At 73.9% G+C, this 41,410-nt stretch carries 42 protein-coding genes; 18 read left to right on the top strand and 24 right to left on the bottom strand.

Annotated elements, in window-relative coordinates; translation table 11 throughout:
- The 7 genes from I6A81_RS46185 to I6A81_RS15955 form a co-directional block, all read right to left on the bottom strand.
- Positions 1-483: helix-turn-helix domain-containing protein (locus tag I6A81_RS46185; protein WP_203010221.1), on the bottom strand; the 483-nt coding region annotated here is incomplete at its 3' end.
- A 113-nt stretch (positions 484-596) separates the two neighbouring features.
- Positions 597-959, bottom strand: coding sequence for a cupin domain-containing protein (locus tag I6A81_RS15980; protein WP_238430321.1), 363 nt, complete (start codon positions 957-959; stop codon positions 597-599).
- 332 nt (positions 960-1,291) lie between these two features.
- Positions 1,292-1,738 (bottom strand): MerR family transcriptional regulator, encoded by a 447-nt coding sequence (locus I6A81_RS15975; protein ID WP_203005969.1) that lies wholly within the window; start codon positions 1,736-1,738, stop codon positions 1,292-1,294.
- Between the two features lie 136 nt (positions 1,739-1,874).
- On the bottom strand, positions 1,875-2,399 hold the full coding sequence (locus I6A81_RS15970) for a MerR family transcriptional regulator (protein WP_307874697.1): 525 nt from the start codon (positions 2,397-2,399) through the stop codon (positions 1,875-1,877).
- 269 nt (positions 2,400-2,668) lie between these two features.
- The gene (locus I6A81_RS15965; protein ID WP_203005968.1) at positions 2,669-3,142 is read right to left on the bottom strand and encodes a peroxiredoxin; all 474 of its coding nucleotides are present in this window, start codon (positions 3,140-3,142) and stop codon (positions 2,669-2,671) included.
- A 201-nt stretch (positions 3,143-3,343) separates the two neighbouring features.
- Positions 3,344-6,949 carry a hypothetical protein gene (locus tag I6A81_RS15960; protein WP_307874696.1) on the bottom strand — a complete coding sequence of 1,202 codons (3,606 nt, stop codon included), beginning with the start codon at positions 6,947-6,949 and terminating at the stop codon, positions 3,344-3,346.
- A 162-nt stretch (positions 6,950-7,111) separates the two neighbouring features.
- Positions 7,112-8,515 carry a dipeptidase gene (locus I6A81_RS15955; protein ID WP_238430319.1) on the bottom strand — a complete coding sequence of 468 codons (1,404 nt, stop codon included), beginning with the start codon at positions 8,513-8,515 and terminating at the stop codon, positions 7,112-7,114.
- Positions 8,516-8,614: 99 nt separating this feature from the next.
- On the opposite strand from I6A81_RS15955, the gene I6A81_RS15950 reads away from it, so the two are divergent.
- Positions 8,615-10,435 (top strand): hydantoinase B/oxoprolinase family protein, encoded by a 1,821-nt coding sequence (locus tag I6A81_RS15950; protein ID WP_203005965.1) that lies wholly within the window; start codon positions 8,615-8,617, stop codon positions 10,433-10,435.
- 73 nt (positions 10,436-10,508) lie between these two features.
- Here I6A81_RS15950 and I6A81_RS15945 read toward each other — a convergent pair whose 3' ends face one another.
- Both I6A81_RS15945 and I6A81_RS15940 read right to left on the bottom strand, forming a co-directional pair.
- Positions 10,509-10,898 carry a hypothetical protein gene (locus I6A81_RS15945; RefSeq protein ID WP_203005973.1) on the bottom strand — a complete coding sequence of 130 codons (390 nt, stop codon included), beginning with the start codon at positions 10,896-10,898 and terminating at the stop codon, positions 10,509-10,511.
- Positions 10,899-10,973: 75 nt separating this feature from the next.
- A complete protein-coding gene (locus I6A81_RS15940) occupies positions 10,974-11,831 on the bottom strand; it encodes a TylF/MycF/NovP-related O-methyltransferase (protein ID WP_203005964.1) in 858 nt (285 codons plus the stop codon).
- 430 nt (positions 11,832-12,261) lie between these two features.
- On the opposite strand from I6A81_RS15940, the gene I6A81_RS15935 reads away from it, so the two are divergent.
- Positions 12,262-13,002, top strand: a complete 741-nt coding sequence (locus tag I6A81_RS15935) for a TMEM165/GDT1 family protein (protein ID WP_203005963.1) — start codon at positions 12,262-12,264, stop codon at positions 13,000-13,002.
- A 235-nt stretch (positions 13,003-13,237) separates the two neighbouring features.
- Positions 13,238-13,609: a hypothetical protein gene (locus I6A81_RS15930; RefSeq protein WP_203005962.1), complete on the top strand. Its 372-nt coding sequence runs from the start codon at positions 13,238-13,240 to the stop codon at positions 13,607-13,609.
- Positions 13,610-13,731: 122 nt separating this feature from the next.
- On the opposite strand, the gene I6A81_RS15925 is transcribed toward I6A81_RS15930, so the two are convergent.
- Positions 13,732-14,253 carry a hypothetical protein gene (locus I6A81_RS15925; protein WP_203005961.1) on the bottom strand — a complete coding sequence of 174 codons (522 nt, stop codon included), beginning with the start codon at positions 14,251-14,253 and terminating at the stop codon, positions 13,732-13,734.
- 435 nt (positions 14,254-14,688) lie between these two features.
- On the opposite strand from I6A81_RS15925, the gene I6A81_RS15920 reads away from it, so the two are divergent.
- Positions 14,689-15,066, top strand: coding sequence for an STAS domain-containing protein (locus I6A81_RS15920; protein ID WP_203005960.1), 378 nt, complete (start codon positions 14,689-14,691; stop codon positions 15,064-15,066).
- Between the two features lie 19 nt (positions 15,067-15,085).
- Here I6A81_RS15920 and mshD read toward each other — a convergent pair whose 3' ends face one another.
- Complete coding sequence (mshD, locus tag I6A81_RS15915) at positions 15,086-16,117, bottom strand: mycothiol synthase (protein ID WP_307874695.1); 1,032 nt, start codon at positions 16,115-16,117, stop codon at positions 15,086-15,088.
- 171 nt (positions 16,118-16,288) lie between these two features.
- Positions 16,289-17,032 carry a response regulator transcription factor gene (locus tag I6A81_RS15910; protein ID WP_203005959.1) on the bottom strand — a complete coding sequence of 248 codons (744 nt, stop codon included), beginning with the start codon at positions 17,030-17,032 and terminating at the stop codon, positions 16,289-16,291.
- A 275-nt stretch (positions 17,033-17,307) separates the two neighbouring features.
- Between I6A81_RS15910 and I6A81_RS15905 the strand changes: the two genes are divergently transcribed.
- The 6 genes from I6A81_RS15905 to I6A81_RS15880 all read left to right on the top strand — a co-directional run bounded on the left by I6A81_RS15905 (position 17,308) and on the right by I6A81_RS15880 (position 21,468).
- Positions 17,308-18,051, top strand: a complete 744-nt coding sequence (locus tag I6A81_RS15905; protein ID WP_307874694.1) for an alpha/beta hydrolase — start codon at positions 17,308-17,310, stop codon at positions 18,049-18,051.
- Positions 18,052-18,323: 272 nt separating this feature from the next.
- Complete coding sequence (locus I6A81_RS15900) at positions 18,324-18,587, top strand: MoaD/ThiS family protein (RefSeq protein ID WP_407661313.1); 264 nt, start codon at positions 18,324-18,326, stop codon at positions 18,585-18,587.
- A 228-nt stretch (positions 18,588-18,815) separates the two neighbouring features.
- Positions 18,816-19,832, top strand: a complete 1,017-nt coding sequence (locus I6A81_RS15895) for a hypothetical protein (RefSeq protein ID WP_203010220.1) — start codon at positions 18,816-18,818, stop codon at positions 19,830-19,832.
- A 55-nt stretch (positions 19,833-19,887) separates the two neighbouring features.
- Positions 19,888-20,607 carry an LmeA family phospholipid-binding protein gene (locus tag I6A81_RS15890; RefSeq protein WP_307874693.1) on the top strand — a complete coding sequence of 240 codons (720 nt, stop codon included), beginning with the start codon at positions 19,888-19,890 and terminating at the stop codon, positions 20,605-20,607.
- A gap of 108 nt (positions 20,608-20,715) precedes the next feature.
- Complete coding sequence (locus I6A81_RS15885; RefSeq protein ID WP_203007668.1) at positions 20,716-21,078, top strand: DsrE family protein; 363 nt, start codon at positions 20,716-20,718, stop codon at positions 21,076-21,078.
- 174 nt (positions 21,079-21,252) lie between these two features.
- The gene (locus I6A81_RS15880; protein ID WP_203007671.1) at positions 21,253-21,468 is read left to right on the top strand and encodes a hypothetical protein; all 216 of its coding nucleotides are present in this window, start codon (positions 21,253-21,255) and stop codon (positions 21,466-21,468) included.
- Positions 21,469-21,572: 104 nt separating this feature from the next.
- Here I6A81_RS15880 and I6A81_RS15875 read toward each other — a convergent pair whose 3' ends face one another.
- From I6A81_RS15875 to I6A81_RS15860, 5 genes are all read right to left on the bottom strand, one after another.
- Complete coding sequence (locus I6A81_RS15875; protein WP_203007667.1) at positions 21,573-21,872, bottom strand: DUF1416 domain-containing protein; 300 nt, start codon at positions 21,870-21,872, stop codon at positions 21,573-21,575.
- A gap of 2 nt (positions 21,873-21,874) precedes the next feature.
- On the bottom strand, positions 21,875-22,708 hold the full coding sequence (locus I6A81_RS15870) for a sulfurtransferase (RefSeq protein WP_203007666.1): 834 nt from the start codon (positions 22,706-22,708) through the stop codon (positions 21,875-21,877).
- Positions 22,705-23,124, bottom strand: a complete 420-nt coding sequence (locus I6A81_RS15865) for a DUF4395 domain-containing protein (protein WP_203007665.1) — start codon at positions 23,122-23,124, stop codon at positions 22,705-22,707. The genes I6A81_RS15870 and I6A81_RS15865 overlap by 4 nt, the downstream gene beginning before the upstream one ends.
- Positions 23,125-23,268: 144 nt before the next feature.
- Positions 23,269-23,346 carry an Ms5788A family Cys-rich leader peptide gene (locus tag I6A81_RS46180; protein WP_407661314.1) on the bottom strand — a complete coding sequence of 26 codons (78 nt, stop codon included), beginning with the start codon at positions 23,344-23,346 and terminating at the stop codon, positions 23,269-23,271.
- A gap of 165 nt (positions 23,347-23,511) precedes the next feature.
- Positions 23,512-23,970: a thioredoxin family protein gene (locus I6A81_RS15860; RefSeq protein ID WP_307874692.1), complete on the bottom strand. Its 459-nt coding sequence runs from the start codon at positions 23,968-23,970 to the stop codon at positions 23,512-23,514.
- 410 nt (positions 23,971-24,380) lie between these two features.
- Here I6A81_RS15860 and I6A81_RS15855 point away from each other — a divergent pair, with 410 nt between their 5' ends.
- Positions 24,381-24,902: a nitrobindin family protein gene (locus tag I6A81_RS15855; RefSeq protein ID WP_203007670.1), complete on the top strand. Its 522-nt coding sequence runs from the start codon at positions 24,381-24,383 to the stop codon at positions 24,900-24,902.
- A gap of 767 nt (positions 24,903-25,669) precedes the next feature.
- On the opposite strand, the gene I6A81_RS15850 is transcribed toward I6A81_RS15855, so the two are convergent.
- On the bottom strand, positions 25,670-26,197 hold the full coding sequence (locus tag I6A81_RS15850) for a type III secretion system chaperone family protein (RefSeq protein ID WP_203006394.1): 528 nt from the start codon (positions 26,195-26,197) through the stop codon (positions 25,670-25,672).
- Positions 26,198-26,366: 169 nt separating this feature from the next.
- Complete coding sequence (mshA, locus tag I6A81_RS15845) at positions 26,367-27,599, bottom strand: D-inositol-3-phosphate glycosyltransferase (protein WP_203006404.1); 1,233 nt, start codon at positions 27,597-27,599, stop codon at positions 26,367-26,369.
- A gap of 556 nt (positions 27,600-28,155) precedes the next feature.
- On the opposite strand from mshA, the gene I6A81_RS15840 reads away from it, so the two are divergent.
- Both I6A81_RS15840 and I6A81_RS44900 read left to right on the top strand, forming a co-directional pair.
- The gene (locus tag I6A81_RS15840; protein WP_203006395.1) at positions 28,156-28,995 is read left to right on the top strand and encodes a class I SAM-dependent methyltransferase; all 840 of its coding nucleotides are present in this window, start codon (positions 28,156-28,158) and stop codon (positions 28,993-28,995) included.
- 210 nt (positions 28,996-29,205) lie between these two features.
- A complete protein-coding gene (locus I6A81_RS44900; RefSeq protein ID WP_203010219.1) occupies positions 29,206-30,402 on the top strand; it encodes a glycosyltransferase in 1,197 nt (398 codons plus the stop codon).
- Positions 30,403-30,628: 226 nt separating this feature from the next.
- Here the strand turns inward: I6A81_RS44900 and I6A81_RS15830 are convergent, their stop codons facing one another.
- From I6A81_RS15830 to I6A81_RS15815, 4 genes are all read right to left on the bottom strand, one after another.
- Entirely contained in the window at positions 30,629-31,582 is a 954-nt protein-coding gene (locus I6A81_RS15830; protein ID WP_203006397.1) for an aldo/keto reductase, read from the bottom strand.
- Positions 31,583-31,732: 150 nt separating this feature from the next.
- Positions 31,733-32,380 (bottom strand): hypothetical protein, encoded by a 648-nt coding sequence (locus I6A81_RS15825; protein WP_203006398.1) that lies wholly within the window; start codon positions 32,378-32,380, stop codon positions 31,733-31,735.
- A 127-nt stretch (positions 32,381-32,507) separates the two neighbouring features.
- The gene (locus I6A81_RS44895) at positions 32,508-33,197 is read right to left on the bottom strand and encodes a helix-turn-helix domain-containing protein (RefSeq protein ID WP_307874691.1); all 690 of its coding nucleotides are present in this window, start codon (positions 33,195-33,197) and stop codon (positions 32,508-32,510) included.
- A 414-nt stretch (positions 33,198-33,611) separates the two neighbouring features.
- Positions 33,612-34,814: a DUF349 domain-containing protein gene (locus I6A81_RS15815; protein ID WP_203006399.1), complete on the bottom strand. Its 1,203-nt coding sequence runs from the start codon at positions 34,812-34,814 to the stop codon at positions 33,612-33,614.
- Between the two features lie 302 nt (positions 34,815-35,116).
- Between I6A81_RS15815 and I6A81_RS15810 the strand changes: the two genes are divergently transcribed.
- From I6A81_RS15810 to I6A81_RS15790, 5 genes are all read left to right on the top strand, one after another.
- The gene (locus I6A81_RS15810; protein ID WP_307874698.1) at positions 35,117-36,100 is read left to right on the top strand and encodes a carbohydrate ABC transporter permease; all 984 of its coding nucleotides are present in this window, start codon (positions 35,117-35,119) and stop codon (positions 36,098-36,100) included.
- A gap of 56 nt (positions 36,101-36,156) precedes the next feature.
- Positions 36,157-37,062, top strand: a complete 906-nt coding sequence (locus tag I6A81_RS15805) for a carbohydrate ABC transporter permease (RefSeq protein ID WP_407661312.1) — start codon at positions 36,157-36,159, stop codon at positions 37,060-37,062.
- 37 nt (positions 37,063-37,099) lie between these two features.
- A complete protein-coding gene (locus tag I6A81_RS15800) occupies positions 37,100-38,506 on the top strand; it encodes an extracellular solute-binding protein (protein ID WP_203006401.1) in 1,407 nt (468 codons plus the stop codon).
- A 197-nt stretch (positions 38,507-38,703) separates the two neighbouring features.
- The gene (locus I6A81_RS15795) at positions 38,704-39,762 is read left to right on the top strand and encodes an ABC transporter ATP-binding protein (RefSeq protein ID WP_203006406.1); all 1,059 of its coding nucleotides are present in this window, start codon (positions 38,704-38,706) and stop codon (positions 39,760-39,762) included.
- Positions 39,763-39,922: 160 nt separating this feature from the next.
- On the top strand, positions 39,923-40,465 hold the full coding sequence (locus tag I6A81_RS15790; RefSeq protein WP_203006402.1) for an O-acetyl-ADP-ribose deacetylase: 543 nt from the start codon (positions 39,923-39,925) through the stop codon (positions 40,463-40,465).
- Between the two features lie 50 nt (positions 40,466-40,515).
- On the opposite strand, the gene I6A81_RS15785 is transcribed toward I6A81_RS15790, so the two are convergent.
- Entirely contained in the window at positions 40,516-40,959 is a 444-nt protein-coding gene (locus tag I6A81_RS15785) for a limonene-1,2-epoxide hydrolase family protein (RefSeq protein ID WP_203006403.1), read from the bottom strand.
- Between the last annotated feature and the right edge of the window lie 451 nt (positions 40,960-41,410).

Genomic DNA, 41,410 nt, shown 5'->3' with positions numbered 1-41,410 from the left:
GCCGGGCGCGGGGGGGGTTGGGGGGGGGGGGGGGGGGGGCGCGGGGGGGGGGGGGGGGGGGGGGGGGCGGGGCGCGGGGGGAGACCGGGGGCGGGCTGGGGCGGCCGGCCGCGCGGCCGGGGGCGTCGCGCCCGGCGCCCGGTGGGCGGGCGCCTGCGCGCCCGTGGCCTGGCGGGCCGGCGTCCTCGGCCGCGCGGCCGGCGGCCGGGCCAGCGCGGGCTCGCGGCGAAGCTCCGCCGCGAGCACCTCGCGGCGAACCTGCTCGAGCAGATCGCTCAGCGGGACGTCAAGGCCGCGGCACACCGCGGCCAGCACCTCGGAGGATGCCTCCTTGCGGCCCCGCTCCACCTCGGACAGGTAGGGCACGGAGACCCGCGCCGCCGCCGCCACGTCTCGCAGCGTGCGGCCCTGGCCGATCCGGTACCCGCGCAGCGCGTCCCCGACCAGCCGGCGCAGCAGCGGCGCCTCGCCCGTCCCCGCCATCCGCCGCCTCCAGCCACCGATCGGAGTGTCGGTTCTGATCGTAGTTCGCCGCGTGCCCTGCCCACGCCCGGACGCGGCATCCGCGGGCGGGTCGGTCCGGGCGGGGGAGGTGCTCAGGCGTCCCGGTGGACGGTCTCCGGCGCGAACGCCGGGAGGCAGACCGAGATGTAGTCGGCGCCGTCGGCCCCGCGGGTGCTGTACCGAACCCACTCGCCGGCGGCGGTGTGCACCGCCTCGCCCGCGCCGACCTCGAGCACGCCAGCTTCGTGCTCGACGGTGACCACGCCGCGCAGCACCAGCGTGTACTCGTCGAACTCGGGGCGCTGCCCCGGTTCCTCCCAGCCGCCCGGGCTGGTCATGTGGGCGATGCTCACACCGGAGGTGCCGGTGTTCACCTTCCCCACGTACTCGCGGATGATCTTTGGAAGGTTCCCGGCCGCCTCGACGACGGTTGGCTTCTCGATGAACGTCGGCATACAGACCATCTTGGTCCCGGGCGGCGCCGCCCGCGTTGACGGGTCGTTGTCAGGTGCGGGGGCTGAAGGGAGGCTGGCTGGGAACCGCGCGCCCGATCGGCCTCCGGCCGGTGGGCCCGGCCTGCCTCGGTACCGCCATGCCTCGGTACCCGCCACGACTTACCACCGCCACGACTTACCACCGCCACGACTCGGTGCCGCCACAGGCGGACCTTGCTCCGCCCTGGCCGGGATCCGCCGGCAGCGGACGTCCGCCGCCGCGGTACCGGGATCACCTGGCTCCCGAAACCACCTGGTCCCGGAACCGGTGATGTCGGGACGAACCGCGGCGGCTACTCCTCGGCGGCCCGGCGGGCGCGGTGGGCGTCGTCGTGCAGGCCGTGCAGGAACGACTCCGCGATCCGGACCTGCTCCTCGAGCGAGCGCAGCTTCTCCTCGCCGAGGGTGACCCAGGTCTGCAGCCGGTCGAGCAGTTCGGTGCGTCGTTCGGGCGAGGTGTCGGCGCTGGTCGCCTCGTCGCGCAGGTTGATGAGCGCGCGCATCTCGTCGAGGGCGAAGCCCAACGGCTTCATCTTCTTGACGAGGAGCAGGCGGTCGACGGCCGCGTCGTCGTACAGCGGCGCTCCCGCCCCGTCCTCGCCGACAGGGGGAAGCAGACCGGCCTCGGCGTAGAAGCGCGTCGTGCGCAGCGACAGGGTGACCTTGTCCGCCACGTCAACGATCTGGTAGACGTCGCGCCCGGCGCCGGCGGCGGACGGGATGCTGTGCGTGCTGGACAACTGAACCCTTACTCGATGCTGAGTCGGACGGGGGACTGGGCGGGGTCCGGGCGGGAACGTGGAACGGCCCGTACCCACGCCCGCCGGCGTGTTCATCGCCGCCGGCTGGACAGGGTGGCCCCGGCGGGGCGGGCGGTCAGATTGTGTCGGAGGTCGTTTCGGTCGGTGGCCCGGCACGGGTCTCACCATCCTGGCTGACGTCATCCTGGCTGACATCGTCGCTGGTCACGGCGCTGGCGCCGTCACCGGGGGTCGTGTCGGCGGTGCCCGCCGGCGGATCGGGCTCGCGGGCCGCGTCGTCGTGCAGGCCGGCGACGAAGTCGGCGGCGATGCCCGCCCGCGCCCGCAGGTCGGCGAGCTTCCCCTCGGCGAGCACCGCCCAGGTCCTGAGCCGTTCCTGGAGCTCGTGCCGACGGTCGGGCGCCAGGTCTGGCAGGCGCAGTTCGTCGCGCACGCCCAGCAGGGAGCGCATCTCCTCGAGGGTGAAACCGAGCGGCTTCATCCGCTTGATCAGAAGAAGGCGGTCGAGGGCGTCCTCGTCGTACAGCCGGAAGCCACCCTGGGTCCGCCCGACCGGGGTGAGTAGCCCCGCCTCCTCGTAGAAGCGGACGGTACGCAGCGACAGGCCAACCTGGCGGGCCACGTCCCCGATCTGGAGCACGGAGCCGGCAGCGACCGTGGGCGCTTCCGGCGCGGACCCGTCCGGATCCCGTCGGGCGGTGAACAAGGCTGCCCCCCACCTCTCGGTTGAGTATCCGAGGGTCCCGGCCAGCGACCCCTACCCGCGACTGTATGACAGTCGAGCTTCCCACCGGTCCGCACCCTGGCTCATCGTCCCGCCGAGCTCATGAACCAGCCCCGCCGGACGCGTGAACCCAGCCCGCGGGACCCATGAACAGCGCCCTGGAGCGGACCGGTGGGCGTCCGGTTCTACAGGCGGGCGAGCTCCTTGCCGATCTCGTCGGCGGTGGCGTACGTCACGCCGATCAGGCCGACGTTCTTCCAGCGCAGCACGCCGTCGCCGCCCACGAGGAACACCGAGCGGCGCAGCCCGAGGCCGGGCATCGCGATGCCGTACAGGCGGGCGACCGTCCGGTCGACGTCGGCCAGCAGCGGGAACGACAGACCGCGGTTCTTCGCGAACCGTTCGTGGCTGTCGATGCTTTGAGGGCTGATCCCCCAGACCTGGGCGCCGACGCCTGAGAAGACCTCCATGCTGTCGGCATACGAGCACAGTTGCTTGGTGCAGACGGGCGTCTCGTCGCCGGGGTAGAACGCGAGAACGACCGGGGTGCCCTTGGCGCTGGCGAGGGAGTAGTCGCCGTGGGTCGCCTCGCCGTCGCGGACAACTAGACCTGGAAGCGTGAAATCCGGGGCCTGCTGGCCCACCGCGGGGGTAGCCATCTCAATGCCCGGCCGTCGCGTCGGGCGCCGGGGTCTGCGCTGGCATCGGAGTCTCCTGTTGATGTTGGATTTTGGGTGCTACTCCGGCCTGGCGAGGGTGAACGAAATCCCTTTCACCCTGTTTGGCCATTACTAACCAGCGGTCGAGCCTAGATGACCCAGCCGGCTTTGGTAACGGCTTTCGGTGATGACTCCGCGTCCTTATACCACCGGGCGTGCTGGCGCGGGGACCGTCAGAGCGTCGGCCGCCGCGGTGTTCGTGCCCACGCTGACGCCGGGCTCCTCGCCGTCGGCCGGGCCGGCGTCCGTGGCCGCGCCGGCGTCCTTCTCGGCGTGCCCATCGCCGTGCCCCGCGCGGTCCGTGGCCGAAGTCGTGAGCGGGCCCGCGCCGTCGTCGTCCCCGGGGTCTGGCCGGTCGCCCGTCACGCCCATCCGCCGCGGCGGCCCGTCCATCCCGCCCGCTCGGCCCAGCCGTGACCGGCCGGCCGGCCACGTGTGCGCGCCGGCGGCTCGCCGGCCGGCCGCCCGCGCCGTCGGCCGCCCCGCGCCGCCAGCCTGATGACGTTTCCCGCCGCCCTCCGGCATCCAGATGGCGGCCCCCAGCGACACCACCAGGCCCAGCGTCAGCAGCAGCCCCGCGGCCAGCGACAGCGCGGGGGGAGTTCCGAACATGGGGCCGAAGCCCAGCAGGAAGGAGAGGGCGACCACACCGAGCGCGCCGAGGGCCGCCCCACGGCTCGTCCCGCGCCGGCGGCGGCGCCGGCCCGGGACCCCGGCGGCGCCCATGGCGTCCGCGCCCAGGAGGTGTACTGGTCGGGTCTCGGCCGTGACCGGGCCGGTGTCGTCATCGCCCGCCCTGGTGACGGGGTCGGTGACCACGCCGACGGTCACGGCGTCGGTGACCGCGTCGACGGTGACGGGGCCTGTCAGGGGAACGGCGGGGTCGGCGGCCCGGGCCCCGGCCGCGGACGCGGCGACGGCATGCGCGGGCTCGCGCCCGGCCGCCAGCTGGACGCCCCGCTCGAGCGGGGCCAGCGGCGCGGTCGGGCGCAGCAGCGTCACGGACCCGTCGAGGCTCGCGACGGCCAGCAGGCCCCGGTTGGGGGCGAAGGCGACGCCGGTCACCGGCTGCTTCGCGCGCAGCCGGCCCACCGCCGTGGTCGGATCGTTCAGGTCCCACAGCGCGACCTGCTCCGCGCTCACGGTCGCCAGCCAGCGGCCGTCCGCGCCGAACGCGACCGAGGTGACCCAGCCCGCGTGCGCCTCGATCGACGTGCGCGGCGCGGGCGCCGACGGGTCGAGGGTGTGCCACAGGTCGACGGCGCCGTCGAGGCGAGCGACCGCCATGGTGCGCCCGTCCGGCGCCAGCGCCACGTCGAGCAGCGGGCCCTCACCCGCCGTCAGGTGCGTGCGGCGCGTCGGCGTGGCCGCGACGTCCCACACCTCGACCCGCTCACCGGCGGTCGCGAGCCATCGGCCGTCCGGGAAGATCGCGGCGGCGCGCAGCAGGCGCGGGTCGCCCGCGCGCCCCAGCGCGCGTGGGCTGGTGGGCACGCTGAGGTCCCAGATCCGCGCGGCCTGGGCGGCGAAGGTGGCGGCCAGCCGCCGCCCGTCGGCGGAGAAGTGCAGACCGGTCAGCCCGCCGGGGTGGGGGAGCAGCGCCCGCGGCACCGGTTCGCCCTCCCCGTCGATCTCCCACAGCGCGGCGCTGGTGGCGTCGTGCCCGGTGGCCAGCCAGGCCCCGTCGGGCGAGAAGGCCACCACCGGCCCGGCGGCGAACCTGGTCGAGACCGTCCAGAGCTGCCGTGGCGCGCCCGGGTCGGCGACGTCCCACAGGCGCACCGACCCGTCGCCGCTCGCCGTCGCCAGCCGGCGCCCGTCCGGCGAGAAGGCCACCGCGTACACCGGGGTGGACCGGCCGTCGGCGCGTGTCCTGACCAGGACCTGCCGGGGCCGCGGGGACTGGACGCGCGCCCAGCGCCGGACCGGTGGCTGCGGCGAGGTCCGCAACCACCGCCGGAGGGAGTCGTCGGGCAGGTAGCGCGGCCAGCGCAGCGCCGGCGACCAGGTCAGGGCCAGCGACCAGCGCAGGTGCCGCGGCGGGCGCGCGGCCGACGTCCAGCGAGGTGGTGGGGTCCAGCGCGCGGCCGGCGACCAGCGCAGGGCGAGCGGCCAGCGCAGCGCCGCCGGCAGGCGCGCCCACAGCCACCGCGCCCAGCCCCACCGCCACCGCCGGTGGTGCTCCAGCACCCCGACGACCGCGAACGCGTCCCCCGGCTCCAGCCCGTTCGAGCCGGGGCTACCCGCCTGGCCGGCGACCGCCGTTGGCCCTTCGCCGTGCCGGCCGGTGGCGGGCTCGCCGTCACCGGTCCGGTCGAGGCCCTCGTCGCCGAGGGCCGACAGCGCGTCATCCGGAGCTTGCTCACCGGCGAACCCGCGGTACGCGAGCGGGACGGTCCGTGGATCCGCCTCGACCGGCAACGGTCCGGTGCCGGGCGATGGTCCGGTGACGGGCAGTGGTCCGGTGAATGGCCCCTCGATGGGTGGCAGGAGCAGCGGCCCGGTGTCCGGCGACGGCGGCGGGATGTGGACCGGCCCGGTCGTCGGGTCGTTCGGGATCAGCAGCCGGATCAGGTCGCCGAGGCTTCCGCTGCCCGCCGAGCCGATCTCCGGGGACGCTCGCGTCTCGGCCGGCTCCGGCCCGGCGTCGATCAGCCGAGGTCCCGTCGCCTCGACGGCCGGAGATTCGGGCGGGATCTGGGCGGGCTCGGCCGTCGGCCGCTGGCGGGCCGTCGCCGCGCTGGTGGTCGACCTGGCCGCGGCCCGCGTGGAGCGGGCGCGGGTGGCCTTCGGCGTCGTCGGCCTGGGAGTGGTCGCGTCGGGCCGGGCGGGCTCCGCCTGGGAGGGGTCGGTCCGCGGGGGTTCGGCGGGTGCCGTCGGTTCGGCGGGTGCCGTCGGTTCGGTGGGGGTGCCCGTAGCGGTGGCCTTGGCGCGGGTGGAGCGGGCGCGGGTGGTCCTCGGCGTCGCCGGCTTGGGGGTGGCCGCGTCGGCCTGGGAGGGGTCGGCCCGCGGGGGTTCGGTGGGTTCCGCCGCTTCGGTGGGCGTGGCCGCGGTGGCTTTGGCGCGGGTGGACCGGGTGCGGGTGGTCCTCGGTGTCGCCGGCTTGGGAGTGGTCGCGTCGGGCTGAGCGGACTCTGCCTGGGCGGACTCCGCCGGGGCGGACTCCGCTGGGGCGGATTCTGCCTGGGCGGACTCCGCCGGGGCGGGCACGGCGAGCGCCGTCGCCTCGTCGGGGGTGGCCGTGGCGCGGGTGGCCGTGGCTCGGGTGGTCCTCGGCTTCGCCGGACTGGGACCGGTCGTGCCGGGCGCGGGGAAGTCGGGGAGTGTCGCCGTCTCGGTGGGGGTGCCCGTGGTGGTGGCCTTGGGACGGGTGGAGCGGGCGCGGGTGGTCCTCGGCTTCGCCGGCTCGGCCGCCGGGGGCGGCTCCGCGGCAGTGGGGTCGGCCAGCGTGAGCTGGACCGGCGTCGGCGCGGTGGGCGCCGTCTTCGCCGGCGTGGCCCTTGCCCGCGTGGACCGGGCGCGCGCGGGCTTCGCTGGCGCCGGCTCGGCGGGCGCCGGCTGGGCGGGCGACTCCTCGGCGGGCGCGGGTCCTTCGGTGGTTGCCTGCTCGGCATCGGCGGCGCTTGCGGCCGAGGCGCGCCGGGTGGCCCGCCGACGGGCCGCGGCCGGCTCGGCCGCGGCGTCGGTGGGCTCCGCCGGCGGGGCCGGCTCGGTCCCCGCGAACTCGCTTGCTGTGTTCTCTGTCACCGCGGTATCGGGATCTACTGGTATGTCGGGCGCGATCGCTGAGGACGCGGAGGGCGCAGCCGCGCCAGCCTCCTCCCCCCGCGGTTCCATGACCTCAAAGGATGGCACCTTGCGGTGCCGGGCCCCGCGCTGGGTTGCCCGCTTCCGCCCGGCTCGCCTCGCTCAGCCGTCGGCGCCCGGGGCGTAGCCGAGCAGGAAGAGGGCCTCGGCGAGGGCGATGTGCTCGATCTCGCTGGGGGCCACGCTCTCGTTGGGGGCGTGCATGAGGCAGGCCGGCTCGGAGACGCCGATCAGCATGATCTCGGCATCGGGGTAGGTCGTCGCGAACGTGTTGCACAGCGGGATCGCGCCGCCCTGCCCGGCGGTCGTGGCCGGCCGGCCGTAGGCCGTCGCCAGCGCGGCCGCCATCGCGCGGTGGCCCGGCCCGTCCGTGGACGCGCGGAACGGCGCCCCGTGACCCTCCAGCTCCACCTCGACGTGGACGCGCCAGGGCGCCACCGCGCGCAGGTGGTCGGCGAGCAGCTGGTAGGCGGCCTCCGGGTCGACGCCCGGCGGCACCCGCAGGTTCAGCCGGGCGGCGGCGCTCGGCTGCACCGACGAGGGCGCGCCGGTCAGCGGCGGCGTCTCCATGCCGATCACCGTCAGCGCCGGCCGGGCCCACAGCTGGTCGGCGACCGTGCCGCTGCCGAGCAGGTCGACGCCGGGCAGCACGTGCGCGTCGGCGCGCAGCCGCTCGTCGGGGTAGGCCTCGCCGTTCCACACCCCGCCGTTGGCGAGCCCGGGGATCGTGACGTCGCCGGCCTCGTTGTGCAGGGTCGCGAGCATCGCGACGAGCGCGAGCAGGGCGTCCGGCGTCGGCCCGCCGAAGGTGCCGCTGTGCATGCCGCTGGTGCCGGTGGCCACCCGGACGACGGCGCTCACCATCCCGCGCAGCGCGGTGGTCATGGTGGGCACGCCGACGGCGACGTTGCCCGAGTCGGCGATCACGATCGTGTCCGCGGCCAGCACGTCCGGGTTCTGCTCGACGAACCGCTCGAGCCCGCCCGTGCCCTGCTCCTCGGAGCCCTCGACGATGACCTTGATCCCGATCCTGGGGGCGTCCCCGACGGCCCGCAGCGCGATCAGGTGGCACAGCAGGTTGCCCTTGCAGTCCGCGGCGCCCCGGCCATACCAGCGGCCGTCCCGCTCGGTCAGCGCGAACGGCGGGCTGTCCCAGCGTGCCGCGTCGCCCGGCGGCTGGACGTCGTAGTGGGCATAGAGCAGCACCGTCGGCGCCCCTGGCGGCGCCGGCCGGTGGCCGAGCACGGCCGTCGAGCCGTCCGGCGTCGCCAGGAGCCGTACGTCGGGCAGCCCCGCGTCGCGCAGCGCGGCCGCCACGAGGTCGGCGGCCCGCGCGCAGTCCTCGGACGGGCCGAGCCTCGGGTCGAAGACGGCCGGGATGGCGACGAGCTCGGCGAGCTCCTCACGGGCGCTGGGCATCAGCGCCCGCACCCGGCCGGCGACGTCGGCCACGAGTTCGGGGCGGACGCCGGGGAGACCGGCGGACAGGTCGGCGACTGCTTGCATGGCCCACATCTGACCACGGGCCCGGCGGCCGCCTCCCGCCACCTGCCCGAGATGTCCGCTGGTCGCCCAGGGTGGGTGCCGGGATGTCACGCTGGAGCCATGGACGCGGTCTCGCCCGGGCTCGACCCGGTGACGCTGTCGGTGCTGGCCAGCGGGCTCGCGGGGATCGCCGAGGAGATGGGGACGCTGCTGGTCCGCAGCGCGTACTCGTCGAACATCAAGGAACGGCGGGACTGCTCGGCCGCGCTGTTCGACGCCGACGGCCGGATGGTCGCGCAGGCGGCGCACGTCCCGGTGCATCTGGGCGCGCTCTACGAGTCGGTCCGGGTGGTCGCCGAGCGCGGCGCGGCGCTGTCATCCGGGGCCAGAAGCGGGCCAGAGTCCTCCGGGGCCGGAAGCGGGCCAGAGTCATTCAAGGCCGGAAGCGGGCCAGAGTCATTCAAGGCCGGAAGCGGGCCAGAGTCATTCAAGGCCAGAAGCGGGCCGGGTGACGTCTGGGTGCTCAACGACCCGTTCGCCGGCGGCAACCACCTGCCCGACGTCACCCTCGTCAGCCCGATCACGCTTCCGCCACGGGCTGCGGGAAGGGACCCGAAGGAAGAAGGCTCGGGCGCCGCCGCCGACTGGGACGGCGAGGTCATCGGTTATGCGGCGACCCGGGCGCACCACTCGGACATGGGCGGCATGCGACCCGGCTCGATGCCGGCCGACTCGCGGGAGATCTTCGCCGAAGGGCTGATCATTCCTCCGGTCCGCCTGATTCAGGCCGGCGAGTGGCAGGACGACATCCTCGAGCTCATCTGCGCGAACTCGCGGACCCCCGACCTGCGCCGCGGCGACCTGCGCGCCCAGGCGGCCGCGAACCGGCTCGCCGGCATCCGGTTGGCCGAGCTCGCCGAGCGGTACGGCGCCGCGACCGTGCTGACCGCCTTCGCCGAGGTGCTGCGCTACGGCGAGCGGCGCGGCCGCGCGCTGGTCGCGCTGCTGCCGGACGGCCGCTACGAGGCGGCCAGCGAACTGGAGGGCGACGGCGCCGACGACGTCGACATCCCGCTGCGGGTCGCGGTGACCGTCGCCGGCGACAGCCTCACCGTGGACTTCACCGGCACCTCGCCCGCCGTGCGCGGCAACGTCAACTGCCCCCGCGCCGTCACCCGCTCGGCCTGCTGCTTCGCGCTGCGGGTGCTGCTGCCCGACGACGTCCCGGCCAACGACGGCACCTACGCCCCGCTCACCGTCGTCACCGAGCCGGGGTCGCTGGTCGACGCCCGCCGCCCGTCCGCCGTCGTCGCCGGCAACGTCGAGACGTCGCAGCGGATCGCGGACACGGTGCTCATCGCCCTCGGCCAGGCGGTCGCGGCCGCCCGGGGCCCCGGCGGACCGGAGGAACCGGCCCGGGAGGTTCACGGGCCGGCGGACGAGGCGACCGTGCTGCCGGTGCTGCCGGCGCAGGGCCAGGGGACGATGAACAACCTGGTGATCGGCGGCGACGGCTGGACGTACTACGAGACGCTGGCCGGCGGCGCTGGCGCCTCGGCGCGCGGACCGGGCCCGTCCGGCGTGCACGTCGGGATGACGAACACCCTCAACACCCCGATCGAGGCGCTGGAGCTGGAGTACCCGCTGCGGGTCGAGCGCTACGAGCTGGACGAGACGACCGCCGGCGCGGGCCTGCATCCGGGCGGCGCCGGCCTCGTCCGGGCGATCCGCGCGCTGGCCCCGGCGACCCTGTCCGTCCTCACCGACCGCCGCCGCCACGCACCCCAGGGCGCGGCCGGCGGCGGTCCCGGCGCGGTCGGCCACGACGACGTCGACGGCGAGCCCCTCCCGCCCAAGGCCAGCCGCCCGCTGGCCGCCGGCTCGGTCGTCACCATCCGGACCCCCGGCGGCGGTGGCTGGGGGCCGCCTCCGGCGGGCTGACGCGACGTTCGGGGACCAGGGCCGCGCGGGGAAGGGCAGCCCACGCGGGGCTGCCGGCGCGGCCCTGGTCCGGCTAGGGGGCCTCCGGCTCGCCTGGAGGCAGGGCGCCTGACGGCCGGCCGCCGTCGGCCTCCGCCCCGAGGGACGGCTCCGTCTCGAGGGACGGCCCGGCGTCGAGGGGCGGCCTGGTGCCGGGGGTCCCGGTGTTGAGGGGTGGCCTGGTGCCGGGGGGCGGGGCGGCGAGCGGGGTGCCGTCCGCGGCGTGGCGGGCTGGGCCGGCCGGCTCGATCCGGATGGTGCGGACGGAGCGCCAGTTGACGAGCATGGTGCTGCCGTCGGCCAGGTGCAGCTGCTCGACCTCGCAGCGGAACACCGCCTGGGCGACGCGGCGGCGCAGCTCTCCGGGGTCGGTGCCGGCCGGCAGCGCGAACGCCTGCCCGTCGATCACGATCCGCACGTCCACACGTCAACATTCGCACATGTGTTCGATCAAGGCAACGCTGTGGCCCCCGCGTCGGACCCCGGAAGCTGGAAGCTCTCAGGTCTGGGAGCTGGCCACCCGGGCGCCGAAGGCGGGCGGGCTGGTCGGCGCGGGCGCGCCGGCCGCGGGGACCACGCCGATCGCGCCCCCCTCCGGGCCGAGCCTGGTCAGCAGCAGCGGGATGCGGTGGGTCGCGATGTAGGCGTCCACGGCCTGCTGGGCGCCCTTCCACCAGCCGTAGTCGTCCACGATCAACACCCCGCCCGGGCTGATCCGCGGGAACAGGTGCTCCATCTCGTGCCGGGTGGACTCGTACCAGTCCGTGTCCAGGCGCAGCAGCGCGAGCCGGTCCGGAGCCTGCTCCGGCACCGTCTCCTCGACCATGCCCCTGACGAAGTGAATCTTGTCTTCGGGATAGCCGATCTTGGCGACGTTCTCCCCGACCTGCTCCATCGGCACGATCGACCAGGCGGACATCGGGTCGTCGGGGTCGGAGTTGGCGAGCAGGTGCTCGGCGGTCTGCCCGTCCGGGGAGATGTCGGCGTTGGTCGGCGGGGTCGTTCCCTCGAACGTGTCGAACAGGTAGAGGTGGCGTGAGGTGTCGCCGAGCTGCAGCAGCGTGCGCGCCGCCGCCATCATCGAGCCGCCGGCCCACACGCCGCACTCGGCGATGTCGCCGGGGATCGCGTTGTTCACCACGTAGCGGACCGACTGGATCAGTCCGAACACCTTCGCCGGGTCGGTCATGGTGAAGGGCATGGTCTCCCGGATGGTCGCGACCGCCAGCGCGTCCATGCCAGCCGTGTCGAAACCGGGACGGCGGCGGACGATGTCGAAGCCCGTCTGCCGCACTGCCCTGCGCAGGCTGGTCCTGGCCTGGTCGGCGTATGCCTTGACTTGTTTCCTGGAAGCCATGGGCCCTCCTTGGCGACGGGCTGTTCGCCTTCGCCACGCGAGCAAGGAGCCGCGCACGGCGTCGGCCGGGCGATGATGTCACAGCGGTCCCTCCAGGCCGGTGACGGCCGTGGACCGGCTGGGCCCAAAGGCCCGGCGTCACCGTGTGACGGCTGGCTCAGGGCTGGCCGTCCGCGCCGGTTGGTCCGGTAAGGTCGCCTTCAGAAGGGGAGTAGCCCTGCTGCCCGGCGCCGAGGTGCCGGACAGCCCTGCCGTCGACACACTGGCGGCGTCGGTCGGTCGACACCAGTCGGCCGCGCGCGACGCAGGCCCGGCGGCTGGGCCCGGTCGTTCTCGACGTCGGCCGGGTGGGCGAGACCTTCGATCCGGTTGATGTGCCGGGTCGAAGGCTCCTATGCCCCCGGCCCGGCCCGAGGAGAGGGACCAGGCCGTGAGCCTTACCGCAGCGCTCGTCACCTTCGGCGTGATCTTCCTGGCCGAACTGCCCGACAAGACTCTGGTCGCGAGCCTGGTGCTGGGCAGCCGCTACCGGCCGCTGTATGTCTGGGCCGGGGTCGCCGCCGCGTTCCTGGTGCAGGTCACGCTGGCCGTCGTCGCCGGCAGCGTGCTCACCCTGCTGCCGCGGCGTGCCGTCGACGTGATCGCGATGATCCTGTTCGTCATCGGCGCGGTGCTCGTCTACCGCGAGGGCCGTGAGGACACCGGCGAGGCCGACAGGGCTGACAGGGCTGACGAGGCCGGGTCCACCGGGCCGACACCCGTCGACGCCTCCGCCGCCGCGCCGGGCGGCACCGGCGGGCCGGGCACGGCCGGCGGCGCCGCACCGATGGCCGACCCGGCGGCGGGCGACGTCGCGGTCGCGGCGGACGCGCCTGACCAGCGAAGGGCGCGCGGTTTCTGGCGGGTGGCGGCCACCTCGTTCGCCGTCATCTTCGTCGCCGAGATGGGCGACCTGACCCAGATCTCCACGGCGAACCTGGCTGCTCGGTTCGAGTCGCCCGTCACGGTGTGGCTGGGCTCGGTGCTGGCGCTCTGGTCGGTCGCGGCGATCGCGATCGCCGGTGGCCGCGGCCTGCTCCGGGTCGTGCCGGTCCGGGTCATCACCAAGGTTGCCGCGTCCGCCTTCGCGGTCCTGGCGGTCCTCAGCCTCATCGACGTGATCCGTGGCTGAGATCGACGTGATCCGCGGCTGAGCCCCGGCCGGCCGCACCATCTTGCGTGCAATGGGTGACTTTATCCACACGGAGAGTTTCGACCCGGTGTCGGGGCTTGCGGTCGTGCGTGCTTATATCGGTGCGGCCGGTGGTCCGCTGACAAGGGGCGGGCCCGGGGCGCGCGGCCCGCCAGGGTGGCCGCGGGTGGCCGGCAGGCCGACGGGGGTGACGAGGGAGAGGGGGCAGGGGGACATGGGGGAGACCGCGGACGACGGCACCTGTGGGCAGTGGCAGCGGGTGCCGGAGGAGATCGCGCTGAGGCTGGGCGACGTGCCCGGAGCCGCCTATGAGGTGCCCGACGAGGTGACCTGCGCGTTGGAAGCCGGCCATCCCGGCAGCCACACCGCCGTGCTGCAGGGGCTGGGCGACGACGAGATATGGCTGACCTGGACGGTGCCGAAGACGGCTGTGGCGACCAGTTGCCGGGCGGACGGGCTGACCTGCCTGCTCCCGACCGGCCATCCTGGCCGCCACCATGTGATCATGGCGGAGGAGATCGAGGACACCGGCCCGTACTGGGCCGCCGATCGCGCCGAACTCGAGGCCCTGCTGGCGCAGAACTGAGGCCCTGCTGGCACGGGCCAGACTGAGGCCCTGCTGGCGCGGACCGGGACGTGTCCCCGGCGGCTGGCCTGAACCAGCCGCCGCCCGGAAGCGGGGCTGGCTCAGGGCCGGCGGTGCTGGGCTCAGGCGGCCAGGGCCCGGAACACGAGCGCGACGTCGGCGTCCGCGTCGAAGTCCACCAGCCGCGCGGACGACGGCAGGGCCGCGAGCACGCCTCGCAGCATGCTGACGGTCGCTCCCTCGGCGGCCGTGACGCGGTAGTGGACGGTCGGGAGGCCGGCCGGTTCGCCGTCGCCATCCACCGGGTTGTCGCCATCCACCGGGCCGTCGCCCGCCCGGTCGCGGCCGTCGACGACGTCTCCTGCCCGGCCCGCGGGTGGGCGGCCCGGTGCCGCTCCGCCGGCGGCGGCCAGGGCGGCCGCCGCCAGCGTCTCCGCCAGCCCGCGAGCCTCGGCGGGCAGCAGGTAGGCGGCGTTGAGGACGTCCAACAGCGGTGACTGCACGCGCATCACGACGACGCGGCTGCCCGTGCCCACGCCCGGCTGGGTACTGACCGTGACCACGCTCCCGTCGAGCGGGCTCACGAGCGTCACCGGCTCCGCGGCCTGACGCCGCTGGAAGAGAAGGTCCTGTTCATCGCGCATGCCCGAAAGATCGCTCCTCCGGGCCGCCGATCCCACCCCGCGCGGCGGGGATCTTTCCACCTAGAAGCCGTCAAAATGACCTTCGTCTCGCGTTAGCCACGGCGTTGATGCGCTCGGCGGGCGCCCCGTGACGTGGAGGTCAAAACCAGGCGATTTGTCGGTTCGGCCGTGTCGGGTGGTCTTCTGTCGTGTGCACAGGGTCAGACCGTTTGGTGAACTTCGCTGACGGGGTGTGAGTCCTCCTCGGAGGGGGTAGGGCACCGGCGTGCGCCTCCCAGCACATTCCGCGGGTTACCGGTTCCTGGGGCTCCGTCGCCCCTTCGTGCTCCGTTGGCCCCGGGAGTAGCACGGGTCCCGGCCGATCTGAACCTCCCCCGGATCGCGCCGCTTTCAGGGGCCCATCGCGGTGCCGTCGGCGGGGGTAGCGAGGGAGCAATGATCCTTAGAGTGCGTGTCGAAGTCACAGGCCCCCATGCCATCGTGATCCGGCCGGAGGGGGACATCGACTACTCCTCCCTCGACCCGCTGCGAGAAGCGCTCATGGACGCCCGTGTGGCCGGCGTTCGGGAGATCGTCATCGACTTCGCCGACGTGGGGTTCCTGGACTCCCAGGGCTTGGCCGTCATCCTTTACGCCCACCGCAGGCTGCGTACCACCGGCGGCCGGCTGATCCTGCGCAATCTCAACGACATGGCCCGCCGCCTGCTGCACGTGACGAACCTGACGATGGTGCTCGACGTCGAGGGGGGTGTCGGCGAGCCGCCGACCGCCGCGGCCGTCTCCGCGCGGCGCTCCGCGGCTCCCGGAGCCTGAGCTGGGTGGCTGGGTCCGCTCAGCGGGCCGCGAAGCGCCGCCGGTACTGGACGTCGACGGCGTAGCGGGTGAAGCCGAGCCGCTCGTACAGCCGCACCGCCCGGGCGTTGTCCTCGTCGGTGTAGAGCATCACGGCCGTGAGTCCCCGGTCGCGCAGATGGCGCAGCCCGGCGAGGGTCAGCGCGCGCCCCAGCCCCCCACCGGCCCGTGCCGGGTCGACTCCGACGACGTAGACCTCGCCGATCGGCCCGGCGGCCCGGCGGTCGCCGTCCGGCGGGGCCGGGTCCTCGGCGTGCACCTTCGTCCAGTGGAAGCCGATCAGCTCACCGTCCCGCTCCGCCAGGAAGAACCCGGCCGGGTCGAACCACGGCTCCGCCTCCCGGGGCAGCAGGTCCCGTTCGGTCCAGCGGCCCTGCTCGGGGTGGCTCGCGAACGCGCGCGCGTTCAGCGCGAGCCAGGCCCGCTCGTCGCGGCCCGGCTCGAAGGCCCGCACCGTCACGCCCGCCGGCCACACCGGCTCCGGCAGCCCACCGTCACCGGGCCCACCGCCACCGGGCCCACCGCCACCGGGCTCGCCGTGACCGTCCTCGTCGCCGTCGGCGACGAGCGGGCGGCGCAGCTGCAGCAGCACGCGGCCCCGGTCGAAGCCGGCCCGGGCGGCGAGCGCCGCCGCGGCGGGAGTGTCGCCATGCGCCCAGACGTCGAGCGTGCCGTCGCCGGACGCCTGGCCGACCCGCTGGGCGAGCGCCGCCACGAGCGCCGCGCCGACCCCGCGGCGCCGCCGGTCCGGGTGGACGACGAGGTCCGCCTCCCACGCGCCGCCGGCCACGTGGGCGAGATGCGCGTAGCCGGTGACGCCGTTCTCGTCATCGCCGTCGGCGGCGAGCAGGTGCGACCGGCCGGGCGTCGCGGCCGTCCCCGCGCGGATGGTCAGCGAAACGTCGTCGGAGACCGGCGAGACCCCGTCGGCGGCTCGTGCCGCGGCGAGCAGCGCGCCGATCCCGCCCACCTCGGCGGCGGTCAGCATGTCCGACCAGCGCGGAAACGTCACTCCCTGACCGTAGCCATCCCCACTGCCCGGCGCACGAGGCGGCCGCGAGCGGCCCGGAACGCGGCTACCCCCTCCGGCGCCCACGGAACCGAGGTTCCCGCGGGCACCGGAGGGGGTAGCTGGTCGACGAACGGGCGGTCGTCGTCCTGGGCGGGCGGGCCTGCCCAGGGATCAGACGCGCTCGGGGGTGCGGACCTCGTCACGGTCCAGACGGCCCGCGGCCGGGTCGGGCAGCGGGGTGATCGGCGGGGCGACGAACTTGTAGCCCACGTGCCGGACGGTGCCGATCATCGACTCGTGCTCGGCGCCGAGCTTGGCGCGCAGCCGGCGGACGTGCACGTCGACCGTGCGGGTGCCGCCGTAGTAGTCGTAGCCCCAGACCTCCTGCAGCAGCTGGGCGCGGGTGAACACCCGGCCCGGGTGCTGGGCGAGGTACTTGAGCAGCTCGAACTCCTTGAAGGTGAGCTCGAGGGGCCGGCCCCGCAGCTTCGCCGAGTAGGTCGTCTCGTCGACGGACAGGTCACCCGAGCGGATGACGCCGGCCTCGGCGGTGCCGCCGGCGGCGGCCACCCGGCCGATCGCGAGCCGCAGCCGGGCCTCGACCTCGGCCGGGCCCGCGGTGTCGAGCACCACGTCGTCGACGCCCCAGTCGGCGGATACCGCCGCGAGACCGCCCTCGGTGACCAGGGCGATCAGCGGGGTGGTCAGGCCGGTGGTGCGCAGCAGGCGGCACAGGCCACGGGCGATGACGAGCTCACGGCGACCGTCGACGGCGATGATGTCGACCGGTGGGGCGTCGAGCAGGGCGCTGGCCTCCAGCGGGGCGACGCGCACGGTGTGGGTGAGCAGGCCGAGCGACGGAAACGACTCGGCGGAAGGACCGGGGGCGTTGGTAAGCAAAAGGACGACGCTCAAGACGACTCCTCCAGGCGCGGTGGATGGTGGTGGGGCAGCGTCGACCCAGGTGTTGCCGTGCGGTCCGTTCTCGGCCCCGGAAGACACGAGACGAACCCTGGCGTCTCACGACCGTCATGGGCATGAAACGCACATCGGTACGTGAGGAGGATAGCGGAGTGCTCCGCCGCCCTCCCACCGTCTACCGGCTTCTGCTGACCGCCGATGCTGAGATTCTGGCCACTGCTCCGCTCGATCCCCTCCCTTTGGTGGGGTCGGCGGGCCCGCCACCAGCGGTGGTTCTGGTTCCGGGCTTCTCCGGGACGCTCGACCGGCCGGCGGTGCGCTCCATGGCCGAGGGCCTGCGCTGGCACGCGAACGTCACCATGATCGAGACGCGTGGTCATGGCCGGTCCACGGGCTTCTGCACCTTCGGTGACCGCGAGGTCCTCGACGTGGACGCCGCCGTCGGGGAGGCCCGGCGGCGCGGCGACGACCAGGTAGTGACCGTCGGTGTCTCGATGGGCGGGGCCGCCGTGCTGCGGCACGCGGCGCTCGCGCGGACGGGAACCCTCGTCCACGGGCACCGGCTGCGGCACCGCCCGGACGCCGTGGTCACGATCAGCGCCACCAGCCGATGGTTCGTGCGCGACACGGCTCCCATGCGCCGGATCCACTGGATGGCCGAGACCGCGCTCGGGCGGCTGGTCGCCCGGGTGGTGTTCGGGGTGCGCATCCCGTCGCCGCCCTGGCCCGTTCTTCCGGCGGACCAGCCGTCGGGACCGGTCGACCTGGCCGGCCAGGTCGCGCCGATCCCGATGCTGATCGTGCATGGCGATCTGGACGAGTACTTCTCGCTGGAGCACCCGCGGGCGCTCGCCGCGGCGGCCGGCCCCACGGCCCGGCTGTGGGTCGTGCCCGGATTCGGGCACGGGGAGGTCGGAGTCGTGCCGGGTCTGGTCGACCGGATCGGGAGGTATCTCCCACATCTCCTGGACGGTCACCGTCATGACTCCGGGTTCGCGATGGAAAACATCTAGGAAACGTCAGTGAAACACAACGGTGGCCGGCGCGGTTCCTCCTGGCCGCATGACACCCGTGGCGGTCGTCCGTCGGCTGAACGGGATGCATGTCGATTCGCGCCGCCCGGTGGCGTGGATTCAGGGGGTTCCGGGACGGTGGTAGGGCAGAGGCCTAGATGCCCATCGCCGCCAGGAATGGCGTCTTGGCGGCCGGATGCGCGATCGTGAAGATGGCTCGCGGGCCGGGAGGCTCGAGGGGTGGGATTGGTAGTGCGGAGGCGGTGGTTACGGTGACCGGTGTGACGGAAGTTACCGTTCGGTACTGGGCGGCGGCGCGGGACGCGGCCGGCCTCACCGAGGAGCGGCTGCCGGCCGACACGCTGGCCGCGGCGATCGCCGCCGCCAGCGACCGGCACGGCGAGAAGCTCGCCGAGGTGCTGTCCCTGTGCTCGTTCCTGGTCGACGACGAGCCGGCGGGCCGCCGGGACCCGGCCGCGGTGGCCCTGCGCCCCGGTAGCGTCGTCGAGGCCCTGCCCCCCTTCGCGGGAGGCTGATCCCGCGCGAGCGGTGATCGGGGGAACCGCTCTACCACGGGGTGCCGGCCCCGGACGGCTGGTCAGCCGGGCCGAGGCCCGGCGTCGTGACAGCATGTGGGAGTGCGCCCCCGCGATCCACGGACCAGCGCGCCCGCCGGACCGGCGGGTTCCGCGCCCTCCCTGGACCCTCCCTCCCCCCCGCCGCCCGCGCCCACGGGACGGGCCGCCCAGGCCGGCGGGTGGTGGGTGACCGCCGCGCTGGTCGGCGCCGCGCTGGCCGCGGCCCTGCCGGCCGTGGCCGCGCTGGCCGGCACCCCGGAGCTCGCCGCCGTGCTGCTCGTCGAGCAGCTGGCGTTCGGCTGGGCCTGGGTCGCCGTGCTGCGTGCCTCCCGGCCGACCGTGGTCCTGCTGGCCGTGGCCGCGCTGACGGCCGACGGCGCGGTGCTCGGCGCGACCCGGCACGACCTCGGCGGCATCGCCGGCGTCGTCGGCGCGGGGCTGGCCGTAGTGATCGTCTACCAGCTCTTCCGCCGGCGCCGCGTCGGCGCCGCGCCGGCCGCGGCCCCCGCGGCGGTGGGCACGGCGGCGGGCACGGCGGCGGCGGCCCCCGCGGCGGCGGGCACGGCTGCCACGGCGCCGGCCAGCGCCCGGGTGACGGCGGAGCTCGCGGCCGCGCTGGGCGGCGGCACCCTGGTCGCCTTCCTCGCGGGCCTGCTCGCGCTGCGGGCGCAGCCCGGCGCTCCGGCGCCGGGGGAGCTGCTGGTCGCCGTGGGGCTCGCCGGAGCCGGCGGGGCGGTCCTGGTCACCTGGCTCGCCGGCCTGCTGGGCGCGGGGACGCTGCTCGCCGGCGGGCTCGCGCTGGCCGCCGGCGCCGGCCTCGGCGCCGGCTACGGCGCGCTCGTGGACGAGCTGTCCGCCGGCGCTGGCGCGCTGCTCGCCTCGGCCGGGGCGCTGGCCGCGGCGGTGATGGGAATCCTGATCGCCCGCGCCGGCTCCGCGCCCGCCACGGCCGTCGCGCCCGCGCCGGCCGTGGCGCCAGCCACAGCCGTCACGCCCGACGGCCCTCGGCCCGCGTCGGCGTCCGGAACGCGCGAGCGGCGGGTCGGGCCGCCGAGGCCGTCCGGCGGACTGCTGACCGCGGGCGGCCCGCGGCTGGGGCCGCTCGGCACCCAGCCGGTCGCGACGGCGCTGCTGGCCGCGGTCGGGCCGTTGACTGTCGCCGCACCGCTCGTCTATCTGGTCGGGCGGCATCTGCCAGTATGATCGGGTGGGAAATCGGGCAGTTCGCATAACCCTGGTAGTAGTCGTCGTCTTGCTGGTGTTGCTGTTTATCGGCGACAGGCTGGCGGTGCGGGTGGTCTCGGACCAGATCGCGTCCCAGGCGCAGCAAAGCCAGAACCTGCCCACCAAGCCCTCGGTGTCCATTGGTGGCCCGTTGTTTCTTCCGCAGGTCGTCAGAGGGAAGTACCAGGACATCGACATCGATGTGCGCGGCAGCGTCCAGAACGGCCTGCGGATCGACCGGGTGCGTTCGCATCTGGACGGCCTGCATATCCCGCTGTCGGACGTCATCGGCGGCGACGTCACCACGATCCCGGTCGACCATCTCGACGCCGACGTGGAGATCACCTTCACGGATCTGAACGCCTACCTGGCCGCGCAGGAGGCGCAGAACCCCCAGGGCGCGAAACTGCGGGTCGGCGCGGCCGGCTCGGCAATCAAGATTGACGGCACGGTGAACGTCCTCGGCGCCGAGTACCCGGTGCAGGGCACCGCCGACATGGACGTGGAACCGGCGGCGGTCACCTTCCTGCCGCGCGAGCTCGCCCAGGGTGTCGCGTCGGTGCTGCCACCAGGGCTGAGCGACGAGGTGCTCAAGCTGCTGACCATCCGGGTCCCGGTCGAGGGCCTGCCATTCAACCTGAAGCTCACCTCGGCGACCGTCCAGGGCGACCGCATGCGTTTCAGCGCCGCCGGCGAGAACGTCATCCTCGACACCACCGTCACCCCCACCGGGACGACGCCTGGCGGCGGGTGACCCGTCTCGCCGAACGCCGCCGCTGCCGCTCCCGGCAGGACGGGGCCTGAACCCGGCCCCGTCGGGAGTGCTTCCCGGATACCTGGCCGAACGCGCGAGACTAGGCCCATGAGTCGATCGCTCGTCATCAAGGTGACCGCAGGCCAGGACGCGCCGGAGCGGTGTTCGCAGGCGTTCACGGTCGCGTCCGTGGCGGCCAGCAGCGGGGTGGACGTGTCGCTCTGGCTGACCGGAGAGTCGGCCTGGTTCGCGCTGCCGGGGCGGGCCGCCGAGTTCAGCCTGCCGGAGGCGGCCCCGCTGCCCGACCTGCTCGACGCGGTGCTCGCCGCGGGACGGGTCACCCTGTGCACCCAGTGCGCGGCCCGCCGGTCGATCGGCCCCGACGACGTGATCGACGGGATCCGGATCGCCGGCGCCGCGACCTTCGTCGCCGAGGTCCTCCCCGACGGCGTCCAGGCCCTCGTCTACTGAGCCGTGCCCAGCCGGGACTCAGGTGACCGTTCCGCTCCCTGATACCTCTCGTGGATCTCGCGGCCGCGCGGGCCTCGCGGATCGGGTGAAGGCTGGCGGGTGGAGGGGGTGGACCACAGCTGGAACACCCCGCGGTCGTTCCGTGACTTTACGTGGATGCGGTTAGATGATCATATGATGTCCGAGGCCCAGTGCATGTACGCGGTGGTTCAGTACGACGGCGCCGGACGCCAGGATGTCCGGCAGGTCGTCGCGCCCTTCCCTGACCGCGGCGCCGCCGCCACGTTCGCCGTCGACAACGAGCTGCGGCACTTCACCGTCCGTCCCATGGTCCTGGCCGCGCCACCCGGCGGCCCGCCGACCATCCCGTCCCCGCGCCGGCCGGTCTGACGGGTCCGGACGTGACGGAGGCGGTGGAGGAAGGATCCCTCCACCGCCTCCGTTCCGGAGCCTGGACAAGCCGGGCTCCGGGGCTGGCTGGCGCTCGCGCCGCCTTAGGCCGAGACCTCGACGCGGGCGTCGACCGGCTCGCCCTGACGGGCGAAGACCTTCTGCTCGCCGCTGGCGCCCGGCACGAGCGCGCGCACGGTCCACGTGCCCGGACGGGCGAAGAAGCGGAACTGGCCGGTGGCCGACAGCGGCACCTCGGCGGTGAAGTCGCCGCCCTCGTCGAGGAGGCGGGCGTAGCCGGAGGACACCGGCTCACCGCCCTTGACGACGATCCCCTGGATCACGGTCTCCTTGGCCACGTCAATCCCTTCAGTAGACGGTCCACCGGCGATGGCCCCACACATGCTCAGGCGCCCTTCTCGATCGGCACGCCGACCAGCGAGCCGTACTCGGTCCACGAACCGTCGTAGTTCTTGACGTTCGGCAGGCCGAGCAGCTCGTGCAGCGCGAACCAGGTGTGCGCCGAACGCTCGCCGATCCGGCAGTACGCGATGATGTCCTTCGAGAGGTCGACGCCGGCCTCGCCGTACAGCTCGGTCAGCTCGTCGTTGCTCTTGAAGGTGCCGTCCTCGTTGGCGGTCTTCGCCCACGGGATGTTCTTCGCGGTCGGGATGTGACCGGCCTTCTGCGACTGCTCCTGCGGGAGGTGCGCCGGAGCGAGCAGCTTGCCGGAGAACTCGTCTGGCGACCGGACGTCGACGAGCGCCTTCTCGCCGATCGCGGCGATGACCTCGTCCCGGAAAGCGCGGATGTCGGTGCGCGCCTCCTTGGCCTTGTACTCGGTCTTCGGCCGCTCGGCCACCTCGGTGGTCAGCTCACGGCTGTCGAGCTCCCACTTCTTGCGGCCGCCGTTGAGCAGCCGGACGTCGGCGTGCCCGTACAGCTTGAAGTACCAGTAGGCGTACGCGGCGAACCAGTTGTTGTTGCCGCCGTAGAGCACGACCGTGTGGTCGTTCGACACACCCTTGTCGGACAGGAGCGCCTCGAAGGTCTCCTTGTTGACGAAGTCACGGATGATCGGGTCCTGGAGCTCGGACTTCCAGTCCAGCCGGACGGCGCCCGGGATATGACCCTTGTCATAGGCGGACACGTCCTCGTCGACCTCGACGATCACGACCGACGGGTCGGCCAGGTGTGCCTCGGCCCACGTCGCGTCGACCAGCGCCTGCTCGCGGCTCATGCGCGCGCTCCTCTCGTGGTGATGGTGCGGATGAACAAATAGAGGTGACAACCGAGACAGAACTCGAACGCGGCGTTCAGGAACGCCGCGGCCAGGGCGAACGCCGTCGCCACGTAGCCCAACACGGGAAGCCCGAACAGGAATCCGGCGACGCCGACCGCCGCGAAGACGGCCCCGACGCCTTGGGCGAACCGGGGCGGACCGGGAGCCTCGGTGTGGGCCGGCGGCCCGAGCCGAGGCCTGATCAGACGCCGGAACACGAGGGCGTAGGGGGCGTAACGCAGACCGGCCGCGGCCCCGACCGTGAAGACGGCCAGCTGCGCGAGCAGCACCCACGGGCTGGCGGTGACGAGGGCGACGGCGAGGACGACCGCGGCAATGGTCGCGGCGAACCGCAGACCTCGGGGGTCTACCACGGGATCTTCTCCTGACGAGCATGGCGGAGGGCGGGAAGGCGATCCGTCGCTAGGTGGCGAGTGCCCACCGGCCCGAACCTCCCAGATCGGCTTCGCCAATCTGGCAGGCACCCCGAGCCGCGGGCTGCCTGGGCTAACGCCCGGTCAGGAGAGTCGACACAAGCAGCTGCCCACGCGGCACAGGTCGACCGCGCGGCGCTTGATCAGGTGTGTCGAATGCATAACGGTGCCACGGTAGCAGTGAACGTCACGGAGGTGTTAACGGTTGTGGCTCGAATCTGATGATTTTTCCAGCCTGGCTGTCATGGTCATCGGCCGGGGTCGACTCGGCCCCGCCGTTCTGGGGCTCATTGGAGATCCGTAGCGCGGGCGGGGCGGCGCTCTCGCCTATTGTTGCCCGTCCGGGGAGGCCGCCGCGGGCCCGAGGGCGGCGATCACGGCGGCACGGCTTGGTGGCGCGCCGCTCGCGCGGCTGATCTCGCGGGCCGCGCCGTCGAGGACCAGCACGGTAGGCGTCCGCCGGATCCCGAGCCTGCGCACCAGCTCGAGGTGCGCCTCCGCGTCGACCTCGACGTGCGCCACCCCCGGCACGACCCGCGCCACGTCGGCGAGCACCACCCGGGTCGCCCGGCAGGGCGCGCAGAACGCGCTGGAGAACTGCAGCAGCGTCGCCCGCTCCCCGGCCGCCAGCCCAAGCGCCGCCAGCTCCGCCGCGAGCGGCCCGTTCGCGGCCTCGTCCACCGGCTGGTCTCCCTTCCTCCGGAACCGGCCGTCGCGGTAGCGCAGCGCCAGCCCGATCACGGCCGCGGCGACGACCGCCGCCAGCAGCGCCCACAGTCCAGTCACGGCACCCTCAAGTATCGGCGGCGTTGCTCGATTCCCGATCATTCCGGTTGGGAATCCGGCGGAGCAACCCGAACGGCGACACGACACCATCCGCGCCCGGCTCCGCCGCGACGGCTGGTTATCGTCGTCTGGTCACCCGACTGTGCCGTTTCGGCTGATCGGCGGGGAGTCATGCACTACGTCTTCACGGGCCTGCTGGCCACCGCCGCGTTGCTGATCGCCTGGTGCTCCGGCTACGTGGCCTACCGGCTCTACCAGGGGCAGCGCTGACCAGGCCGGCGCGGCCCCGCGTCCGGGCACGTCCCGGGCGGGACGGGCCAACGGGGACGCCAACGACGCGCCGGACGGGCGCGCTGCAGCGAGGAGGACCGGTGTCGAGCACGACGGATGGAGCGGCGGCCGTGTCGCCGATGTCGGTTCCCGACCTGCCTCCCAGCCTGGAGCCGCTGGCGTTCCTGGTCGGCACCTGGCGGGGCGAGGGCGTCGGCGGGTACACGGACCTGCCGGACTTCCGCTACGAGCAGGAGATCACCTTCCTCGCGACCGGCCGCCCGGCGCTCGCCTACGCCTCGACCACCTGGTGGGCCGACGAACCCCGCGACGGCCGTGAGCCGGGCAGCCCGCTCGCCACCGAGACAGGCTTCTGGCGCCTTCAGGACGACCCGGCCAGGCCTGGCGGCAAGCTCGTCGAGGTCATGCTCGCGCACCCGTTCGGCATCGCCGAGATCTACGTCGGCACGCTGACCGGCACGAAGATCGAGCTCGACTCGAACGTGCTCATCCGCACGGCCACCGCGCGCGAGGTGACCCGTTCGGTCCGCCTCTACGGAGTCATCGAGGGCGGCGACCTCGCCTACGCCATCGACATGGAAGCCGAAGGCAAGCCAATGCAGCCCCACCTCTCGGCCCGCCTGCGCAAGGTCGCGGACTAAACACCTCGAGCGGTACCCGGCGACGGTCCCGGCCGTGGACCAGGTCCGCCCGGATCTACCGGTTCTATCCGGTACCAGGTAGGTCGGGGCGCTCAGCGCCCCGACGGCGGAGCGCCGGCGGTCGCGCCAGCGATCTTGAGGCGACCGCCGCCTCTCTCGGCCCGCCTGCGCAAGGTCGCGGACTAACGCATCTCCATGCCGCGCCCCGGGTGGTCGCACCTGTCAGCGCTAACGGGCGCTACGGCGCTTGTTTGGCCTGATGCTTGCGTTCTGGCAAGTGTCCGGGGCTCGCGTGCCGGCGGTTGCGTCGTGAGGTCGCGCGTCGCTGTGGGTGGGGGCGCAGGCGCGCGCCCCCACACCCCCGCGCATCGGAGCACCTGGGGTCGGGTGGCGTGGCTGGTCGCCGTGCTGGGTTGCGGCCCGTTGTCACAAGCGATACCGCTGTGATGCGGGCGGTGCCTGCCCTGCGTTTGGGACAGGTGGGACCGGGGGCGACCTGTCCGCTGATCCGCGAGTTATGGGTCGCGTTTTTGCGGACAGGTCTGGGGACGGGCTGCTCGGGGCGGGATGGGGTCGGGTCGGTGGTGGGGTCTGGGACTTGTCCGCTGATCCGCGAGTTGTGGGTCGCGTTTTTGCGGACAGGTCTGGGGATGGGTCGCCCGGAGCGGGACAGGGTCAGGCCTGTGGCGGAGCGGGGGCCCTGCCGGACGAGTGAAGCCGACCTGGAGGTCCGGGTGGGCGTGCCAGCACCCTTACCGGCGACCGTCCTATTGCTGGGTCAGGCGGGCGGCGCGGGCCTCGGCGGCGACCTTGGCGCGCCATGCCTTCTCGCGGGCGATGGCCTGGGCGAAGCCGAGCGCGATCGCCGGGTCGAAGTTCTCGTCGGCGTAGGTGCGGGTGCAGCCCAGCAGCCGGTCGATCTCATCGGCGTTGACCGCGGTGAGCGGCACCTGGCCGGTGAGGAAGATGTCGCCGATCCGGTCGATCGAGAAGTGCACGCCGTAGGTCTTCGCGTTGCGGCTGAGCAGGAACCCGTAGGTTCCGGCCACGTTCTCCGCCGGCTTGCGCATGAAGAACGCCTCGATGAGCAGCGTGTGGTCCTGGACGACGAGCCAGGTCATCGTGCGCAGCTTGTGCTCGCCCTCCAGGGTGACCAGGAATGACCCGGTCCCGGGGTGCTCGTAGGTCAGCTCGAGGTCGTCCAGCGCCTTCGTGATCACCTCGTCCAGGAAGGCGCGTTCGGTTTCGCTGATCCTCCCGGCCACTCCAGCCCCAGCCGATGTCGTCGTGGTCATGAACGACTGCCTCCTCCGCCTCGTGTCGGCAGTCCCGACCGTAAGCGGGGCTGACCTCAGCGGCAATGACCTCTCAGGACGATGATCAAACGGTGGCGGGCCGCGTGGTGACGAGGACCACGCCGTGACGGGATCGGACGGCGACGGCCGATCGGACGGCGACGGCCGATCAGACGGCGACGGCCGAGGGGGACAAGGCGGCGCGATAGGAGGCGAGGACGCCGTGGGCGGTCGCCGGCCAGCCGAAGCCGGCGGCGTGCGCGCGGGCGCCGGCCGCCAGCCGGCGCCGCCAGCCCGGTCGCGCCAGCAGCTCGGACAGCGCGTCCGCGTACGCGACCGGGTCGCGGCCGGCGATCAGTATGCCCGAGCGGCCGTCGGCGACGGCGATGCGCAGCCCGCCGACGGCCGCCGCCACGACCGGCGTTCCGCAGGCCTGGGCCTCGATCGCGACCAGTCCGAAGCTCTCGCTGTGGCTCGGCACGACGACCGCGGTGGCCGCCCGGAACCAGTCGGCGAGCTGGGCGCGCGGCGCCGGCGGGTGGAACAGGACGACGTCGGAGATGCCCAGGTCGGCGGCCAGCTTCACCAGCGCGTCCGGCCGGTCCAGTCCGGTGCCGCTCGGCCCGCCGACCACGGCCACCGTCAGCGACTCGCGCAGCCGCGGGTCGCGGCGCAGCAGCTCGGCCGTCGCGTGCAGCAGCAGGTCGGGTGCCTTCAGCGGCTGGATGCGGCCGACGAACAGCAGCAGGTGGCCGTTCACCGGGACGCCGATGCGCCGCCGGGCCGCCGCCTGCTCGCCCGGCCGGAACATCTCCAGGTCGACGCCCGGAGCGACCACGTCGACGGCAGTCGGGTCGGCTCCGTACAGGTCGACGAGATGGCGGGCCTCCTCGGCGGTCGAGGCCACCAGTCGGGTCGAGGCCGCGACCACCTCTTCCTCGCCCAGCACCCGGGCCGGCGGCTCCGGCGGGTCACCCACGGCGAGTGTGCGGTTCTTCACCTTCGCGAGGGTGTGCGCGGTGTGCACCAGCGGGGCGCCCCAGCGGCGGGCCGCGGCGAGCCCGACCTGGCCGGACAGCCAGTAGTGCGAGTGGACCAGGTCGAACCAGCCCGGCTCCCGTTCGGCCTCGGCGCGCAGCACGTCCGCGGTGAAGGCGCACATCCAGGCGGGCAGCTCGGCGCGTTGCATCTCCTCGAAGGGGCCGGCCGGCACGTGCCGGACCGTCACCCCGGGGTGCAGCTCGGCCGTCGGCGGGAGGCTGCTGCTGGTCGCCCGGGTGAACACCTCGACCTCGGTGCCCAGCGCCGCGAGCTGACGGGACAGCTCCACGACGTACACGTTCAGGCCGCCGGCGTCGCCGGTGCCTGGTTGTTCGAGCGGCGAGGTGTGCATCGACAGCATCGCGACCCGCCGGGGCCCGCCGTGCCGTTGGTGAGACGGTTCGCCTCCGCCCGCGACCAGCTGCACGACCACCTCCACGCGCCCACCGCGAACCGGCCGGCGGACAGTCCCGCTTCAGGCCCGTTCGGCGTTTGTTACTCGAACATTGCATTGCCCGGACTTTGCAACGTGTGCGTCCGGCTGGGCATGCCCGTACCGGCCCTCGCGGCGCCAAGGACGACCGGCGCAGGGGCCGTCCTGGTTGGCCGACTGTCCACCTTAGGGCCGTTATGGCGCCTATCCGACTGTTTTGGGCGGCGCGATCCTCCTCACGTCGGGGTCTGGGCGGCTGAGCGCGCGTCCCAGGCGAGGGCCGGCCACCGGGCCGTGTCCCCGACGCGATGGCCGAGGGGACGGCAGATAGCGGTATCCCCGCGGTGGCCCGTGGTCATCCCGGAGCCCGCCCGGGCGGAGACCCGCCCGGGCCGGCGAGGCGGACGGAGCCGTCCGCCTGGGCAGAACCGTCCGCCCGGGCAGAGCCGATCGCCGAGGCAGAGCCGTCTGTCAAGGTAGAGAGGTGACGACGGCGGCGGCTGGGCGCCGGCCCCCACGGCTGGCGGCCGGCCGGGCCCGCGCGCTCGGCCTGCCGACCCGGGGCACGACGGCGCCGAACCGGCTGCGCCGGGTCGACCGGTGGCTGACGGGCACGCGGGCGGCCCTGCTGCGCGCCGCGGACGAGCCGCTCGTCATCGACCTGGGGTACGGGGCGTCGCCGGTGACGGCCGTCGAGCTCTACGACCGGCTGCGGGCCGTCTGCCCGTCGGCGCGCGTGCTCGGCCTGGAGCTCGACCCCGAACGGGTCGCCGCGGCGGTGCACGCCGCCCGTCCGCCCGGCCTGACCTTCGCCCGAGGCGGGTTCGAGCTCGCCGGCCGGCGCCCGCTGGTCATCCGGGCGATGAACGTGCTGCGCCAGTACGCCGAGCATGAGGTCGAGCCGGCCTGGCAGGCGATGCGCTCCCGGCTCGCGCCCGGTGGCCTGCTCGTCGAGGGCACCTGCGACGAGATCGGCCGGCGCGCCTGCTGGTTCGCGCTGCCCGTCGAAGGCCCGGGGACGCTGACGCTGTCCGCGCACCTGCCGAGCCTCGAACGCCCGTCCGATCTGGCCGAGCGGCTTCCCAAGGCGCTGATCGCGCGCAACGTGGCCGGCGAGCCCATCCACGCCCTGCTGACGGCGTTCGACGAGGCCTGGGACCATGCCGCCAGTTACGCCCCGTTTGGCCCGCGTATGCGCTGGACGCAGGCCGTGGGCGCTCTGCGGGCAGCCGGCTGGCCCATCCAGCTCACTCCGCGCCGCTGGCGGCTTGGCGAGCTCACCCTCGCCTGGCCGCCCGCGGGCCGCCGCGGACCGCTCGAATGAGGTGGATGAGTGCGCGGACAGCGTCCGTCGACGCTGTCACGATCAGCAACCAGTCGGTCGCGGAGCGCCCGGTGAGGCGCTGACCTGCGGATCTGTCGTCGCCCTGACCAGGCAAGAGGCAGATCGGAACGCTGAAACGTAACTGTCATTACGGTCAACTGCAACCCCCCGCCTGTTCCGCGATTCTTCCGATACTGGAGAGTCGTCAGCATGAGCAAGGTCCTGGTGGTGACCTTCAACGGCGGCGGCAACGTGCCGCCCGCTCTCGGCATCGCGGTCGAGCTGAGCCGCCGCGGTCACGACGTGCGGGTACTCGGCCACGCCGAGCAGCGTTCGACGTTCCAGCCAGCCGGGCTGCGGTTCGAGGCGTACCGCCGCGCGGCCGCCCACACCCCGCTGGACCGGATGAGCCTGGCGCGCTGGGCCGCCGACTACGTGGGCGTCTTCCTCGACGCCGGGGCGGGCGTCGACCTGGTGGAGTCCCTCGACCGGGAGGAGGCCGACCTGGTCGTCGTCGACGCGATGCTGCTCGGGGCGCTGCACGCCCTGCAGACGCGGCGGGGCCGGGTGCGGCACGTCGTCCTGCACCACACCCTGCACGGCTTCATGACCCGTGGCTTCGCCCCCTGGGTGCGGCTGCTGAGCGGCCAGCGGCGCCTGTCGCCGACCGCCCTGTGGGCCCGGGCCGCCCGGGCGCTGGTGCCGGGGATCCCCGCGCTGGAGCCGCGGGTGGTCAGGGCGCCGAACACGCGGCTGACCGGCCCGGTCTGGCCGGCCGGGGTGTCGCCCGTGCCGCATTCCGGGACCGGCCGTGCCCTGGTGAGCCTCAGCTCGATCTTCTACCGTGGCCAGGTCGAGACGCTGCGGGAGATCATGACGGCTGTGGCCGACCTGCCGGTCGAGGTGGTACTGACCACCGGCCGCGCCGTCAACCCCGCCGAGCTCGACGTGCCGCGCAACGTCGAGGCGCACGGCTTCCTGCCGCACCGCGAGGTGCTGCCGAACGTCAGCATGGTCGTCGGCCACGGTGGCTTCAGCACCACCCTGCAGGCCCTCGCGCATGACCTGCCGATGGTCATCCTTCCGGCTTTCACCCTCGGCGACCAGAAGGCGGTGGGCGCGGCGGTCGCCCGCTCCGGCGCCGGTCTGACGGTGCGCCGCTCCGCCCCCGCTCCCGTGATCCGCGACGCCATCGCGCGGATGCTCGACGACGGCTCGCACCGCGCCGCCGCCGCCCGCCTCGGCTCCGAGCTGCGCGCCGTCGCCGGCGCCCGCCTCGGTGCCGACGAGATCGAACGCGTCCTGCCCCGGCCCGCCGTCACCGTCGTCCCACGCCAGCAACAGCCCACGGCGACCGCGCGTCGCCCGAACCGCGCGGCCTTCCCACGCCCGGCCGGGGCGTCGTAGGAGCCAACCCCACGAGCCCAACCCGACCGAGCCCAAGCCCGCCGAGCCAGTGCCAGGTTCTCCCGTCAGCGGCGGCTGACCGCGGCGCTCACCCGGAGGGGACGGCTTCGAAACGGCGGCGGTGGGCAGGCTGGCAGGTGCGCGGCGCCCACCGGCCCGCTCTTTCCGCCGACGAGTCGGCGGGCGCTCGCGCGGTGTCGAGGGCGCCCGCCCTGCCGCCAAGCGGTCAGGCCCGCGGGCGGTAGGTCGGGGCGATCTTGTCGAGGACGGCGAGGTCGTCGGCCCGGGGCTGCCAGGCGCCGGCCACGGCGTTCGCGCGGACCTGGGCGGCGCTGGTGGCGCCCGCGATGACGGAGGCGACGCCGGGCTGGGCGGCCAGCCCGCCGATCGCGACGTCGAGCAGGGACCGGTCTCGTTCGCGAGCGAACGTCTCCAGGGTCTCGACCTGGTCGAAGATCTCGTCGGTCAGCTCGTCCTGCCGGCCCGCCATCCGGGTACCCGGCTCCGGCGGCTCGTCGCGGCTGTACTTGCCGGTCAGGATGCCGTTGGCGAGCGGGAAGTACGGCAGGATGCCGATCCCATACTTCAGGGCTGCGGGCACCAGTTCGGCCTCGACGCCGCGCTCCAGCAGGTTGTAGTGGTTCTGCGCCGAGATGAACCTGGTGCGGCCCGAGGCACGTGCCGTCCACTCGGCGTCCGCCGCCTGCCAGCCGTCGAGGTTGCAGGCCCCGACGTAGCGGACCTTGCCCTCCTTGACCAGCTCGTCCAGGGCGTCGAGTGTCTCCTCGATCGGGGTGACTCCGTCGAGGTTGTGCAGCTGGTAGAGGTCGAGGTAGTCGGTCTGCAGGCGCGACAGCGACCCCTCGACGGCCTTGCGGATGTAGCGGCGCGACGCCCGGGCGCCGTAGTCCGGGCCGTAGACCCCGCCCATGTCGTTACCGAACTTGGTGGCGAGCACCACGTCGTCCCGGCGGGACCGCAGCACGTGCCCGAGCAGCGTCTCCGAGCCACCCTTGTTGCCGTAGGTGTCCGCCGTGTCGAAGAAGTTGATGCCGGCCTCGATCGCGGCGTCGACCACGGCGCGCGTGCCGTTGAGGTCGACCCTCGAACCGAAGTTGTTGCAACCAAGACCGACGACGGAGACCAGCAGGCCGGAGCTGCCCAGCGGACGGTAGCGCATGACGGCCATACAACATGTGGACCACGAGTCCCGGACGTCCGGGTCCAGGACTCGTGGTCCATGTCACTCGCCGCAATCATGCGGAGGCGCAGCGCGCCTGGCGCGCGAGCGAAAGCCGGCGCGAACCAGTGAACGGAGCCTGACCGGCGGCTACTTCCGCGGCTCGGTGGCGCGGCGCGCCTGGCCGACGGCGGCCTTGCCCGCGGCGCCCGCGGCACCGGCCGCGCGCCGGGCCGACGTGCTCGCCGCCTTGGTCCGGCTGACGGCGGTGCGGGTACGGGTGACGGCCTCCTCGGTCGCCGGAGCGCGGCGGATCTCGGTGACTCGCTTCTCGCCGCGGTTCGCCCAGGAGTTGTAGAGCTGCGCGGCCCGGCCCGGAAGGCCGGACAGCTGGGTACCGACCGTGTCCGGCAGGGCGCGCATCACGGAGCTGACCTGGGTCGGGACCTTGACCGCCTCCATCGTCAGCCCGCCGACCCGGTCGGACAGCCGGCGGACCTCCGTGCCGGCCGTGGCGGGCAGGGTGCGCAGCTTCTCGACGGCGATGTCGGCGGCGCCGACGTAGGCATACAGCGGCTTGCGGACCTCGGAGATCGGCGCCCGCCGCTGGCTCGGCGTGCTCCTCGTCGTCGTCGACTCGGGCCCGGTGCCGCGGGCCGCCGTGCCGGTGCCCGCGCCGCGGGTTGTCGTGCCGCCGCCGCGCGCGGTGGTGCTCCCGCCGCGCGCCGAGGTGCTCTTCGAGGACGCCGCGGCGCCGGTGCGCCTGGTTCGGGGCGTGGTCGTCCGTTCGGTAGCCATCTGACCTCCTCCGCGCGTGAGACCGGCGGTCCTACGCGCATCTGTCTGTCCGTTGTCGTGCTGGGCGCGGTGCACCGCCTTCAGGGTCAGTCGGGTTCACCGTCATGGATCGTCGAGCCCGCGCCGGCTACGGCGCGGGCGTCGCCGTTGGTTCTTCGGTGGTGGCCGCCGCCGGGTTGGCGTGGGGAGCGTCCGCCGCGGCCTTGGCGGTCGTCGCCGTCCGCCGGGTCGTTGCCTTCGGGGTGGTGGACTTCGGGGTGGTGGCCCGGCGCGCGGGCTGATCCGCGGCGTTCCCGTTGCCCGCGGCGCGCGCCCGCCGGGTCGTGCCCGTGGCGGGCGTGCTTTGCCGGGCCCTGGCCGGAGCGGCGGGGGCGGGCCCGGACTCCGGCGCCCGCGCGTCCCGGGCCGCGGCGTCCGGCGCTCCCGTTCCCGTGGTGGCGCCGGAACCCCCGCCACCGGGGGCACCCTCGGCGGCGGCCGCGTTCTCCCGGCGGAACGCCGCATAGATGTCGAGGATGACCTGCTTCTGGCGTGCCGTGAGCGTCTCGTCGGCGAGCACGGCGGCGTGCAGGTTCTCGCTGCCCTCCCGCTCCTCGAGGATCCCGGCCTGTACGTAGAGGACCTCGGCGGAGATGCGCAGCGCCTTGGCGATCTGCTGCAGGATCTCCGCCGACGGCTTGCGCAGGCCGCGCTCGATCTGGCTCAGGTACGGGTTGCTCACCCCGGCCTGCTGGGCCAGCTGCCGCAGCGAGATGTGCGCGGCGCGCCGCTGGTCCCGGATGAAGTCACCCAGCTCGCGGACGTTCAGGGCCGCCACCGGCTCGTCCACCTCCCTCGCCGCGCCGCGGGCCGTCCGGCCCACGACGTCCGGTGCCGCGACGCCGCCACAGCGCCCGCGCCGCTTCGCGGCGAATCCCGGACCTCCAAGGGGGCCCCGGATCGGCGGCAGGGTTCCTCCCGGATCGGCGAAGCCGATCTGAGAGGCCGGCGATCCGGGCAGGAGCCCCGGGAACACCCGACACGACCAAGGGTCGCCGACCTGTGGCGTCACGTGACGATGCCACACCGCATCGACGATGGCGACGCTACGTCGCGGTGCTAACTATGGCAAGCGCTCGGTTAGCGTTCGACGGTCGTGTCGGACCACCGGCGAGCAGGAAACCAACGGGAAAGACCCCGCTGACCAGCGCGGATGTGCGCCGGTCGGCGGGGTCCTTGGTGGTTCGCGCCGCTAGCGCTCGGACTGGGCGAGCCAGGCGCGCTGAGTGGCGAGATCGGCCTCCACCTTGGCGATGTCCTTGGTCCTGCCCGAGGCCTTGGCTCTCTCGAGCTTCTCCTCGAGCCGGCTCACCGATTCGCGCAGCTTCGCGACGAACGGCGAGGTTTCCGTGCCCTGGCGCGACCAGCGGGCGTCGGCCGCCTCGCGGATCCGGTCGCCGATCGCGGTCAGCTGGCGCTCCAGCTGACCGACCGCGTCGCGCGGCACCCGGCCGACGGCGTCCCAGCGCTCCTGGATCTCGCGCAGCTTGCGCAGCGAGCGCTCGGCGTCGGCCGGATCCAGCTCGGCGGCCTCCGCCAGCAGCGCCTCCTTGGCGGTCTGGTTGGCCCGCGCCGCCGCGTCGCGCTCGGCGTTCACCGCGTTGCGGCGGCTGAAGAACGCGTCCTGCGCCGCCCGGAACCGGGCCCACAGCTCGTCGTCGACCTCCTTGGCCGCCCGCCCGGCCGTCTTCCACTCGGCCATCAGCGCGCGGAACCGGGCGGTGGTGGCGCCCCAGTCGGTCGACTCGGCGAGCGACTCGGCCTCGGCGATCAACGTTTCCTTGCGTTCCTTCGACCTGGCGCGCTGGGTGTCGAGCGCGGCGAAGTGCGCCGTGCGGCGACGGGCGAACTCCTCGCGGGCGGCGGCGATCCGCCGCCACAGGCCGGAGTCGGTCCGCTTGTCGACACCCGTGATCGCGCGGAACTCCTCGCCGATCGTCCGGAACCGCTCGCTGACCGTCTTCCAGTCGGAGCTCTTCGCCAGCCGCTCCGCCTCGGCGACCAGCTCCTCCTTGGCCGCGACCGCCTGGGCGGCGCGGGCGGCCCGCTCGGCCTGCACCTGGGAGCGGCGGCTCTCCGTCACCCCAAGCAGGGCGGCGAGCCGGGCGCGCAGCGCGTCCAGGTCGCCGACCACCGCGGCGCCGTCGAGCCCGTCGAGCAGCCGCTGCGCGCTGGCGGCCACGCCGACAGGGTCGACGCCGGCGATCATCACCCGCTTTTCCAGCAGCTCCACCTCGGCGGAGAGGTCCTCGTAGCGGCGCACGAAGTGCGCGAGCCCCTCGTCGGGGCTGCCGGCCCGCCACGAGCCGACAGCGCGCTCGCCCTCGGACGTCCGTACATAGACGGTGCCGTCGTCAGCGACCCGTCCCCACTCGGAGCCGGTCCCGTCACTCATCGCAGTCCCAAGATCGACATTAGGTTGCCTGCCATTCTTGCAGGCATCTGGCGTCTGTGGGATCCCTGGCGCCGATCCGGTGGCCACGCGATCGCGAACACGGGTCGGACCGGTCCTGTTCACCTTCTGGTCAGCTCGCCTTCTAGGCAGGTGACGCGATGCGGGCCAAGATGCGTAAGCGTGGCGAGAGGGGCGACAGGGGGGACGAGCGCGCTGTGAGCGCAGGCGCAAGCGAGCGGAGTGGTCGTCCGAGGTACGAGGACGGCCGCGCAGCAAGTGCGGCGCCGAAGCGAACTCGGAACATAGCCGGCGTTGGTGGCTGGCGGGTTGGCGCGCTGCTGTTCCCCGCCCTGCTCGGGCTCACCGTGTTCGTGCTCGGCCCGGCGCTGGTCTCGGCGTTCACGGCCGGCACGGACAAGACGTTGACGGGGCCGAGCTTCCAGTGGGTGGGCACCGCGAACCTGCGCGAGGCGTTCCACGATCCGGACTTCGGCAAGTCGGTCGTCAACACGTTGCTGTACTGCGTGCTGACGGTCGTCCCGGCGGTCGTCGTCGGGCTCGCGCTGGCGCTGGCGACCCAGAAGGTCGTCAGGGGGCGCGGCGCGCTGCGGCTCGCGTTGTTCCTGCCGGTCAGCGCGAACCTGGTCGCGATCGCCGTCGTGTTCGCCTACATGTTCGACCCGAGTCCTAAGGGCTTGGTGAACACGTTCATCGGTTGGCTCGGCGCGCAGCCGCGCAACTGGCTGGGAGACGAGTCGACGTCGCTGCCGGTGGTGGCGCTGGTCGGTGGCTGGCGGCTGACGAGCTTCGTGTTCGTGGTCTACCTCGCCGGGCTGACCGCGATCCCGGCGTCGGTGTACGAGGCGGCCGACGTCGACGGGATCCGCGGGTTCGCCCGGCTGCGGCACGTCACGCTGCCACTGCTCGCGCCTACCACGATCTTCCTCGCGGTCTTCACCACGATCCTCACGCTGCAGACGTTCGAGACGGTGGCGGTGCTGACCGATGGCGGCCCGTTCCGGTCGAGCGCGACGATCGTCTACTACATCTTCGAGGTCGGCTTCACCGGCTCGTTCCGGATCGGCTACGCGTCCGCGCTCGCGTTGCTGCTCATCCTGGGAATCGTGCTGATCGGGATCGTCGGCTCGGTGCTCGGCCGGCGGGCGCGGGAGCGGGCCGCCCGGATCGACGAGACGGGCGCCGGCCTCGGGGCCGACGGCGACCCCGGCCTGGCCCTGGCGGGGGTCGGCGCGGGGCCTGGCATCGCGGCGGAGGCGGCTCGATGACCCAACCCTCGGCGCCCCAACCCTCGGTGCCCCAATCTTCGGCGCCCCAGCCGTCGGTGACCGAACCGTCGGTCGGCCAGCCGGCCGGGCGCGAGGCGGGCGCGCCGGCGCCGCGGGCCGGCCGGCGCGGGAGGGGCCGGCTGGCCGGGCTCGCCGGGCGGGCCGTGGTGCTCGCGCTGGGGGTGTTCTTCGCGCTGCTGCCGTTCGTCTGGATGGCGCGCACCGCGTTCGGCCCGTCCCAGTCGGCGCTGAGCCTCACGGCGAACCCGATCCCGGAGTCGGTCAGCTTTCACGCCTTCCAGCGAGCCTTCGAGGAGGCCCACCTGGGCCGGGCGCTGGTGACCGGGATCGTGGTCAGCCTGGCGATCCTGGTGTTGCAGCTGCTGACCGCGATCCCGGCGGCCTACGTGTTCGCCTGGGTGCCGTTTCGCGGCCGCGCCGCGGTGTTCGGGCTGGTGCTGGCGACCTTGCTGGTGCCGAGCCAGGTGACCGCGATCCCGAACTACGTGACGATCTCCGCCCTGGGTTTCGCCAACACGCGCGTCGGCCTGGTACTGCCGTTCATGACCAGCGCCGCCTCGATCTTCCTGCTGCGCCAGTACATGACCACGATCCCGGTCTCGGTGCTGGAGGCGGCCCGCATGGACGGCCTCGGACTTCTCCGAACGCTGCGGACCATCGTGGTGCCGCTGTCGATGCCCGCCATCGCGACCGTCTCGGTCTTCAGCTTCCTGCTGTCGTTCAACGAGTACCTGTGGCCGCTGCTGGAGGCCCGCTCGCCCGAGATCCACACCCCGCCCCTGGCGCTGGTCACGATGATGAACTCCCCGAGCATGGGCCTGCCGGACTTCGCCGTGCTCTCCGCCGGTGCCCTGATCATCAGCCTGCCCAGCCTCGTCGTGTTCCTCGTCGCCCAGCGACGCCTCACCGCCGGCCTGACCGGCACGGGCGTCGGTGGCTGACCGCCCCACCGATCATGAGAACACTGGAAGGACACCCGTGATCCGCATCGTTGCTGGCGCGCGAGGCCTCCGCGGGCGCGAAACACGCAGCCTACTCCGGCCGACACGTTCGCTGTCGGCGCTCGCCGCCGCCACGGCCCTCGCGGTCACGGCCGCCGCCTGCGGGGGCGGCGGCGACAGCGCCGACCAGCCCAACCTCCAGCCGACCGCGCGCACCGCCGAGGCCGGCGTCGCCGGCGTCAACGGCGCCACCGCCTCGCCCGAGTGCGCCGCCAAGGTGAAGAACCTGACGTTCTACGGGATCACCGCGCTCAGCGACGCCGCCAAGAACGGCAAGGCGTACATGGAGAAGGCACACCCGGGCCTGACCGTGACGCTCAACGAGGCGCCGAACTACGTGGCGCTCCTCCAGCAGCTCTCCGCGGACAAGGCCGCCGGCAAGCAGGCCGACGTCGCCGTCGCAGGGTTCGACGTCCTGCCGGTGTTCGCCAAGCAGCTCGGCGCCAGGGAGCTCCCGGCGAACCTGCTGCGCTCCACCTACGACCAGGGGTTCCTCAAGCTCGGCCAGATCGACGGCAAGCAGATCGGCATCCCGGCGCAGGTCTCGATGCCGGTGCTGATCTACAACCTCGACGTGCTGGAGAAGGCCGGCGTCGACCCGAAGACGCTGACCACCACCACCGGAGTGCTCGCCGCCACGGAGAAGATCAAGGCGGCGGGCGGCGTCCAGCCGATCGACCTGCCGACCGGCGAGCAGTTCGCCCAGTGGTACCTGAGCACGCTCGCGAGCTCCAAGGGCGTCCAGATCCAGAACGCGGACGGCACGCCGAACCTGGACGACCCGACCGTGATCGAGGCCGCGCAGTTCCTCGCCAAGGTCGGCTCCTACGGCCCGCAGTCCGACTCGCCGTCCGCGAACGGCCTGCTGAGGTTCGGCATCCAGAAGCAGACCGCGATGGTCGGCGCCACGGTCGCCTCGCTCGCGGCCGGCCTGCGCTACATCCGCGAGCAGGGCGCGAACGGCTTCCGGGCCGGCGTCCTGCCGTTCCCGACCCTGCCGGGCGGCACCCAGCACCCGGTCGCCGGCGGCAACGCGCTGACCGTGCTGTCCACCGACGACTGCCAGCGGCAGATGGCGACCGAGCTGGTGGTCTCGCTGCTCGCGCCGGACGTCGTCGCCGCCGGCGTCGAGGCGGTCAGCTACCTGCCCGTCGACACCGCCGCCGCCGAGCAGCTCGCGAGCTTCTACCAGGAGTTCCCCGAGCTGGAGCAGTTCAAGGGCCTGGGCGGCTCGCTGGTGGCGGCCCCGGCCTGGCCGGGCAGCCGCGGCGGCGAGGTCCCGCAGGCGCTCACCGACCAGGTGATGCGGGCGATGACCGGCACCGACCCGGCCGCCGCGATGCGCGAGGCGCAGGCCAAGGCCACCGAGCTGACCGCGTCCTGACGGACCTCGTGACGGAGCTGACCTGAGATGGCTGACCTGAGATGACGGAGCTGGCCGCGCGGCCGGGCGGCGACGACGCCGGGGACCCACCCGGATCGGCGACCCCGGAGGTTCCCGCCGGATCGGTGGCGCTGACCAAGGAGGTCGGCGCGGTGGCCCCGGCCGCCGCCGGCGCCACCGCCGGGGTGCCCATCGAGATGGTGGGCCTGGGCCGGGACTTCGGCCCGGTCCGGGCACTCGCCGACGTGACCATGTCGGTGGCCCCCGGCGAGATCGTCGCGCTTCTCGGCCCGTCCGGCTCCGGCAAGTCCACCCTGTTGCGGATCTGCGCCGGCCTCGAGGAGGCGACCGCCGGCCGGCTGCTGTTCGGCGGCGCCGACCAGGCCGGCATTCCGCCCCACCAGCGGGACGTGGCGCTGGTCTTCCAGCACTACGCCCTCTATCCGCATCTGTCGGCGCTGGACAACCTGACGCTGGCGCTGCGCTACGGCCGCAAGATGCCGAAGGCCCAGGCCGTGGCGCGCGCCCGCGAGACCCTGGACATGCTCGGCATCGGCGCGCTGGCCAGGCGGCGGCCGGCGCAGATGTCCGGCGGCCAGCGCCAGCGGGTCGCGATCGGGCGGGCGCTCGCCCGGCGGGCCCGGGTGGTGCTGCTCGACGAGCCGATGTCCGGCCTGGACGCGAAGCTGCGCGTCGAGCTGCGCGTCGAGATCGTCGCCCTGCTGCGCCGGCTCGGCTCGACCGCGCTGTTCGTCACCCACGACCAGGCCGAGGCGATGGCGGTCGGCGACCGCGTCGCCGTCCTCGACGCCGGCCGCCTGGAGCAGCTGGACACCCCCGACGAGATCTACGACCGCCCGGCGAGCCGCTTCGTCGCCACGTTCGTCGGCAGCCCGCCGATGAACGTCCTCGACGGTGCCCGCGCCGACGGCGTGCTGGCCGGTCCCGGCTTCGCCGTCGCCGCCCCGGCGGGGGCCGCCGCGGTGGGCGTGCGCCCCGAGGGCCTCCGGCTCGCCCCCGCGGGCCCGGCGGCTGGGTCCCCGGACGGCGGCGCGCTCCGCCTGGACGGCACGGTCGTCGTCTCCGAGCGCCTCGGCGCCGAACGCGTCGTCTACGTCCAGACCCCGGCTGGGCCGCTGGCCGTCCGCATCGGCGCCGAGGGGGCCGTCCAGCCGGGCACCGCGGTCACCCTCTCCGCCGCGGCGCCCGCCCTCACCTTCTTCGCCGGCGACGGCACGCGGATCGGCGCGGCCTGACGGCGCCGCTCCCACGGGGGCCGACGCGGTGGCCAGGGGCCCCAGCGCGGCCGCTGGGGCCCCGCGTGGTCGCTGCGGCGTGCCCGGGGTCCCGCGGCCCTCGTGGCGAGCACAATGAGCCTGGCGCGAGGCCTGGCGCGACTGGAGGAGGGCCGTTCGGATGGCGTCGTCGACGGCCAAGATCACGTTCGTGCGTGGCAACATCACCGAGCAGCGGGTGGACGCGGTCGTGAACGCGGCGAACTCGTCGTTGCTGGGCGGCGGCGGGGTCGACGGGGCGATCCACTTCGCGGGCGGCCCGGAGATCCTGGCGGCCTGCCGGCGGCTGCGCGAGACCGAGTACCCCCGAGGCCTGCCGGCGGGCGGCGCCGTGGCGACCCAGGCGGGGCGGCTGCCGGCGCGGCACGTCATCCATGTGGTCGGCCCGGTCTACTCCGCCCGCGAGGACCGCTCCGCGCTGCTGCGTTCCTGCCACGTCGAGGCGCTGCGCCTGGCCGACGAGCTGGGGGCGCGCACCCTCGCCCTGCCGGCGGTCAGCACCGGCGCCTTCGCCTGGCCCCTCGCGGACGCCGCCCGCATCGCGGTCACCGCCGTTCTCGAGACCCCGTCCGCTCTGGACGAGGCCCGCTTCGTCCTCTTCGACAACCGTGCCCTGAGGGCCTTCGAGGCCGCCTACGCGCGGATCCGAGCCGGTTCAGCCTGAGCCTTCCCCGGCACCCGTCCACGACGGTGAGCGGGCGGGGCGGCGGCCGGTCAGCCGGTCTTCCCGTTGCCCCGGGCCTTGGCGAGCAGCGCGCCGACCTGGGCGGCGACGACGTTCCCGGCACCGCGAGCGCCGGCGGCCAGGAACGTGGCCCAGTCGAAGTAGTCCCGCCACAGGACGATTCGGTCGTCCCGCACCTCGAAGGTGCCGCACACCCAGAAAGCCGCTTCCCATGAGCCCGACCGCAGCACGTCGGTCCGTTCGGAGAGCACGACCGACCCATCGACGGCGAGATGCCGGACGCGCACCTCGAACCCCGTGAAGTACCGCCCCATCCACCTCAGCTGCTTCTCCACCGCGGCCCGCCCGCGGGCGGGCGGAAGCGGGACGTTCTGGTAGACGACGTCGTCGGCGACCAGGTCGAGCGCGGCGTCGATGTCCAGCCGTTCCAGCGCCGCCAGGAACTCGGTGACCGTGGACTTCGGATCGGGCATGGCGGGCCTTCCGGAAGCTGCCGGCGGGCTGTCTCGTCGGACTGTCTCGATCGACTGTCTCGTGGGCTGACTCGTCGAGCCGTGTTTGGGCTGTCTGACGGCCGTTGGCTGCCTGATTTCTGGCGCAGCTTCCTTATTTTACTGGTCACCTCACCGGAAAGCCGACGAAAACGGCTATGAAGACGGCGATGCGGGTGAGGTCCCCACCGGTCGCGCTCGCACCGTGTGGGTGGGCGAGGAGGTGACGGTCCGCGAACCGGTGGGGACGACTGGGGGGCCGGGCGAAGCGGACCCACCGGGCTGGCGAAGCAGTCCGGCGGGGGCCCCGCGCGAGGAGGGGAGGCCGCGCGCGGCCGTGGGCCCTCGCGGGTGCTACCCGATCTCGGCGAGTTGTTGGTCGAGGTCGCGGGCGGTGGGGACGGCGGTGTGGCGGCGTAGGCGGCGGCGGACC

Source organism: Frankia nepalensis, from assembly GCF_016786325.1.
GTDB classification, from domain to species: Bacteria; Actinomycetota; Actinomycetes; order Frankiales; family Frankiaceae; genus Pseudofrankia; species Pseudofrankia nepalensis.
The sequence above is the reverse complement of the archived record's forward strand: the minus strand, read 5'-3'. Positions and strand labels throughout refer to the sequence as shown.

Excerpts from the sequence above, each read along its gene's own strand:
- I6A81_RS15980 (WP_238430321.1), bottom strand. The coding sequence starts at position 959 with ATGCCGACGTTCATCGAGAAGCCAACCGTCGTCGAGGCGGCCGGGAAC.
- I6A81_RS15965 (WP_203005968.1), bottom strand. The coding sequence starts at position 3,142 with ATGGCTACCCCCGCGGTGGGCCAGCAGGCCCCGGATTTCACGCTTCCA.
- I6A81_RS15955 (WP_238430319.1), bottom strand. The coding sequence starts at position 8,515 with ATGCAAGCAGTCGCCGACCTGTCCGCCGGTCTCCCCGGCGTCCGCCCC.
- I6A81_RS15950 (WP_203005965.1), top strand. The coding sequence starts at position 8,615 with ATGGACGCGGTCTCGCCCGGGCTCGACCCGGTGACGCTGTCGGTGCTG.
- I6A81_RS15940 (WP_203005964.1), bottom strand. The coding sequence starts at position 11,831 with ATGGCTTCCAGGAAACAAGTCAAGGCATACGCCGACCAGGCCAGGACC.
- I6A81_RS15930 (WP_203005962.1), top strand. The coding sequence starts at position 13,238 with ATGGGGGAGACCGCGGACGACGGCACCTGTGGGCAGTGGCAGCGGGTG.
- I6A81_RS15925 (WP_203005961.1), bottom strand. The coding sequence starts at position 14,253 with ATGCGCGATGAACAGGACCTTCTCTTCCAGCGGCGTCAGGCCGCGGAG.
- I6A81_RS15920 (WP_203005960.1), top strand. The coding sequence starts at position 14,689 with ATGATCCTTAGAGTGCGTGTCGAAGTCACAGGCCCCCATGCCATCGTG.
- I6A81_RS15885 (WP_203007668.1), top strand. The coding sequence starts at position 20,716 with ATGAGTCGATCGCTCGTCATCAAGGTGACCGCAGGCCAGGACGCGCCG.
- I6A81_RS15880 (WP_203007671.1), top strand. The coding sequence starts at position 21,253 with ATGATGTCCGAGGCCCAGTGCATGTACGCGGTGGTTCAGTACGACGGC.
- I6A81_RS15875 (WP_203007667.1), bottom strand. The coding sequence starts at position 21,872 with ATGTGTGGGGCCATCGCCGGTGGACCGTCTACTGAAGGGATTGACGTG.
- I6A81_RS15870 (WP_203007666.1), bottom strand. The coding sequence starts at position 22,708 with ATGAGCCGCGAGCAGGCGCTGGTCGACGCGACGTGGGCCGAGGCACAC.
- I6A81_RS46180 (WP_407661314.1), bottom strand. The coding sequence starts at position 23,346 with ATGCATTCGACACACCTGATCAAGCGCCGCGCGGTCGACCTGTGCCGC.
- I6A81_RS15855 (WP_203007670.1), top strand. The coding sequence starts at position 24,381 with ATGTCGGTTCCCGACCTGCCTCCCAGCCTGGAGCCGCTGGCGTTCCTG.
- I6A81_RS15850 (WP_203006394.1), bottom strand. The coding sequence starts at position 26,197 with ATGACCACGACGACATCGGCTGGGGCTGGAGTGGCCGGGAGGATCAGC.
- mshA (WP_203006404.1), bottom strand. The coding sequence starts at position 27,599 with ATGCTGTCGATGCACACCTCGCCGCTCGAACAACCAGGCACCGGCGAC.
- I6A81_RS44900 (WP_203010219.1), top strand. The coding sequence starts at position 29,206 with ATGAGCAAGGTCCTGGTGGTGACCTTCAACGGCGGCGGCAACGTGCCG.
- I6A81_RS15830 (WP_203006397.1), bottom strand. The coding sequence starts at position 31,582 with ATGCGCTACCGTCCGCTGGGCAGCTCCGGCCTGCTGGTCTCCGTCGTC.
- I6A81_RS15825 (WP_203006398.1), bottom strand. The coding sequence starts at position 32,380 with ATGGCTACCGAACGGACGACCACGCCCCGAACCAGGCGCACCGGCGCC.
- I6A81_RS15815 (WP_203006399.1), bottom strand. The coding sequence starts at position 34,814 with ATGAGTGACGGGACCGGCTCCGAGTGGGGACGGGTCGCTGACGACGGC.
- I6A81_RS15795 (WP_203006406.1), top strand. The coding sequence starts at position 38,704 with ATGGTGGGCCTGGGCCGGGACTTCGGCCCGGTCCGGGCACTCGCCGAC.
- I6A81_RS15790 (WP_203006402.1), top strand. The coding sequence starts at position 39,923 with ATGGCGTCGTCGACGGCCAAGATCACGTTCGTGCGTGGCAACATCACC.
- I6A81_RS15785 (WP_203006403.1), bottom strand. The coding sequence starts at position 40,959 with ATGCCCGATCCGAAGTCCACGGTCACCGAGTTCCTGGCGGCGCTGGAA.